The sequence below is a fragment of the Desulfovibrio sp. ZJ746 genome, from assembly GCF_011039155.1.
Classification (GTDB): Bacteria; Desulfobacterota; Desulfovibrionia; order Desulfovibrionales; family Desulfovibrionaceae; genus Desulfovibrio.
Genome location: NZ_JAAKEK010000008.1, coordinates 1 through 56219 on the forward strand (window position 1 = coordinate 1; position 56219 = coordinate 56219).

The 56219-nt window shown below is 68.5% G+C and carries 50 protein-coding genes (1 of these 50 running past the window's edge); 26 read left to right on the forward strand and 24 right to left on the reverse strand.

Annotation, left to right across the window (positions count from 1 at the left end; genetic code table 11):
- The first annotated feature begins 304 nt into the window (after positions 1 to 304).
- The gene (locus G7Y54_RS11215) at positions 305 to 1012 is read left to right on the forward strand and encodes a DVU0298 family protein (RefSeq protein ID WP_165079434.1); all 708 of its coding nucleotides are present in this window, start codon (positions 305 to 307) and stop codon (positions 1010 to 1012) included.
- 82 nt (positions 1013 to 1094) lie between these two features.
- Here G7Y54_RS11215 and G7Y54_RS11220 read toward each other — a convergent pair whose 3' ends face one another.
- The 6 genes from G7Y54_RS11220 to surE form a co-directional block, all read right to left on the reverse strand.
- Positions 1095 to 1508 (reverse strand): hypothetical protein, encoded by a 414-nt coding sequence (locus G7Y54_RS11220; RefSeq protein WP_165079435.1) that lies wholly within the window; start codon positions 1506 to 1508, stop codon positions 1095 to 1097.
- Between the two features lie 38 nt (positions 1509 to 1546).
- Positions 1547 to 2764, reverse strand: coding sequence for a glutamate 5-kinase (proB, locus tag G7Y54_RS11225; protein ID WP_165079436.1), 1218 nt, complete (start codon positions 2762 to 2764; stop codon positions 1547 to 1549).
- The gene (gene obgE, locus G7Y54_RS11230) at positions 2757 to 3908 is read right to left on the reverse strand and encodes a GTPase ObgE (RefSeq protein ID WP_165079437.1); all 1152 of its coding nucleotides are present in this window, start codon (positions 3906 to 3908) and stop codon (positions 2757 to 2759) included. Before obgE ends, proB begins: the two co-directional genes overlap by 8 nt.
- A gap of 155 nt (positions 3909 to 4063) precedes the next feature.
- Positions 4064 to 4333 carry a 50S ribosomal protein L27 gene (gene rpmA, locus G7Y54_RS11235; protein WP_165079438.1) on the reverse strand — a complete coding sequence of 90 codons (270 nt, stop codon included), beginning with the start codon at positions 4331 to 4333 and terminating at the stop codon, positions 4064 to 4066.
- A 66-nt stretch (positions 4334 to 4399) separates the two neighbouring features.
- On the reverse strand, positions 4400 to 4708 hold the full coding sequence (gene rplU / locus G7Y54_RS11240; protein ID WP_165079439.1) for a 50S ribosomal protein L21: 309 nt from the start codon (positions 4706 to 4708) through the stop codon (positions 4400 to 4402).
- Positions 4709 to 4777: 69 nt separating this feature from the next.
- Complete coding sequence (gene surE, locus G7Y54_RS11245) at positions 4778 to 5542, reverse strand: 5'/3'-nucleotidase SurE (protein ID WP_165079440.1); 765 nt, start codon at positions 5540 to 5542, stop codon at positions 4778 to 4780.
- A 71-nt stretch (positions 5543 to 5613) separates the two neighbouring features.
- Here surE and G7Y54_RS11250 point away from each other — a divergent pair, with 71 nt between their 5' ends.
- The 13 genes from G7Y54_RS11250 to G7Y54_RS11310 all read left to right on the forward strand — a co-directional run bounded on the left by G7Y54_RS11250 (position 5614) and on the right by G7Y54_RS11310 (position 19992).
- A complete protein-coding gene (locus tag G7Y54_RS11250) occupies positions 5614 to 6651 on the forward strand; it encodes an HD domain-containing protein (RefSeq protein WP_165079441.1) in 1038 nt (345 codons plus the stop codon).
- Positions 6627 to 7280, forward strand: coding sequence for a dTMP kinase (gene tmk / locus G7Y54_RS11255; RefSeq protein WP_165079442.1), 654 nt, complete (start codon positions 6627 to 6629; stop codon positions 7278 to 7280). The genes G7Y54_RS11250 and tmk overlap by 25 nt, the downstream gene beginning before the upstream one ends.
- Positions 7281 to 7292: 12 nt before the next feature.
- Positions 7293 to 7622, forward strand: coding sequence for a hypothetical protein (locus tag G7Y54_RS11260; protein WP_165079443.1), 330 nt, complete (start codon positions 7293 to 7295; stop codon positions 7620 to 7622).
- Positions 7615 to 8982: a histone deacetylase gene (locus G7Y54_RS11265; RefSeq protein WP_165079444.1), complete on the forward strand. Its 1368-nt coding sequence runs from the start codon at positions 7615 to 7617 to the stop codon at positions 8980 to 8982. The genes G7Y54_RS11260 and G7Y54_RS11265 overlap by 8 nt, the downstream gene beginning before the upstream one ends.
- Before the next feature lie 18 nt (positions 8983 to 9000).
- Positions 9001 to 10209: a saccharopine dehydrogenase family protein gene (locus tag G7Y54_RS11270; RefSeq protein ID WP_165079445.1), complete on the forward strand. Its 1209-nt coding sequence runs from the start codon at positions 9001 to 9003 to the stop codon at positions 10207 to 10209.
- Between the two features lie 3 nt (positions 10210 to 10212).
- Entirely contained in the window at positions 10213 to 11478 is a 1266-nt protein-coding gene (gene nspC, locus G7Y54_RS11275; RefSeq protein WP_165079446.1) for a carboxynorspermidine decarboxylase, read from the forward strand.
- A gap of 163 nt (positions 11479 to 11641) precedes the next feature.
- On the forward strand, positions 11642 to 13057 hold the full coding sequence (gene pyk / locus G7Y54_RS11280; RefSeq protein ID WP_165079447.1) for a pyruvate kinase: 1416 nt from the start codon (positions 11642 to 11644) through the stop codon (positions 13055 to 13057).
- 3 nt (positions 13058 to 13060) lie between these two features.
- Positions 13061 to 14101 carry an HD domain-containing phosphohydrolase gene (locus G7Y54_RS11285; protein WP_165079448.1) on the forward strand — a complete coding sequence of 347 codons (1041 nt, stop codon included), beginning with the start codon at positions 13061 to 13063 and terminating at the stop codon, positions 14099 to 14101.
- Between the two features lie 37 nt (positions 14102 to 14138).
- The gene (locus G7Y54_RS11290) at positions 14139 to 15494 is read left to right on the forward strand and encodes a histidine-type phosphatase (RefSeq protein ID WP_165079449.1); all 1356 of its coding nucleotides are present in this window, start codon (positions 14139 to 14141) and stop codon (positions 15492 to 15494) included.
- A 78-nt stretch (positions 15495 to 15572) separates the two neighbouring features.
- On the forward strand, positions 15573 to 16106 hold the full coding sequence (locus G7Y54_RS11295; protein ID WP_165079450.1) for a hypothetical protein: 534 nt from the start codon (positions 15573 to 15575) through the stop codon (positions 16104 to 16106).
- Positions 16107 to 16280: 174 nt separating this feature from the next.
- Positions 16281 to 18740, forward strand: a complete 2460-nt coding sequence (locus tag G7Y54_RS11300; RefSeq protein WP_165079451.1) for a PBP1A family penicillin-binding protein — start codon at positions 16281 to 16283, stop codon at positions 18738 to 18740.
- Positions 18741 to 18770: 30 nt separating this feature from the next.
- A complete protein-coding gene (locus G7Y54_RS11305; protein ID WP_165079452.1) occupies positions 18771 to 19649 on the forward strand; it encodes a tRNA (adenine-N1)-methyltransferase in 879 nt (292 codons plus the stop codon).
- Between the two features lie 22 nt (positions 19650 to 19671).
- Positions 19672 to 19992 (forward strand): SMR family transporter, encoded by a 321-nt coding sequence (locus G7Y54_RS11310; protein ID WP_165079453.1) that lies wholly within the window; start codon positions 19672 to 19674, stop codon positions 19990 to 19992.
- A 15-nt stretch (positions 19993 to 20007) separates the two neighbouring features.
- On the opposite strand, the gene G7Y54_RS11315 is transcribed toward G7Y54_RS11310, so the two are convergent.
- Positions 20008 to 22380, reverse strand: coding sequence for a heavy metal translocating P-type ATPase (locus tag G7Y54_RS11315; RefSeq protein WP_165079454.1), 2373 nt, complete (start codon positions 22378 to 22380; stop codon positions 20008 to 20010).
- Positions 22381 to 22486: 106 nt separating this feature from the next.
- On the opposite strand from G7Y54_RS11315, the gene G7Y54_RS11320 reads away from it, so the two are divergent.
- The 8 genes from G7Y54_RS11320 to hisA all read left to right on the forward strand — a co-directional run bounded on the left by G7Y54_RS11320 (position 22487) and on the right by hisA (position 29708).
- Positions 22487 to 22705, forward strand: a complete 219-nt coding sequence (locus tag G7Y54_RS11320; protein ID WP_165079455.1) for a heavy metal-associated domain-containing protein — start codon at positions 22487 to 22489, stop codon at positions 22703 to 22705.
- A gap of 427 nt (positions 22706 to 23132) precedes the next feature.
- Entirely contained in the window at positions 23133 to 24590 is a 1458-nt protein-coding gene (guaB, locus tag G7Y54_RS11325) for an IMP dehydrogenase (RefSeq protein WP_165079456.1), read from the forward strand.
- Positions 24591 to 24654: 64 nt separating this feature from the next.
- Positions 24655 to 26199, forward strand: a complete 1545-nt coding sequence (gene guaA, locus G7Y54_RS11330) for a glutamine-hydrolyzing GMP synthase (protein ID WP_165079457.1) — start codon at positions 24655 to 24657, stop codon at positions 26197 to 26199.
- A 9-nt stretch (positions 26200 to 26208) separates the two neighbouring features.
- Complete coding sequence (locus G7Y54_RS11335; RefSeq protein WP_165079458.1) at positions 26209 to 26670, forward strand: twin-arginine translocase TatA/TatE family subunit; 462 nt, start codon at positions 26209 to 26211, stop codon at positions 26668 to 26670.
- On the forward strand, positions 26667 to 27707 hold the full coding sequence (gene tatC / locus G7Y54_RS11340) for a twin-arginine translocase subunit TatC (RefSeq protein ID WP_241159468.1): 1041 nt from the start codon (positions 26667 to 26669) through the stop codon (positions 27705 to 27707). The genes G7Y54_RS11335 and tatC overlap by 4 nt, the downstream gene beginning before the upstream one ends.
- Entirely contained in the window at positions 27704 to 28309 is a 606-nt protein-coding gene (locus G7Y54_RS11345) for an imidazoleglycerol-phosphate dehydratase (protein ID WP_165079459.1), read from the forward strand. The genes tatC and G7Y54_RS11345 overlap by 4 nt, the downstream gene beginning before the upstream one ends.
- Positions 28306 to 28971, forward strand: a complete 666-nt coding sequence (locus G7Y54_RS11350) for a hypothetical protein (RefSeq protein ID WP_165079460.1) — start codon at positions 28306 to 28308, stop codon at positions 28969 to 28971. Before G7Y54_RS11345 ends, G7Y54_RS11350 begins: the two co-directional genes overlap by 4 nt.
- On the forward strand, positions 28968 to 29708 hold the full coding sequence (hisA, locus tag G7Y54_RS11355) for a 1-(5-phosphoribosyl)-5-[(5-phosphoribosylamino)methylideneamino]imidazole-4-carboxamide isomerase (protein ID WP_165079461.1): 741 nt from the start codon (positions 28968 to 28970) through the stop codon (positions 29706 to 29708). The genes G7Y54_RS11350 and hisA overlap by 4 nt, the downstream gene beginning before the upstream one ends.
- Here hisA and uvrA read toward each other — a convergent pair.
- Positions 29705 to 32692, reverse strand: coding sequence for an excinuclease ABC subunit UvrA (gene uvrA / locus G7Y54_RS11360; protein ID WP_241159469.1), 2988 nt, complete (start codon positions 32690 to 32692; stop codon positions 29705 to 29707). The two genes, hisA and uvrA, sit on opposite strands and share 4 nt — an antisense overlap.
- A 60-nt stretch (positions 32693 to 32752) precedes the next feature.
- Positions 32753 to 33667, reverse strand: a complete 915-nt coding sequence (gene cysK / locus G7Y54_RS11365; protein ID WP_165079462.1) for a cysteine synthase A — start codon at positions 33665 to 33667, stop codon at positions 32753 to 32755.
- 344 nt (positions 33668 to 34011) lie between these two features.
- On the opposite strand from cysK, the gene G7Y54_RS11370 reads away from it, so the two are divergent.
- On the forward strand, positions 34012 to 34473 hold the full coding sequence (locus tag G7Y54_RS11370) for a nuclear transport factor 2 family protein (protein WP_165079463.1): 462 nt from the start codon (positions 34012 to 34014) through the stop codon (positions 34471 to 34473).
- Positions 34474 to 34737: 264 nt separating this feature from the next.
- On the opposite strand, the gene G7Y54_RS11375 is transcribed toward G7Y54_RS11370, so the two are convergent.
- The gene (locus G7Y54_RS11375; protein ID WP_165079464.1) at positions 34738 to 35430 is read right to left on the reverse strand and encodes a tetratricopeptide repeat protein; all 693 of its coding nucleotides are present in this window, start codon (positions 35428 to 35430) and stop codon (positions 34738 to 34740) included.
- Between the two features lie 173 nt (positions 35431 to 35603).
- Here G7Y54_RS11375 and G7Y54_RS11380 point away from each other — a divergent pair, with 173 nt between their 5' ends.
- Positions 35604 to 36038, forward strand: a complete 435-nt coding sequence (locus G7Y54_RS11380; protein ID WP_346773642.1) for a transcriptional repressor — start codon at positions 35604 to 35606, stop codon at positions 36036 to 36038.
- Positions 36031 to 36219, forward strand: coding sequence for a rubredoxin (locus G7Y54_RS11385; protein WP_165079466.1), 189 nt, complete (start codon positions 36031 to 36033; stop codon positions 36217 to 36219). The genes G7Y54_RS11380 and G7Y54_RS11385 overlap by 8 nt, the downstream gene beginning before the upstream one ends.
- Before the next feature lie 73 nt (positions 36220 to 36292).
- Here G7Y54_RS11385 and argJ read toward each other — a convergent pair whose 3' ends face one another.
- The 14 genes from argJ to G7Y54_RS11455 form a co-directional block, all read right to left on the reverse strand.
- Complete coding sequence (argJ, locus tag G7Y54_RS11390; protein ID WP_206214958.1) at positions 36293 to 37477, reverse strand: bifunctional glutamate N-acetyltransferase/amino-acid acetyltransferase ArgJ; 1185 nt, start codon at positions 37475 to 37477, stop codon at positions 36293 to 36295.
- 40 nt (positions 37478 to 37517) lie between these two features.
- Positions 37518 to 38876 carry an asparagine--tRNA ligase gene (gene asnS, locus G7Y54_RS11395; RefSeq protein ID WP_165079468.1) on the reverse strand — a complete coding sequence of 453 codons (1359 nt, stop codon included), beginning with the start codon at positions 38874 to 38876 and terminating at the stop codon, positions 37518 to 37520.
- A gap of 236 nt (positions 38877 to 39112) precedes the next feature.
- Complete coding sequence (locus G7Y54_RS11400; RefSeq protein WP_165079469.1) at positions 39113 to 40705, reverse strand: (Fe-S)-binding protein; 1593 nt, start codon at positions 40703 to 40705, stop codon at positions 39113 to 39115.
- An 11-nt stretch (positions 40706 to 40716) separates the two neighbouring features.
- On the reverse strand, positions 40717 to 41658 hold the full coding sequence (locus tag G7Y54_RS11405; protein WP_165079470.1) for a respiratory nitrate reductase subunit gamma: 942 nt from the start codon (positions 41656 to 41658) through the stop codon (positions 40717 to 40719).
- A gap of 345 nt (positions 41659 to 42003) precedes the next feature.
- A complete protein-coding gene (locus G7Y54_RS11410) occupies positions 42004 to 43428 on the reverse strand; it encodes a phospholipase D-like domain-containing protein (protein WP_165079471.1) in 1425 nt (474 codons plus the stop codon).
- A gap of 240 nt (positions 43429 to 43668) precedes the next feature.
- Positions 43669 to 44091: a universal stress protein gene (locus G7Y54_RS11415; protein WP_165079472.1), complete on the reverse strand. Its 423-nt coding sequence runs from the start codon at positions 44089 to 44091 to the stop codon at positions 43669 to 43671.
- 126 nt (positions 44092 to 44217) lie between these two features.
- Positions 44218 to 48468, reverse strand: coding sequence for a 7TM-DISM domain-containing protein (locus tag G7Y54_RS11420; RefSeq protein ID WP_165079473.1), 4251 nt, complete (start codon positions 48466 to 48468; stop codon positions 44218 to 44220).
- A gap of 64 nt (positions 48469 to 48532) precedes the next feature.
- On the reverse strand, positions 48533 to 49372 hold the full coding sequence (locus G7Y54_RS11425; protein WP_206214956.1) for a tetratricopeptide repeat protein: 840 nt from the start codon (positions 49370 to 49372) through the stop codon (positions 48533 to 48535).
- Positions 49373 to 49509: 137 nt separating this feature from the next.
- Positions 49510 to 50223 carry a tetratricopeptide repeat protein gene (locus tag G7Y54_RS11430; protein ID WP_165079474.1) on the reverse strand — a complete coding sequence of 238 codons (714 nt, stop codon included), beginning with the start codon at positions 50221 to 50223 and terminating at the stop codon, positions 49510 to 49512.
- Complete coding sequence (locus G7Y54_RS11435) at positions 50216 to 50353, reverse strand: CcmD family protein (RefSeq protein ID WP_165079475.1); 138 nt, start codon at positions 50351 to 50353, stop codon at positions 50216 to 50218. The genes G7Y54_RS11430 and G7Y54_RS11435 overlap by 8 nt, the downstream gene beginning before the upstream one ends.
- 38 nt (positions 50354 to 50391) lie before the next feature.
- Positions 50392 to 51054: a cytochrome c biogenesis protein CcsA gene (gene ccsA / locus G7Y54_RS11440; RefSeq protein ID WP_165079476.1), complete on the reverse strand. Its 663-nt coding sequence runs from the start codon at positions 51052 to 51054 to the stop codon at positions 50392 to 50394.
- Positions 51055 to 51732 carry a heme exporter protein CcmB gene (locus G7Y54_RS11445; protein WP_165079477.1) on the reverse strand — a complete coding sequence of 226 codons (678 nt, stop codon included), beginning with the start codon at positions 51730 to 51732 and terminating at the stop codon, positions 51055 to 51057. It abuts the gene before it with no gap.
- Entirely contained in the window at positions 51720 to 52403 is a 684-nt protein-coding gene (locus tag G7Y54_RS11450) for an ABC transporter ATP-binding protein (RefSeq protein WP_165079478.1), read from the reverse strand. The genes G7Y54_RS11445 and G7Y54_RS11450 overlap by 13 nt, the downstream gene beginning before the upstream one ends.
- On the reverse strand, positions 52396 to 54342 hold the full coding sequence (locus tag G7Y54_RS11455) for a cytochrome c-type biogenesis CcmF C-terminal domain-containing protein (RefSeq protein ID WP_165079479.1): 1947 nt from the start codon (positions 54340 to 54342) through the stop codon (positions 52396 to 52398). The genes G7Y54_RS11450 and G7Y54_RS11455 overlap by 8 nt, the downstream gene beginning before the upstream one ends.
- Before the next feature lie 273 nt (positions 54343 to 54615).
- Here G7Y54_RS11455 and G7Y54_RS11460 point away from each other — a divergent pair, with 273 nt between their 5' ends.
- Positions 54616 to 56219: the 5' portion of an NAD-binding protein gene (locus G7Y54_RS11460; protein ID WP_165079480.1), read on the forward strand. 208 nt of this gene lie beyond the right edge of the window; only the first 1604 of its 1812 coding nucleotides appear in the window; the start codon lies at positions 54616 to 54618; its stop codon lies beyond the right edge, outside the window.

Sequence of the window (56219 nt, forward strand, 5' to 3'; positions counted from 1 at the left end):
CGCTATTCACTTGTCAATGAACCACCGCCGCCTTTTCGCGGCGCGACGCGTTATATGCGTCCGATTCCCGCCCTTGTCAAGGGGCCTTGCGAAAATTTTTTCACTTGCCCCGGTTCTCGGCGCGGAGTGCTAAAATAGGTTCGCACACCCTCCCTGTCAAGGGAATTTTTCAAGCTTTTTTCAACGACCCGCAAATCGGCGGCTGGCGGGAGCTTGTGGGCCTGTGAGGCACGCGGGCGGTATCCCGGCTTGCAGCCGGGGCCGAAAAAGGACTATCCTTCAGGAAACGCCACAGGAGGCCCCCATGCCCAAAATGCGCAGCTCCAAGCAGCAGCTCAAACGCATCCTTCAGGAGCCGGACTGGCAGGCGCACCTTGAGGAAATCGCCGCGGGCGGCATGACCAGCGTGGGACCGCTCTTTTCCTTCCTGTTGCTCGGGCCGCTCACCATGCACCGCGCGGCCGTGGCCCTGGGCGCCACGGTGGCTGAGCTAGCCCGCACCGAGCCCGAAACGGCGCGCAATGTCATCCGGCGCTTCATGTGGCACATGAACGAGGACTCCGGCAATATCGGCTGGGGCATCCCCGACGCCTTCGCGGAGTGCCTCGCCGCCAGCGAGCCGCTTGCCGAGACCTATCACCGCATCCTCATCTCCTATATCATGGATCTGGGGCACGCCGACAATTATTGCGACAATGACATCCTCCGCCGCTCCTGCTACTGGGCGGTGGGGCGCCTTGCCGAGGCGCGCCCTGAAATGTGCGCCGGGGCGCGGCCGTGGCTCGTCAAGGGACTTGCCGATGTGGACAGCATCTGCCGGGGCATGGCGGCATGGGCGCTCTCAAAGCTGCCGCAGGACATGATGGACGCCCCGGCCCTGCGCCGGCTCGCCGAAGCGGGCGATGAGGATGTCTGCGAAATCTACGAGGCCGACAGAATCCGCGAGGCGCGCGTGAGCGAGCTTGCCCGCGCGGCGCTGGCGCGCGACGAGGTGAATAGGATTTGTAACTAAGAAAGCAACAATAAAAAAGGGCTATCCTCACTACGATAGCCCTTTTTTATTCTATTATTTTCTCATTTTCTAAACCTCATAATTAGCCCCATTGCCATTTCTTTTTTTCATCTACCTTGCCTCCAAGGTATTTTTCGTGAAGACGGATAAATTCACGCAGCCTCTTGCTGCTATCAAGACCCGACCAAGCTTGTATAGGATTTCCCTTTAGGATTTGTTCCTCTCGAACACCCCTACCACGTGTCTTTTCTAACGCATCATAAAGAGTTGAAAAACCCATTCCAGAACGTAAAATACTTTTTACTTGTTTAAGAAACATATAGCGTATTATACTTGGTTGTTCATATACCTTATATGCTGAACCTATATCAGTATAGTTCCATGTATTTATTATATTGACAACATAAGAAACCTTATTTTGATTGGTAATGTCTATACCCAAGACTTCACCATCAGCGGGTGAAAATATAGGTGAATAAATTTCTTTTTGACTCATTGGATTGGATCTCCCTCTGATTAAATAATTGGAAATTCTCAGACTGCGGCATCCAGCAGAAGGTTGTCGCGGTGGATCACGTCGGGGTAGTGCGCGTCGCCGAGGATGGCCGCCACTTCGTGCCGCTTGAGGCCCATGATCTTGCGCAGGTCGGCCGCGCTGTAGTTGGTGAGGCCCACGCCGAGCGGGCGGCCCGCATGCTCCACGCGCACGAGCGCTCCCTTCTGGAAGCTGCCGGAAACCTCGCGCACGCCCCCGGGCAGGAGGCTGCCGCCCTCGCGCATGAGGGCCGCGGCCGCGCCGGCATCCACCGTGACGCTGCCCGCCGGGTCGGACTGGTAGGCCAGCCAGAACTTGCGCCGCGGGATGGCGTGGCGCGCCGGGTCCACCCAGGTTCCCGCCGGGGCTTCCGCTCCTTCTTCACCACCAAGGCCGAAAGCCCGCGTCAGGGCGCCCGGCTCGCGCCCGCGCAGGATGAGCGTGGGCACGCCGAGCTGCGCGGCCCGGCGCGCGGCCATGAGCTTGGAGCGCATGCCGCCGGTGCCCACGGCCGTCTTGGCCCCGCAGAGGCGCCCGAGGTCGAGGCGCGCCACATCCTCGATGCGGGCGAGCACCGGCGCCCCGGGGTCGGCATGCGGGTCGCGCGCGCAGACGCCTCGCGCGGAAGTGAGGTTGATGAACAGGTCCGCGCCCACGAGGTTCACAAGCAGGCTGGCGAGGCAGTCATTGTCGCCGAACTTGAGCTCGGCGACCGAGACGGTGTCGTTTTCATTGACGATGGGCAGCACGCCCCAGCGCAAAAGCTCGGCGAAGGTGTTGCGGGCGTTGAGGAAGCGGCTGCGGGAGCGCAAATCGTCCCGCGTGAGCAGCACCTGCGCGGTGGCGACACCGTGCGGCCGGAAGGCCCTGTCCCAGGCGCGCATGAGCAGCCCCTGCCCCACGGCGGCGGCCGCCTGGCGCACCGCGAGGTCGCGGCCCCGGGCGTCGATGCCCTGGCTTGCAAGGGCCGCGCGCCCGGCGGCCACGGCGCCCGAGGAGACGAGGACGATGCGGCGGCCGCCGGCATCACCCGCGCCGGGCGCCCGCAAGGCCGCCATCTGGCCGGCGAGGGAATCCAGCACTTCAAGGGCCAGCCCGTCCGCGTCCGTGAGGACGGCGCTCCCCACCTTGATGACGATGCAGCGCGCCCGGCCGAGCAGCCGGCGCCGCTCCCCGGCCCAGTCCGCGTCCACGCTGGCCGCGGCCTCGTCATTCATTGGTGTACTCGACCTCGATCTCGGGAAATTCCTCGTCCTCGGCCGGCGGCTCGGTGTGGAAATGCACCAGCGGCTCGTGGCGCGCCAGCTCGTCCTTGAGGCGCCAGAGCTCCTCCACCAGCGGCTCGAGGCCGATGCGCTCCTTGGCGGAGATGAAGTAGATGCGGCGCTCGTCCTTGGCGGCGCGGGCCATGAGGGCCTGCAGGCGCTCCTCGGAGACGAGGTCGATCTTGTTGATGACCTCGATCTGCCGTCGCTCGGCGAGCTCGGGGTCAAAACGGCGCAGTTCCTCATTGACGAGCTCGAAGCCGGCCCAGGGGTCGGCATCATCCACGTCCTCGATGCTCAGCATGTGCACGAGGAAGCGCGTGCGCTCCACATGCCTGAGGAAGCGGTGCCCGAGGCCCAGGCCCGCGTGCGCGCCCTCGATGAGGCCGGGGATGTCGGCGATGATCATGCGCTTTTCCGGGTCCACCTCGTCGATCATCACGCCGAGGTTGGGCGTGATGGTGGTGAAGGGATAGTCGGCGATTTTCGGGCGCGCGGCCGAGACCCGGGAAATGAAGGTGGACTTGCCGGCATTGGGGAGCCCGATGAGGCCCACGTCCGCCAGGATCTTGAGCTCGAGGCGCAGGGTCACTTCCTCGCCGGGCTCGCCGGGCTGGGCGAAGCGCGGCGCGCGCATGGTGGCCGACTTGAAGTGCTCGTTGCCCTTGCCGCCGCGGCCGCCCCGCGCCACGAGCACGAGGCTTTCGGGCTCGCTCAGGTCCGCGAGGAGGCGTTCGCCGCCGTCCTCGGCGATCGCTTCGTCCGCCTCCACGTCGGGGGCGTCGCCACGGCGCACGCTCTCGGCGAAGACGAGCGTGCCCACGGGCAGCCCGAGCACGAGATCCGCGCCCTTCTTGCCGTCGCACTGGCCGCCGCGGCCGGGCTGCCCGTTCTGCGCCTCATAGACGCGCTTGAGCCGGAAATCGTAGAGGGAGAGCAGGCGGCTGTCCGCCCGGAGATAGACCGAACCGCCGTTGCCGCCGTCGCCGCCGTCCGGGCCGCCCTTGGGCACGAATTTCTCGCGCCGGAAGGACATGCAGCCCCTGCCGCCCTTGCCCGCCTTGACGAGGATCCTCGCTTCATCCACAAAACGCATGGCATGCCTCGCAGAGGGGACGCCCGCGGCACCGTGCCGAGGGCAAGCCCCGAATGTCGCCTCACTATGCCCGCAAACACGCGAAAAGGGAAGGCCCGCCCTTGGGCGGCGCCTTCCCCGAAAACCCGGTATCTGCCTTGCGGCTTTTGGTGCAGCTAGGCCGCGGCCTCGTCCACATGCACCCGCGTGTGGACGCGGCGCTTGCGGGTGAACTTTTCAAAGCGCACCACGCCGTCCACCTTGGCGAACAGCGTATAGTCGCGCCCCATGCCCACATTGAGGCCGGGATAGACGACCGTGCCCAGCTGACGAACGATGATGTTGCCGGCAAGCACAGGCTGGCCGCCATAGCGCTTGATGCCCCGACGCTGCCCCGGACTGTCGCGGCCGTTGCGTGACGAACCGCCCGCTTTCTTGTGAGCCATGATGCCTCCCCGGCCGCTTCACCGGCACGGCGCCCGCCTCGGCGGCTGGCGCGCCGGAACGACGGCCTAGCTGTTGATGCTTTTGATGCGAAGGGCGGTGCAATCCTGCCGGTGGCCGTGCAGGGACTTGGAATCCTTGCGGCGGCGGCGCTTGAACACCAGCACCTTGGGGCCGCGGCCCTGGGCCACCACTTCGGCCTTGACGGAGGCGCCCTCAAGGTAGGGCGTGCCCACCTTGCAGCCGTCGCCGCCAATGAGCAGGACCTTGTCCAGAACGACCTCGGCGCCCGGTTCCACGGCGAGCTTTTCCACGAGGATGCGGGTGCCTTCCTCGACCTGATACTGCTTTCCGCCGGTTTCGACAATCGCGTACATCTCAAACCTCCAAAAAGAGAAAGGCATACTTGCCCCAAGCGGCGGGAAATGTCAAGCGCCCGGGCCGCGTCAGCTCCGCGGGGCGGCCACGAGGCCGGCCAGCGCCTCGAGGGCCGCGTCGTCCGTATATTCAAAGCGCAGCGGCGTCAGCGTGACATGCCCCTCGGCGAGCAGCGCCTTGTCCGTGCCCGGGCGCACGGTCTCCGGGGGCACATCGCCGGTGAGCCACCAGTAGGGCTCGCCGCGCGGGTCTTCGCGGCGGTCGTAGATATTGCGCCACACGGCGTCGGACTGCGGGCAGACGCGCACTTCCCCTTCAGGGAGCCCGCCCGCGGGATAGTTGAGGTTGAGGACGCGCCGCGCGGGAATCTTCTCCCAGTCGATGCGCTCGGCGAGCGCGACCGCGTGGCGCGCATGGGCCGTCAAATCCTGCCCCCCCGAGTGGTCGGCGTGGGAGATGGCCATGCTGGCGACGCCGTCGTGCGCGCCCTCGGCCGCGGCGCCCACCGTGCCGGAATAAAAGATGTCCGGCCCCACATTGGGGCCGAGATTGATGCCCGCCATGACGAGATCGGGCCGGCGCGGCGAGAGCGCGCCCAGGCCCAGCTTGACGCAGTCCGTGGGCGTCCCGTGGACGCCGATGCCGGAAAAGCCCGGCTCGTCAATCCGGCGCGTGCGCAAGGGCTCGAACACGGTGAGCGAGTGGCCCACGCCGGACTGCTGCCGCAGAGGCGCCACGGCCGTGACCGTGTGGCCGGCCTCCGTGAGGGCGGCGTAAAGGGCGCGCAGCCCCGGCGCCAGGATGCCGTCGTCATTGGTCAGGAGAACGTGCATTTGACAATACCTCGGAAAGAAGGGAATCTCGGGCAAGGGCGCCCACGCGCGGTCGGGCGGAGACTATCTATATGGAAAAAGGCGATTTCGTCAAAGACATTGTGCCCAACGCCGAGGCCTCCGGCATCTTCGCCGTTGCCGAGGCGAGCCTTGCGCAGTCGCGCAACGGCCCCTACTGGCGCCTGGTGCTGGCCGACGCGAGCGGCAGCATCGAGGCCAAGATCTGGAGCCCGCTCAGCGGCGAATTCAGCGAGATAGCGCCCGGCACCCTCGCCGAGGTGGAGGGGCGGGCCTCGCTCTTCCGCTCGGCCGTGCAGCTCGCCGTGGAAAAATTCCGCCCGCTCGACGCCACCGAAGCCCCCCGCGTGGACCAGACGGCCTTTCTGCCGGCGAGCCCCTATCCGCTGGACGCCATGTTCGACGAGCTCATGGCGCTCTGCCGCGAGGAGTTCACGCACAAGCCCTGGCGCAAGCTCGTTTTCGCGGTGCTTGAAGATGCGGAGCTCGCGCCGCTTTTCCGCCTCTCGCCGGCGGCCAAGAGCGTCCACCACGCCTATGCCGGCGGCCTCCTGGAACACACGCTCGGCGTGTTCAAGGCCTGCCGCCGCATGGCCGAGCAATACCCCGAGCTCGACCGCCAGGCCCTGCTGGCCGGGGCGCTGTTCCACGATTTTGGCAAGATCCGCGAATTTTCGGGCGGTTTCTCCAACGACTATACCACCGAGGGGCGCCTGCTCGGGCACCTCATGCTCGGCGTGGAGCTGCTGGCGCCCTTCCTCGCGCGCTCGGGCCTTGAGCCGGGCCTCCAGGAGCACTTGCGGCACCTCATCCTGAGCCACCATGGCGAGCTGGAATTCGGCGCCGTGCGCCAGCCGCACACCCCGGAGGCCCTGGCCCTCCATTATGCGGACAATCTCGACGCCAAGCTCGCCCAGTGCCGCGGGCTCTTCGCGGCGCTGGACGGCGAGGGCCCTGGCTGGACGCCGTGGCAGGCCACCCTGGGGCGCCCCATGTACCGCCCGCCGCGCACGCCCGCGGCCCGGCCGCCAGCTCCCAAGGGGCGCAAAAACGCCAGGAGGGAAGAATGTTTGTCACTTTTGAAGGCATAGAAGGCTCGGGCAAGTCCACGGCCCTGCGCCTCCTCGCCGCCTATTTGCAGGAGCGCGGGCACGACCCGGTGCTCACGCGCGAGCCGGGCGGCAGCACCCTTGGCCGCAGCCTGCGCCCCATCCTGCTGGACGCGCGCACGCGCGGCCTCTCCAGCCGGGCGGAGCTGCACCTCTTTCTCGCCGACCGCGCCCAGCATGTGTCCGAGATTATCCGGCCCGCGCTGGAGGCCGGCCAGACCGTGCTCTGCGACCGTTTTTCGGATTCCACCCTCGCCTACCAGGGCTATGGCCGCGGCCATGATGTGGAGCGGCTGCGCCGCATCAACGCCCAGGCCACCGGGGGCCTTGCGCCCGACCTCACCCTGCTCCTCGACCTTAGCGTGGCCGAGGGGCTGGAGCGCGCGGGCGAGCGCAACCGCGCCGAGGGCACCGTGCTCTCGGAGGGGCGCTTCGATTCCGAAAGCCTGGACTTTCACGAGCGCGTGCGCGAGGGCTATCTCGCCCTGGCCGCCGCCGAGCCCGGGCGCATCGCCGTCATCGACGCCACGCAGGCGCCCGAGGACGTGCTGCTCCAGTGCCTTTCCGCGCTGGAGGAGCGGCTGCACCACCGCGGCACCGGCATTGCCTGACAAGGAGCTTCCATGGCCAAGACCCCACCAGAACTCTACAGCCTCGAGGCCGACGGCGGGCGCCTGCGCTTCACGCCGCTTTCGCCGGGCACGGCCTTGCCCTCGCCGCTCGCCGTGGTGCACCGCATGGGCGACCCGGCCCTCATCCAGTGCGCGGTGCTCCGGCGCGAGAACGCCCCCGGCGGCGTCTTCCGGCTGGAGGACGCGAACGGCCCGCTGCTCGCGGCCATTGCGCCGGACAATCTCACCTTTGCGCTCGGCATGGGCTTTTTCGGCGAGCTCACGGCCAACGCCCGCTACGGCGTGGACGTGTTCGAGAACATGGAAGAGCCCGATGATTGAGCCGCTCACGGCCAGCCGCACGCTCGGCGTGGTCTTCTTCCCCGCGTTCGACTGGGCCATCTCGCCCACGCATCCCGAGCGGGAGGAGCGCCTGCTCTACACGCGCGACCAGCTCCAGGAGGAAGGCCTCTTCGACATCCCGGGCATCAGCGAGCACCGGCCGGTCTTCGCGAGCCACGCGCAGCTCGAGCGCGCGCACTTCTGCCTGCCCTCGGCCGGCGCCGTGAGCACGGAATCGCACCTCGCCGCGGCCGGGGGCGCCATCACGGCGGCGCGCCTCGTCATGGAGCACAGGACAGACCGGGCCTTCGCGCTGGTGCGGCCCCCCGGGCACCACGCCATGCGCGTGGTCCACGGCAACCGCGGCTTCTGCAACATCAACAATGAAGCCGTCATGGTGGAGTATATCCGCGACCATTATCCGCACCCCGAGGGCCGCCCCCTGCGCGTGGCCATCGTGGATACGGACGTGCACCACGGCGACGGCAGTCAGGACATCTTCTGGAACGACCCCCACACCCTCTTCATCTCGCTGCACCAGGACGGCCGCACGCTCTACCCGGGCACGGGCTTCCTCGGCGAGGACGGCGGCCCGGGCGCGCGCGGGCGCACCATCAACATCCCGCTCCCGCCTGAGACCTCGGACGAGGGCTATCTCTACGCCATGCGCAACGCCGTCCTCCCCATGCTGGAGGATTTCAGGCCGGACATCATCATCAATTCCGCCGGGCAGGACAACCATTTCACCGACCCGCTCGCCAACATGCGCCTTTCGGCCCAGGGCTATGCGGCGCTGACAACGGCCCTGAACCCGGACATCGCCGTGCTGGAGGGCGGCTACGCCATTCGCGGGGCGCTGCCGTATGTGAACCTCGGCATCTGCCTCGCTCTGGCGGGCATCCCGGCGGCGGGCGAGATCCGCGAGCCCGGCTGGACGCCGGGGGCCATCCGCCAGAGGCCGCGGGTGGCCGAATATATCGCGCGCCTCTGCGAGGAGGTGCTGGACCGCTATTTCCGGCCGCCGGCGCGCCCGGCCGAGGGCAAGGAAGATAAAGGCTGGTGGGCGCGGCCCCGGCGCATCTTTTATGACACAGACATGCTGAGCGAGCGCCAGAACGAAAGCTGGCGCCTGTGCGGCGACTGCTCGGGACTCGGGCGCATCGAGACGGCATCGGAGCGCGTGCCGCGCTCCCTCTGCCTGCTCGTGCCGCGCCATGCCTGCCCGGCCTGCCGGGCCGAGGGCAAGCGCCTGGCCGAAGAAGCGCGCAAGAGCGGGCGCTACGCCCATGTGCGCCTGCTGGACGGCGACGCCGCGGACACGACGGCAGAGAAGGCGCCCGAACACATCCTTAACAACTAGCGAACCAGCGAGGCATACATGACGGACATCCTCATCATCGGCGCGGGCGGCGTGGGCAGCGTGGTGGCCCACAAGTGCGCGCAGGCCAAGCGCGAGACCGGCGTTTTCGGCAAGATCACGCTGGCGAGCCGCACACTCTCCCGCTGCGAGGCCGTGGCCGCCAGCGTGCGCGAGCGCCTTGGCGTGGACATCGCCACCGCGCAGGTCGATGCGGACGATGTGCCCGCGCTCTGCGCGCTCATGCGCGAGGTAAAGCCGGCCATCGTGTGCAATATCGCGCTCCCGTACCAGGACCTGCACATCATGGACGCCTGCCTCGAGTGCGGGGCGCACTATCTCGACACCGCCAATTACGAGCCGCCGGACACCGCGCGCTTCGAGTACAAGTGGCAGTGGGCCTACCGCGACCGCTTCCGCGAGGCCGGCCTCACCGCCCTGCTCGGCTCCGGCTTCGACCCCGGCGTGACCAATGTGTTCGCCGCCTGGGCGCTCAAGCACGAGCTCGACGAAGTGCATGTGCTCGACATCATCGACTGCAATGCCGGCAGCCACGGCCAGGCCTTCGCCACCAACTTCAACCCCGAGATCAACATCCGCGAGGTCACGGCGCGCGGGCGCTACTGGGAGCACGGGGAATGGGCGGAGACCGACCCGCTCTCCTGGTCCATGGACTACGACTTCCCGGACGGCATCGGCAAAAAGAAGTGCTACCTCATGTACCATGAGGAGCTGGAATCGCTGGTGCGCCACCTGCGCGGCATCCGCCGGGCGCGCTTCTGGATGACTTTTTCCGAAAGCTACCTCAACCACCTCGAGGTGCTCGGCAATGTGGGCATGACCCGCATCGACCCGGTGCGCTTCCACGGGCAGGACATCGTGCCCATCCAGTTCCTGGCGGCGCTTTTGCCCGACCCGGCCTCTCTGGGGCCGCTCACCACGGGGCGCACCTGCATCGGCGATGTCTTGCGCGGCGTGAAGAACGGCCAGCCGCGCGCGGTCTATGTGTACAATATCTGCGACCACGGCGCCTGCTACCGCGAGGTGGGCTCGCAGGCCATTTCCTACACCACGGGCGTGCCGGCCATGATCGGCACCAAGCTCATCGCCGAAGGCCTGTGGCGCCGCCCCGGCGTGTGGAACATGGAGGAATTCGACCCCGACCCCTTCATGGCGGACCTCAACCGCTTCGGCCTGCCCTGGAACTGCGTGGAAGTTCCCGCGGACTGACCCATGCGCGGGGACTGCCTCGACCTTTTGCTGGCGCAGGATTCGCCCGCGCCCTCGCCCTGCTTCGTGCTCGACGAGTGCCGGCTTGCCGAAAACGCCGCCATCCTCGACGGCGTGCAAAAGGCCACAGGCGCGAAGATCCTGCTGGCGCTCAAGGGCTTTGCGGCCTGGGCGACCTTTCCCCTGCTCTCGCGCGCGGGCCGGGGGCCGCTGTGGGGCGTGTGCGCGAGCTCGGTGGACGAGGCGCGCCTCGGCCGGGAGGACTTCGGCGGCGAGGTGCACGCCTTCGCGGCCGCGTGGAGCGAGGAGGAATTCCGCGAGCTGCTCACCCTCTGCGACCATATCGTGTTCAATTCCCTCGCCCAGTGGCGGCGCTTCCGGCCTTTGGCCGAGGCCGCACGCGCTGCCGGGAAAAGCCGCGAGGTGAGCTTTGGCCTGCGCCTGAACCCGGAGCATTCCGAGGGCGCCGTGCCCATTTACGACCCCTGCGCGCCAGGCTCGCGCCTGGGCATCCGGCCGGCGCAGCTTGCGGCCGGGGCCGCGCCGGGCGAGCTCGAGGGCATTTCCGGGCTCCACTTCCACACCCTCTGCGAGCAGGGGGCCGACGCGCTTGCGCGTACCCTGGATGCTGTGGAGGAAAAGTTCGCGCCCTGGATAAGCGCGCTCCCCCAGGAAGGGCGCTGGCTCAATTTCGGCGGCGGCCACCACATCACGAAGCCCGGCTACGACCGCGCCCTGCTCTGCCGGCTCATCGGGCGCTGGCGCGACCGATACGGCGCGCAGGTCTATCTCGAGCCCGGCGAGGCCGTGGCCCTCGATGCGGGCTGGCTCACGGCCACGGTGCTCGACGTGGTTGAAGCCGACATGCCCGTGGCCGTGCTGGACGTTTCCGCCGCGTGCCACATGCCGGACGTGCTCGAGATGCCCTACCGCCCCGGGGTGTATTACAGCGCTCCCGACGGCGCCCCCCGCAGGGCGGCCGAAGCCGGGGCGGACGCGTGGACCTGCCGGCTCGCGGGCAAGTCCTGCCTCGCCGGGGATGTCATCGGGGAGTACGCCTTTGCCGCGCCGCTCACGGTGGGGCGGCGCCTCGTCTTCGCGGACATGGCCATCTACAGCATGGTGAAGACCACCACCTTCAACGGCCTGAGGCTCCCCTCCATCGCGATCTGCCGCTGTGCGGACGCCGACCCGCAGGCTCCCGCGGGCGAGCGCTTCCGCATCCTGCGCCGCTTCGGCTACGAGGACTTCCGCGGGCGCCTCTCCTGAAGCCGCCCCGCGAGCCCGGGGGCTCTCCCTCACGGATTCCCGCGCGTCACGCCCCGCGCCTTGACATCAGCGGGAAAAATTCGGATGATTTTGCACCTCTTTCAACCGTGTGCATATCGGAAACCACTGCCGCACCAATGCCGTGAGGCCGGAGGAGAATACCATGAGAACCAAGATCGTCGCCACTATCGGGCCCGCCTCCAACACCAAGGAAAAGCTCAAGGCCCTGGCCGGGGCGGGCGTCAGCGTCTTCCGCCTCAATTTCTCGCACGGCAGCGCCTCGGATTTCATCAAGATCATCAACTATATCCGTGAGGTGGAGGCCGAACTCCACCGGCCCATCACCATCATGCAGGATCTCTCCGGCCCCAAGATCCGCCTCGGCGTGGTGCCGGAAAAATCCATCCAGGTCACCAAGGGCATGAAGCTTTTGCTCGGCCCGAGCGACAAGCGCGTGGAGGAGCTCGCCTACCTTCCCTTCGACCATGAGGTCATCCTCGAGAGCCTCGAGCCCGGCGACCGCATGGTGCTCGCCGACGGCGGCCTCCAGTTCGTGGTGAAGGAACGCCGCGACGACGGCCTCGTGCTGCTCGTGGCCGGCAACGACGGCATCGTGACCTCGCGCAAGGGCCTCGCGCTGCCCGGCAAGGCCACCAAGGTGCGGGCCCTCACCGAAAAGGACAAGAAGGACCTCGAGGACGGCCTGGCCCTCGGCGTGGACGCGGTCGCCATCTCATATGTGCAGACCGCCGACGACGTGCGCGAGGCCAAGGAGCTCATTGCCAAGTCCGGCCGGCGCGTGCCGGTGGTGGTCAAGCTGGAGCGCCAGAGCGCGGTGGACAACCTCGACGCCATCCTCGCCGAGACGGACATCGTCATGGTGGCCCGCGGCGACCTTGGCGTGGAGTGCCCGCTGCCGCTTTTGCCGGCCCTGCAGAAGCGCATTATCAGCGCCTGCAACCAGGCCTCCAAGCCGGTCATCGTGGCCACGCAGATGCTGCTCTCCATGGTCAACAACCCCGTCCCCACCCGCGCCGAGACCACGGACGTGGCCAATGCCGTGCTCGACGGCGCCGATTGCGTCATGATGAGCGAAGAGACGGCCATGGGCAATTTCCCGGTGGAGACCGTGCAGTTCATGCGCATGATCACCACCGAGGCCGAAAAGCTCCTGCTCGACCACCGCAAGCTGGAAGAGCCGGAGAGCGACAAGGGCATCCCGGAATTTCTCGCCTATTCCGCCTGCCTGCTCGCCGACAAGGCGGACGCCAAGGCCATCGTGTCGCACAGCGTTTCCGGCGGCTCGGCGCGGCAGGTTTCCGCCCGGCGCCCCCCGCAGGCCATCTACGCGCTCACGCCCGACCCCTCGACCATCAAGGCGCTCAACTTCGCCTGGGGCGTCACCCCCGTCTTTGTGGACAAGGACCACATCGGCCAGACACACCTCGAGCGCGCGGAAGAATTCATCAATAACAGCAAGGACTTCAAGGTCAACGACTGCGCGGTCATCACCGCCGGCCAGATCAAGGACTCGGCCACGCCGCGCGGCACCAACCTGGTCAAGATCTACTGGAAGTAGCGCATGGCAGAAAAAAAAGCCTCCGGCGCCGTTCCCGCGAACATCAACGAAGAGTACTACCAGATCAGCCCGGAGATTCTGGGGAGCTTCCCCAAGTACCGGCCGCCGGTGGACCTCTTCGTGTTCCGCGAGGATATTGCCGTGCTTGCGCCCTATTCGCGCAAGGGGACGCGCCTCACCAACGAGCAGGTGGAGGAGCTCGCGCAGCTCTGCGCCGAGGGCAACGTCTTCGTCTCGCGCTCGGACCACCCCATCTATTCGCGGCACATCGTGCGCCAGCTCGACCTCGTGCTCCAGGACCACAACCTGAAGGAGGCCGAGATCGCCAATATCTGCGTGCACGCGCTCTACCTGCGCTATGCGGAGTTCTACGCGCAGCCCGTGAAGGCGCTTTTCGACCCGCTTTACCGCGACGTGCAGGTGGTCACGGAATACCTCGCGCAGGACCCCAAGCGCATCAACGCCTTCATGCGCCGCCTGTTCCGCAGGCATGACCCGGCGAAGCACGCGGTCAACAGCATGATCGTGGGGCTGTGGCTCTGGCTCCAGAACCCGGGCGACCACGATCGCAAGGAGCTCGACCGCATGGCGCTGGCCCTGCTCGTGCACGACATCGGCATGAGCAAGGTGCCCCCCTTCCTGCTCGACAAGAAGGGCGCGCTCAAGCCCGAAGAGCGTGAAAAGGTCTGGCAGCACTCGCTGCTCGGCGTGAAAATCATGCAGAAGATGGAGATGGTGTATGACGCCCTGCTCCGCATCTGCTTCGAGCATCACGAGCGCCTGGACGGCTCCGGCTATCCGCAGCGCATCAAGGCCGGCCAGGTGCCGGCCGCGGCGGCGCTGGCCGCCGTGGCGGACTCGTTCTCGGCCATGATCACCGAGCGCAGCTACGCGCCCGCCAAGGAACCCATGGACGCGGCGCGCGAGCTCGCGGAAGACCAGCGGTACGACAGCGGCGTGGCGCGCACCCTCCTCGCCGGCTATGCCCGAAATACTTTCGGCACCCCGCAGGACATGGACGCCTTTGTGGAACAGAAGGACTGAAACCCCCGCGCCGGAGAAAGCCCCCACGGAGGCCCGCATGCGCTCCCTGCTCCTCACGCTCGTATTTCTGGCCTGCCTCGGCCTGCTCCTGCCGGCCGGCTCGCAAGCCCCGGCGCATGCGGCAGCCGATGACGGCGGGCGCCTTGTAAAGGCCGTGGTGCTCTCGCGCCACGGCGTGCGCGCCCCCACCCAGAAGCACAAAATCCTCGAGTCGTGGAGCGAGCGCGTGTGGCCGGTGTGGCCGGTGAAACGCGGCGACCTCACCCCGCGCGGCGGTGAGCTCGTCACGGCCATGTGGGGCAATCTCGGGGCGGCCTTCCGCAAGGAGGGCGTCCTGCCGGCCAACCTGTGCCAGCGCCCGGCGGATGTCTATGTGCGCGCCGACACGGACGAACGCACCCGCGCCACGGCCCGCGCGCTCCTGAACGCGCTCGCGCCGGACTGCCGCCTCGGCTTCGCTGTCACGTCCGACCCCATCGACCCGCTCTTCCATCCCGTCAAGGCCGGGCTCTACACCTTTGACCCCATCGGCGCCGCCACGGACATCCTGACCATGACCAATGGCGGCCTCGGCCAGCTCCAGGACGACCTCGCCACGCCGCTCGCGCTGGTGGGGCGCATTTCCGCGCCGGTCTCGGCCGAATTGTGCTCCCATTTCGGGCTCCCGCAGGAGTGCGCCCTCTCCGACATCCCCAATGCCGTGAGCGTCGCTCCCGACGGGCGCAGCGTGAACCTCACCGGCAGCCTCGCCATCGCGTCGAGCCTCGCCGAGATCTTCCTGCTCGAATACGGCGAATGGCCCGGCGTGGCCGCCGGCTGGGGGCAGGTCACGGCGCCCACCCTGCGGCAGGTGCTTCCCGTCCACGCAAAGGTCTTCGACGTGGTCAACAGGGCGCCGCTGGTGGCCTGGGCCCGTGGCTCCTCCCTGCTGGTGGAGATGGGCGCGGCCCTGCTTGGCACCCACTATGACGAGCGCTGCAACAAGGCCGCGCTGGCGGTCTTCGTGGGGCATGACACCAATATCGCCAATTTGGGCGCGCTGCTTGGCGTCAACTGGCAGCTTGAGGGCTATCCCGTGAACGGCATCCCGCCGGCGTCCGCGCTCATGCTGGAGCTGTGGGAGAAAAACGGCGCCCGCGAAGTGCGCGTGACCTTTTTCGCCCAGCCCATGGCCGCCCTGCATGCGCCCTTCCCCTCGGAGGGCCCGCTCAGCCCCGCGGGCCTGCGCGAGCACGCGCCCGCGATGGCTCATGTGACGGCGCCGCCCATAGTGGGCGAAGCGCGCTTCTCCCTTGAGGAATTCCGCGACCGCATCGCCGAGGCCACGGCAGGCGCCCCGCTGGCGCCGCCGCAGGTGCCCCCGCTGGATTTCGCCCGCGAGGTGGCGAAATAGGCCGCTTTCCCATCTACACCCATGTTCCGGGCAGCCGCATACGCCAAGCGCCCCCGGAAGCCCGGAAAGGAGAACCATATGCCCACCGACAACAGCCCCAATTCCGCCACGCCCGAAGCCGCCCGGAAGGACGGCACCCGTAACATCCCGGCCGACGAGCTGGAAAAGATCCCCACCAGGACGAGCCCCTGGCAGTGGGCGGTCATCATCGTCGCCGCCGTCATCCTCATCGCCATCGGCCTGACCTTCCGCGGCGCCGAGGAGCGTGAAAACAAGGCCGCCATGCAGAATCTCGGCGCGCCGTTCACGGCCATCGTGCAGGAGCAGGCCGCGGCGCTCGGCCTCACCGCCCCGAAGATGGATTTGCAGATCGCCACCAAGGCGGCCGATGTCTCGCTCGACTTTCCCGGCGCCATCGGCGCGGACAAGGCCCGGGACTTCGCCGTGGCCGTGTGCGCGGGCCTCGCCCGCACCTATGTGAACAAGGGCTATATGCCGCGCGACCTTGCCGTGCATGTGATGACCACCCTTGCCGACGGCGCACGCGCCGTCTATGGCAAGGCCGTCTTCAACGGCAATCTCGACCAGCTTCTCTGGGAGCCGGCGCAGTAGCAGGCCCAGCGCTTCCTGGGTTCTGGCGCTCTCCTCCGCCGCTTCGCCCGCTTCGCGCGGGCCGTCCGCGGGCAGGCCGCCTGTTGACGGCCCGCGCGCATTCGTGGCAACCCCCACCACCTTCAGGGCCTGGGGGCCCCTTTACGCGGCCGAAAAAACACGCTATTTCACGGCATGCGAATCCGCTTCTCCTGGAAGAAATTCCTGCTCTGGTCATTCGGCCTCGTGATTTTCTGCGGCCTGCTCGGCGCAGGCGCCGTGGCCGCGCTCTTCTACTGGGCCTCGCGTGACCTGCCCAGCGTGACCCGCATCGAGGACTACGATCCCCCCCAGGCCACCACGGTGCTCGCGCGCAACGGCGAGACCCTGGGCACGCTCTGCAACGAAAAGCGCTATGTGATCAGCCTCAGGGAGATGTCGCCCTTCCTCCCCAAGGCCTTTCTCGCCGCCGAGGACGATTCCTTCTACCAGCACATGGGCGTGGACCCGGTGGCCATCCTGCGCGCGGCGATCAACAATTTCCGCAAGGGGCACACGGGCGAGGGCGGCAGCACCATCACGCAGCAGCTCATCAAGCAGCTGTTGCTCACCTCCGAGCGCAGCTACACGCGCAAGATGAAGGAGGCCATCCTCGCCTACCGCATCGAGAAAGACCTCTCCAAGGAAGAGATCCTCACCATCTACCTGAACCAGATCTATCTCGGGGAGCACGCCTACGGCGTGGAGGCCGCGGCGCGCACCTATTTCGGCAAGCACGCGGCCGACATCACCCTTGCCGAGAGCGCGGTCATCGCCGGGCTGCCCAAGGCGCCCTCACGCTACAATCCCTTCCGCTCCCCCAAGGCCGCCAAGGCCCGGCAGATGTATGTCCTCGGGCGCCTGCGCGATCTGGGGTGGATCGACCAGCAGCAGTACGCCCAGGCCGCGGCCGAGCCGCTTGTCTACTGGAGCATGCCCGACGGCATGGGCGGGCCGGCCCTCTGGTATCTGGAAGAGGCACGGCGCCTGCTCGTCGAGTTTTTCACCGAGAGCAACCTCAAGGCTCTCGGCGTGGAGACGACCAAGTCCGGCGAGGAATATGTCTACGAGGCGGGCCTCATCGTGCGCACGGCCATGGTGCCCGCGCAGCAGGACGCGGCCGGCAACGCGCTCAGGCGCGGCCTCGAGGAGCTGGACAAGCGCCAGGGCTGGCGCGGCGCCATCCAGATGGAGCCGGACAAGGTGCAGTCCTTCGGCAGGGATTCGTCCTTCACTCCGCAGGATCTCGCCGGCGGCGCCTGGGCGCGCGCGCTGGTGACGGCGGTGGAGCCGGGCAGGGCCTTGGTGGCGCTCGGCCAAGGCTACAGCGGCGTCATCCCGGTGGCGAACATGTCCTGGGCGCGCAAGCCCAACCCCAAGGTCGCCGCGGCCAACGCGCCGTCCATAAAGGATGCGCGGCAGGTGCTTGCGCCAGGCGACCTCATCTGGGTCTCGGCGGCGTCCATGCCCGCGCCGGAGGTGGCGGCCGCACCGGCCGCCAAGGGCAGACAGGCGCCAAAGGCCAACGCGAAAAATCTCGTCCCCTATGACCCGGCGCGCGTCAGCAAGGCAAGCCCCATCGTCCTGCGCCTCCAGCAGGAGCCCCTCGTGCAGGGGGCGCTCGCCTCGCTGGAGCCGGAAAGCGGCGACGTGGTGGCGCTCATCGGCGGCTACAGCTTCGGGGACAGCCATTTTAACCGCGCCACACAGGCGCGCCGCCAGCCGGGCTCGAGCTTCAAGCCCGTGGTCTATTCCACGGCGCTGGATTTCGGCTTCACGCCGTCCTCCATCGTGCTCGACGCGCCCTTCGTGTATGTGAACCCCTACACCAACGAGGTGTGGCGCCCCTCCAACTACGAGCACAATTACAAGGGCGAGCTGCCGCTCTGGCAGGCGCTGGCCCTTTCGCGCAATACCTGCACCGTGCGCGTGGCGCAGCAAGTGGGCATCGCCAATGTCATCCAGCGCGCCAAGGCCATGGGCCTCGAGCCGCATTTTCCGCGGGAGCTTTCCGTCAGCCTCGGCGCCGTGGCCGTCTCGCCGCTCAACCTGACGCAGGCCTATGCGGCCTTTGCCAACCAGGGCAAGGGCGTGCGCCCGCGCATCATCACCTCCATCACGGACGCCAAGGGCCGAGAGCTCTACCGGCAGGACCCGGAACACTGGCAGGCGCTCTCCCCGCAGAACGCCTACATGATGGCGACCCTGCTCAAGAACGTGGTCAATGCGGGCACGGGCTCGCGCGCGAAGATCGACGGCCGCTTCATCGCCGGCAAGACCGGCACCACCAACGAGGAGCACGACGCCTGGTTCGTGGGCTTCACGCCCTACCTCGTCACGGGCGTCTATGTGGGCTATGACCAGTTGCAGCCCCTGGGGCGCCTCGAGCAGGGCGGCAGGACGGCAGCGCCCATCTTCCGCTATTACCGCACCGTGGCGGAGGAGTTCTACGAGCCTAAGGACTTCACCATGCCCGAGGGCATCGTCATGTCCGGCAACATGGCCTATCGCGCGGACCAGCCCATGGAGGGCGTTTCGGCCACGGACGGCCTCGAGACCGACCCGGGCGAGGACACCTCCGAGGGCGGCGAAGACCTCATGCGCCAGATGTTCTAGGCCGCTCAGCCAGACTTTTCAGGAAGCACCATGATCCCATACGGCTCCCTCGTCATTTATGTCACGCCCAAGGGGCGCCGCTATCTCAAGAGGCTGGAGGCCGGGCAGGACTGGCACAGCAATGACGGCACCCTCGCGTCGGCGGACGTGGCCGCGCTCGACTTCGGCTCCGTGGCGTCCACCAACGCGGGCGTTCCCATCCGCATCGAGGAGGCCACGCTGCATGACCTGCTGCTCGGCGTGAAGCGCCAGACGCAGATCATCTATGCCAAGGACATCGCCTATATCTGCCTGCGCCTCGGCGCCGGCCCCGGGCGCACCATTGTGGAGGCTGGCTGCGGCTCCGGGGCGCTCACCCTGGGCCTTTCGTGGTTCGCCGGGCCCACGGGCCATATCGTGAGCCACGACACCCGCGAGGAGTTCACGCGCCTTGCGCGCCGCAACCTCGACTGGGCCGGGCTTGGCCAAAACGTGGAGCTCCATTGCCGCGACATCGCCGAGGGCTTTGCCGCGAGCAATGCGGACGCGCTCTTTCTCGATGTGCGCACTCCGTGGGACTATCTGGAACAGGCGCTTGCCGCGGTGCGGCCCGGCGCCACCCTGGGCTTCCTCCTGCCCACGGTGGACCAGGTGAGCCGGCTGCTGCTCGGGCTGGAGAACGGCCCCTTCGCCGAGATCGAGGTCTGCGAGCTCTTGATCCGCGGCTGGAAGCCCGTGGCCGACCGCCTGCGGCCCGAAGACAGGATGACCGCGCACACGGGCTTTCTGGTCTTCTGCCGCCAGCAGGAGCCGAGCGCGGAATTTGACGCCCTCGGGCCGCGGGGCACGCGCGAGCGCAAGCAGGAGGCGGCCCGGCAGGCCCGGCGCGACGCCATCCTCGAGGTGGAAGAAGCCCTCGACGAGGCTTGAGCGCCCCCGGCGGCTACCTCACATGAATCCCTGGCTCATCCTGCTCACTGCCGGCCCTTTTGAGATGGGCTGGCCGCTCGGCTTCAAGCTGGCGCAGACGGCGCCGGCATGGCGCGTCCCGGCCATCGGCTTTTCCATCGTGAGCATGGCCATGAGCGGCCTTTTGCTCTACCTCGCGCAGCGGCACATCGCCATCGGCACGGCCTATGCCGTCTGGACGGGCATCGGCGCCGCCGGCACCTTCTGCCTCGGCGTCCTCCTGTTCGGCGATGCCCCGAGCGCCGGGCGCATCGCGGGTGTCGCGCTCATCATCTGCGGCGTGGCCGCGCTCAAGCTCTTCTGAAGCCGCTTTGCGGGGTCACGCGACCTTGGTCTTCACCTTGAAGAAGCGCAGGCGCAAGGCGTTGCTCACCACCGAGAAGGACGAAAGCGCCATGGCGATGCCGCCGATCATGGGCGAGAGCATGGGGCCCCCGAACACGTGCAGGAGGCCCGCGGCCACGGGCAGGCCGAGGATATTGTAGCCAAAGGCCCAGCCGAGGTTCTCCCTGATGTTGCGCATGGTGGCGCGCGAAAGCTCCAGCGCGGCGAGCACGGCCTCCATGCCGCCGCGCATGAGCACGATGTCGCCGGCCTCGGCGCTCACGTCAACGCCCGTGCCCACGGCCATGCCCACATCGGCCAGCGCCAGAGCCGGGGCGTCGTTGAGGCCGTCGCCCACCATGCCCACCACCTGGCCCTCCTCCTGCAGGCGGCGCACATGGTCGGCCTTTTCCGCCGGCAAGAGCCCCGCCGCCACCTCGTCGATGCCCGCGAGCTTCGCCACCGCCTCGGCCGTGCGCGCATTGTCGCCGGTGAGCATGACCACCCGCAGGCCCATGCCGCGCAGGCGCTTCACCACCGCGGCGGATTCGGGCCTGAGGCCGTCGGCCAGCGCGAAGATGGCGACCATCTGGTCGGGCGCCGGCACGCCGTCCTCCGTCTCCGCGGGCGCCAGCGACATGAGCAGGGGCGTCTGCCCCTCACCGGCCAGGGTGTCGAGCCGGGCCGATACCTCGGGCGAGAGCTCGTGCCCGCGCGAGCGCATGAAGGCCGCGCTGCCCACAGCCACGTTCCAGGCCTTCCCGGCGAGGCCCACGCGGCCCTCGATGCCGAGGCCGGGCGCGATGCGCGCGTCCTCCACAACGCAGAGGGGGCAGCCCCGCTCCTTGCCGGCCCGGATGATGGCGAGGCCGAGCGGATGCTCGCTCCGGCCCTCCAGGGCGGCGGCGAGGCCGAGCAATTCAGGCTCGTCGAGGCCGCCGGCGCCCGGCGCCAGCGGGATTATCGCCGTGAGCTCGGGCCGGCCCGTGGTCAGCGTCCCGGTCTTGTCCACGGCGAGCGCCGTGATCTTGCCCGCGCGCTCGAGGGCGGCGCCGTTCTTGATGAGCACGCCGAGCTGCGCGCCGCGGCCAGTGCCCACCATGACGGACATGGGCGTGGCGAGGCCCATGGCGCAGGGGCAGGCCATGACGAGCACGGCCACGAAGACCGTGAGCGCGGTGGTGACGGGCTCGGCGCTGAAGAAAAGCCAGCAGAGCGCGGAAAGCGTCGCCAGCGCCATGACCGCGGGCACGAAATAATAACTCACCCTGTCGGCCAGGCGCGCGATGGGCGCCTTGCTGCCCTGGGCCTCCTGCACGAGGCGCACGATGCGCGCGAGCCGCGTGTTGCCGCCCACGGCCACCGCGCGCATGACGAGCGGCCCCTCGCCGTTGACGCTGCCGGCGGTAAGGCTGTCGCCCGGGGCCACGGGCACGGGGATGGATTCGCCCGTCAGCAGGGAGAGGTCCACGGCGCTGATGCCCTTTTCCACGGTGCCGTCCACCGGCACGCGGGCCCCGGGCCGCACGAGGAGCAGGTCGCCCACCTCCACGGCCGAGAGCGGCACCTCGTCGGGCGTCGCGTCCGGGCTTGCGAGGCGCAGGGCCGTTTCGGGCGCCAGGCTCATGAGCGCGCCCATGGCGTCGCCCGCGCGTTGCTTGGCCGTGGCCTCGAGGAACTGGCCGAACTCGATCATGGTGAGCAGCACGGCGCAGGACTCATAATAGAGGTTCATGGCGCGCCAGGCGGGGTCGTTGCCCATGAGCCCGAGCACCGTGTTCACGAGGCTGTAGAGAAAGGCCGCGCCCGTGCCCACGGCCACGAGGCTGTCCATGTTGGGCGAGCGGCGGAACAGCGCGGCCAGGCCGTCCACATAAAAATGCCGCCCGAGCCAGACCACGGGCAGCGTGAGACAGAGCTGCACGAGGATGAAGGCCCGGGGGGAGCCGTGCGGCTCGAGCCACGCGGGCAGCGGCAGCCCGAGCATGTGCCCCATGGAGACGAGGAGCAGCGGCACGGAAAGGATGACCATGGGCCACAGGCGCCCGAGCCGCTTTTTGCGGTCGGCGCGGGCTTTGGCCTTGGCCTCGGCAAAGCGCGCCTCCGCGTCCTCGCTCACGGCCGGGGTGGCGGTGAAGCCGAGCTTGGCCACGGCGGCCATGAATTCGCGGCGCACGGCGTCGGCGTCGCCGGGCGCGGGCCAGACCTCGGCCCGGGCCGTGGCGAGGTTGACGCTCACCTTCTCCACGTCGGGCAGGCGCCCGGTCACGCGCTCGATGCGCGAGGAGCAGGCCGCGCAGTGCATGCCGCCAATATCAAAGCGCAGGGGTGAGGCCTGGGCCGCGCCCCCGCCGTGCGCATCCGTCATGAAGCGACCTCTTGATTTTGCAGAAAAACTCCTGTATCCAATATTTCACAAAGTCGGCAAATCCGCGTATGTTGCGCGTCCCCGCCAACTTCCCGAGGAGGATACTATGGCTACCCTGAAAGTCAATGGCATGCACTGCGAGAACTGCAAGAACGCTGTGGAAAAGGCCGTTTCCGCCATCCCGGGCGTCAAGAGCGCCAAGGTCGACCTCGACAAGAAAGAGCTCCAGTACGAAGAGGAAGACAAGAACATGCCCATCGCGCTCGACATCATCATGGGCGCCATCCGCGACCTGGGCTACGAACCGGAGCACCAGCGCCCGTAGGCGGCTTGCGCCCTGACTCCCCGGCCCGGGCATCCGGGCCACTCCTTCGCTGATCGTCGGGACACCGCGCGCACTTCGTTTGCGGCCCTGCTATGGACCGCACGGGTAGGGCCGGGTGGCACTCGTGGCCGCAGTCTTGATTCTCTACCGCCGTCCGTTCCTGCCCCGGAGCGGACGGCTTTTTTTGCGCGCTGCTCCCATGTGTGCCCGCCACAGGCTCGCCCCTGCCCGCCACCCTCGCGTCGGGTGGCCGCCGTACCCTCCCCCCCGCTCACTCTCCCGGCCTTCTTGCTGCGTCCTGCCGAAAGCCCGGCCCGCTCCTGCACCGCCGTACTTCCCGCGGCCCGCGCCGCCATTGACATGAAGGAGGGCAGATGATAGGTTAAGAAGATAAATTTTATCCTGTTGTTAGCCTCTGGGGGGAGCCATGTTCACCAATCGCGGCAAGGCGCTGACCTTTGACGACATCCTGCTTATTCCGGGATATTCCGACATCACGCCCGACGCCGTGGACATCACGACCTGGCTCACCCCGTCCATCCCCCTGCGCATCCCCCTGCTCTCCGCGGCCATGGACACGGTGACGGAATCGGCCATGGCCATCTCCATGGCCCGCATGGGCGGCATCGGCGTCATCCACAAGAACATGCCCATAGCCCGGCAGCGGCTTGAGGTCGAGCGCGTCAAGAAAAGCGAAAGCGGCATGATCCTCGACCCGGTGACCATCTCCTCCGGCCAGACCGTGCAGGAGGCGCTTGACCTGATGCGCGATTACCGCGTTTCGGGCCTCCCGGTGGTGGACGGCGACACGCTCGTGGGCATCCTCACCAACCGCGATGTCCGCTTCGTGGAGGACGCCAGCGCCGTGCGCGTGGCCGAGGTCATGACCGGCGACCGCCTCATCACCGTGCCCATGGGCACCTCGCTCGAAGAGGCCAAGCACCATCTCCATGAGCACCGCATCGAGAAACTCCTCGTGGTGGACGAGAACAAGCGCCTGCGCGGCCTTATCACCATGAAAGACATCGACAAGGTGCAGAAATATCCCAACGCCTGCAAGGACGCCAACGGGCGCCTGCGCGTGGGCGCGGCCATCGGCATCGGCAAGGATTCCGAAGCGCGGGCAGCGCAGCTCCTCGAGGCCGGGGCGGATGTGCTCGTGCTGGATTCGGCGCACGGCCATTCCGTCAACGTGCTCAACGCCATCCGCAACGTCAAGGCGAGCTTCCCCAACTGCCAGCTCATCGCGGGCAATGTGGCCACCTACGAGGGCGCGCGCGCCATCCTCGAGGCCGGCGCGGACGCGGTCAAGGTGGGCATCGGGCCCGGTTCCATCTGCACCACGCGCATCGTGGCCGGCGTGGGCGTGCCGCAGGTCACGGCGGTCATGGACGGCGGCCGCGCCGCGCGCGAGATGGACCGCTGCTGCATCGCCGACGGCGGCATCAAGTTTTCCGGCGACATCGTCAAGGCCCTCGTGGTGGGCGCGCACTCGGTGATGATCGGCTCGCTCTTCGCCGGCACCGAGGAAAGCCCGGGCGAGACTATCCTCTACCAAGGGCGCACCTACAAGATCTATCGCGGCATGGGCTCCATCGACGCCATGAAGGAAGGCAGCTCGGACCGCTACTTCCAGGAAAAGACCAAGAAGCTCGTGCCCGAGGGCATCGTGGGCCGCGTGCCCTACCGCGGCCCGGTCATGGAGGCCGTGTACCAGCTCATGGGGGGCCTCAGGTCCGGCATGGGCTATGTGGGCGCGCACAACCTGGACGACCTCTTCCGCAACACCACCTTCTGCGAGATCTCGGCGGCGGGCCTGCGCGAAAGCCATGTGCACGACGTGGTCATCACCAAGGAAGCGCCCAATTACCGCATGGAAAACTAGGGCCGAGAGGGAACCAGCGCGCCGGGCGCACCCGCACCCAACGCGCCGCACAACAGGGAGCCTTATGCCGCACTCCAGGGTCATCATCATCGACTACGGCTCGCAGGTCACGCAGCTCATCGCCCGCAGGACGCGCGAGGCGGGCGTGTATTCCGAGATCCATTCCTGCGTCACGCCGGCCGCGGAGGTGGCGGCCATGCGGCCCTCGGCCATCATCCTTTCCGGGGGGCCGGCCAGCGTGGGCGAAAAGGACGCGCCGAAGCTCGACCCCGGCCTGCTTGAGCTCGGCGTGCCCGTGCTCGGCATCTGCTACGGCATGCAGCTCATCGCGCGGCAGCTTGGCGGCGAGCTCGCGCAGTCCCTGACGCGGGAATACGGCCCCGCCGAGCTCACCATGACCGCGCCCTGCGCCCTCTGGACGGGCCTTGACCGCAAGGCCCCGACGCGCGTGTGGATGAGCCACGGCGACAAGGTGGCGGCCGTGCCGCCCGGCTTCACCGTGACGGGCAGCACCGAGACCCTCGCCATCGCCGCCATGGCCGACGAGGCACGCAAGATCTACGCCGTGCAGTTCCACCCCGAGGTGCACCACAGCGCGGACGGCGAGCGCATGCTCGAAAACTTCCTTTTCGAGGTGGCGGACTGCACGCCGGACTGGACCATGGCCTCCTTTGTGGAGCGCGCCGTGGCCGAGGCCGCGGAAAAGGTGGGCGAGAAGCATGTTGTCTGCGCGCTTTCCGGCGGCATCGACTCCACCGTGGTGGCGGCGCTGCTCCAGCGGGCCATCGGCGACCGGCTGCACTGCATCTTTGTGGACAACGGCCTCTTGCGCTTCAACGAGGCCGAGGAAGTCTCCACCTTTTTACGCGAGCATTTTCATCTCAACCTCACGGTGGTGGACGCGCGCGAGCGCTTCCTCACCCTGCTCAAGGGCGTGGAAGACCCGGAGAAAAAGCGCATGATCATCGGCCACGCCTTCATCGACATCTTCCAGGAGGAGGCCGAGAAGCTGCCGCAGGTGGACTTTCTCGCCCAGGGCACGCTCTACCCCGATGTCATCGAGTCCGTCTCGCACAAGGGGCCGAGCGCGGTCATCAAGAGCCATCACAATGTGGGGGGCCTGCCCGAGACCATGAAGCTCGCGCTCATCGAGCCCCTGCGCGAGCTCTTCAAGGACGAGGTGCGCAAGGTGGCGGCCGAGCTCGGCATGCCGGATTCCATCGTCTGGCGGCATCCCTTCCCCGGGCCCGGGCTCGCCATCCGCGTGCTCGGCGAGGTGCGCGAGGACAGGCTCGACATCCTGCGCCGGGCCGACAGGATCGTGCAGGAGGAATTGCGCGCCGCCGGCTGGTATCGCAAGGTCTGGCAGGGCTTCGCCGTGCTTCTGCCGCTGCGCACCGTGGGCGTCATGGGCGACGGCCGCACCTACGAGAACGTCATCGCGCTGCGCGTGGTGGACAGCGTGGACGCCATGACCGCGGACTGGTCGCGCCTGCCGCCCGAGCTGCTGGCGCGCATCTCCGGGCGCATCATCAGCGAGGTCAAGGGCGTCAACCGCGTGGTCTACGACATTTCCTCCAAGCCGCCCAGCACCATCGAGTGGGAATAGGGGGACGCCATGTTCGGCATCGGCAGCACCGAACTCCTCGTCATCCTCCTGGTGGCGCTCATCGTGCTTGGGCCCAAGAGCCTCGCCAAGGTGTCCCGCGGCCTCGGCAAGGCCATGGGCGAATTCCGGCGCGTCTCCACGGATTTTCAGCGCACCCTCAATGCCGAATCCGCCGAGGCCGATTTGCGCGAGCAGGAGGCGGCCCGCCGCCGCAAGGAGGCCGCCGGCACAGCGGCCGCGGAAAAGCCGGCGCCGGCGCAACCCGCGCCTGAAGCCGCGGCTGCAGCAGGCGAAGCCGACAGCCTGACCCCGCCGGAGGGCAGCCCGCTCGCCGAAGCCCTCGCCAAGGCCCGGGCCGAGGCCGAGGCCGCAACGGGAGCCGCCCCCGACAGCGGGAAGGCGTCACCGGCCGCGCCCGGTGCGTCTGGGGCTGCCTCTGCCGGCCCGCCCGAGGACGGTCCGCGCGCATGAGCAACACCACTCCCCCGCAGAAACCGGCCCCCTTCGAGACTTCCCTTTCCGGCCCTGAATGGCAGCCGGACACGGAGGCCGGGGCCGGCGCGCCACCGGGCGGCCCTCCGCCCTCGTCCGACACCCTCCCCCAAGCCCCCGAACCTTCCGAGCCGCCGGCCACGCCGCCCGAAGGCCAGGCACCGGCCCCGCAGGACGCCCCCGGGGCCGAGGGCGGCGAGCCCATGGGCCTCATGGACCATCTCTCCGAGCTGCGCAGCCGCCTCGTGCGCTGCTGCATCGCCGTGGGCATCGGCTTCGGCATCTGCTGGGCCGTGGTGGACCCCATTTTCGATGTCCTCATCCATCCGCTGCTCGCCGTGCTGCCGGCCGGCACCCACGCCCAGTATACCACGCTCCCCGAGGCTTTCTTCACGCGCATGTATATCGCCTTCGTGGCGGGCGTCTTTTTGGCGAGCCCGGCCATCTTCTACCAAATTTGGGCCTTTGTGGCGCCCGGCCTCTATGATGAGGAAAAGCGCCACATCCTGCCCATCGCCTTTCTCTCGGCCGTCTTTTTCATCGCCGGCGGCGCCTTCTGCTATTTCATCGTCTTCCCCTTCGCGTTCAGCTTTTTCGTGAGCTATTCCACGCCCGACATCGTCATTACGCCCAAGGTGAGCGACTACCTGAGCTTCGTGCTCAAATTGCTCATCGCCTTCGGCCTGATCTTCGAGATGCCCATCTTCACGCTCTTTCTCGCGCGCATGGGCATCCTCACCGCGGCCATGATGCGCAGGGGGCGGCGTTACGCCATCGTGGGCATCTTCATCCTCGCGGCCATCCTCACGCCGCCGGACGTGGTCTCCCAACTGCTCATGGCCTGCCCCATGCTCCTCCTCTATGAGGGGAGCATCTGGGTGGCCGCGGCCTTCGGCAAGAAGCGCAAGGCCCCGGCGGAAGAAGCGCCGGAAAAGGGCGGAGAAGGCACCGCACAGGATGGCCCCGAACACGACACCGGCACGACGCCGGGCGCAAGCCCCGAGGAGCAGCCATGAGCGACGCCCTCCCCCTCCGGCGCGCGGAATTCGCGCGCGGCACCAGGGAAACGGCCATCCGCGCCGCCCTCACCCTCGACGGCGCGGGCGAGACCGACGTGCATACCGGCATCGGCCTCCTCGACCACCTGCTCACGCTCACCATGTTCTGGGCGGAGATGGATCTCTCCCTCAGCTGCAAGGGCGACCTCGAGGTGGACGGGCACCACAGCGCGGAAGACACGGGCCTCGCCGTGGGCACGGCCCTGCGCGAGGCCCTGGGCGACCGCGCCGGCATCGCCCGCGTGGGCCACGGCCGCGTGCCCATGGACGAGGCGCTGGCCGACGTGGTCGTCGACCTCTCCGGGCGCCCGTGGCTGGAGTGGCGGGGCGACGAGCTGTTGCCCCCGGTCATCGCCGGGGAGGAGAAAGACCTCTGGCGCGAGTTTTACAAGGCCCTCGCCAGCGCGGCGCGCTGCAACCTGCATATCTCCTTTTTGTACGGCAAGAACGGGCATCACCTCCTCGAATCGGCGGCCAAGGGCCTCGGGCTCGCGCTCGGGCAGGCCGTGCGCCGCAGGGGGACGCACATCAGAAGCACCAAGGGAGGCCTGGACTCATGACCAAACGCCATCTGCCCTGCCTGTCCATCATCTTCGCGGCCGCGCTCGCGCTGGTGCTCGCCGCCTGCGCCCGGCAGCCGGCGAGCACCGCGGACGTGCCCCGGCATGTGCCCTCAAGCTACAAGATCTCTGTGGCGCCCTTCACGCAGCCGCTGCACCCGGGGCAGCTCATCGTGGGCCAGATCCCCGAGCCGCAGGGCCGCATCCCGCACGACGCGCTCGTGGCGCTGGACCGGGAATTGCGCGAGGTGCTCATCACGGGCAGCAGGCGGCAATACATTTTTATCCCGCGCCAGAACCTGCCGCCTGACCTCACCAATGCCCACAGCACGGGCCAGCCCGGGGCGCTCCCGCGCTGGGTGGCGTATGGCCGCCAGCACGGCGCGCAGTACCTGCTCATCCCGCAGGTGCTGGACTGGCACGAGCGCGAGGGCTCCAGCGCCGGGGTGACGCAGTCGGCGCATGTGCGCGTGGAGTTCTTCCTCGTCAACGTGGCCGAGGGCGAGCTTGGCAACCGCTCCATCTTTGAGGAAAAGCAGGTGGGCCTCACCGAGAACCTGCTCACGGTGGGCGAATTTTTCAAGCGCAAGGGCGCGTGGGTCTCCGCGCAGGAGCTGGCCGTGGACGGCATGCAGAAGGCCGTGAAGGACCTCGGGCTGTGATCATCTTTCCCGCGGTCGACATCAAGGGGGGCAAGGCGGTGCGGCTGCGCCGCGGCCGCGCGGACGACGCCACCGTCTTCGCGGACGACCCGGCCGAGGCCGCGCGCCACTGGGAGCGCCTGGGCGCCCGCTGGCTGCATGTGGTGGACCTGGACGGCGCCTTTGAAGGCCACGCGGCCAGCGCGGCCATCGTGGGCCGCATCTGCGGGGGGACGGCCATCCCCGTGCAGCTCGGCGGGGGCATCCGCGATGCGGACGCGGCCCGCGCCTACCTTGACGCCGGCGTCACGCGGCTCATTATCGGGACCATGGCGCTGGAGGAACCGGAAAACTTCGCGGCGCTCTGCCGCGCCTGGCCGGGGAAGATCGGCGTTTCGCTGGACGCTGCCGACGGAAAGCTCAAGAGCCGGGGCTGGGTGGCCGACACGGGCCTCGCCGTGTCGGATGTGCTGCCGCGCCTCGAGGACGCGGGAGCGGCCTTCATCATCTATACGGATATCGAGCGCGACGGCATGCACAGCGGCGTCAATGCGGACGCGCTCGCGCGCCTCGTGCGCGCGGCGCATGTGCCGGTCATCGCGGCCGGTGGCGTGTCCACGCTGGAGGATGTCCGGCGGCTCTACCCGCTCGCCCGGGAAGGCCTTGAAGGCGTCATCAGCGGCCGCGCCCTCTACGAAGGCACGCTCGACCTCCCGGCGGCCCTAGCCTGGGTGGAGGCGCGGGAGGCCCGCGCCTAGCCTTTCTTCTTCCGCCGCTTGAGCCGCTCCGTGCGTTCCTGCATGAGGAAGCGCCCGGTGACGGAAGCCGGGTCGGCCACAATGGCCTCCGGCGTGCCGGCGGAGACGATGAGGCCGCCGTTCTCGCCGCCGCCCGGGCCCATGTCCAGCACGTGGTCCGCCGCGAGGATCATGTCCGTGTTGTGCTCGATGACCACCACGCTGGCGCCCTTGTCCACGAGGGCGTGCAGCACCTTGATAAGCTTGCCCACCTCGTGCATGTGCAGCCCGGTGGTGGGTTCGTCGAGGATGTAGAGCGTGCCCGGGAGCGAGCGCTTGCCGAGCTCGCGCGAGATCTTGATGCGCTGCGCCTCGCCGCCGGAAAGCGTGGTGGCCGGCTGCCCGAGGCGCAAGTACCCGAGGCCCACGTCCTCCAGAACGGCCAGGCGCCGCTCCAGCGAGGGATAGCTCTCGAAGAGCTTGCGCGCCTGGCTGACCGTCAGGTCCAGCACCTCGGCGATGTTCAGGCCCTTGTAGCGCACTTCCAGCGTCTCGTGGTTGTAGCGCTTGCCCTGGCAGACGTCGCAGGTGACGTACACGTCCGGCAGAAAGTGCATCTCCACCCGGATCTGCCCGTCCCCGCCGCAGGCCTCGCAGCGGCCCCCGCGCACGTTGAAGCTGAAACGCCCGGGCTGGTAGCCGCGCTTGCGGGCGTCCGGCGTCATGGCGAAAATGTTGCGGATCTCGTCGAAAATCTTGGTATAGGTGGCCGGGTTGGAGCGCGGCGTGCGGCCGATGGGCGTCTGGTCGATGGCCACGATGCGCTCGATGGGCGTGGCGCCCCCCTCGTAAGAGAGGCCGCCGATGGTGCCCGGCTGGTCCACGCGCAGGCCGAGGCCCAGGGCCAGGTGCTTGTAGAGCGTGTCCACCACGAGCGAGCTCTTGCCCGAGCCGGAGACCCCGGTGACGCAGGTGAGGACGCCCATGGGGATGCGGCAGTCGATGCCGCGCAGGTTGTTGGTGGTCACGTCGTGCAGCACGAGCTCGCCCTTGGGCTCGCGCCGGGCGTCCGGGAGGGGGATGGTCTCGTCGCCGCGCAGGTAGCGGGCCGTCAGGGTGTCGGCGTCGTCCAGCAATTCCTTCACCGGGCCCTGGAACATGATCTCGCCGCCGTTGGCGCCCGAGCCGGGGCCGAGCTCGATGACCGTGTCCGCCTCGCAGATGGTGGCCTCGTCGTGCTCCACCACGAGCACGGTATTGCCGCGCTTCTGGAGCGAGCGCAGGGTGCCCAAAAGGCGCTCGTTGTCGCGCGGGTGCAGCCCGATGGAAGGCTCGTCGAGCACATAGGTCACGCCCACGAGGCCCGAGCCGAGCTGTGAGGCGAGGCGGATGCGCTGCGCCTCCCCGCCGGAGAGCGTGCTCATGGAGCGGCCGAGCGAGAGATATTCGAGGCCCACGTTGCCCAGGAAGGACAGGCGGAACTCCAGCTCCTTGAGCAGGGGCTCGGCGATAAGGGCGTGCCGCCCGCTGAAGGTGCGCTCCTTGAGCCAGGCGAGCGCCCTGTCCACGGGGAGCGCGCAGAACTGGGCGATGGAAAGGTCGTCCACGCGCACGGAGAGCGCCTCCGGCCTGAGGCGCGCGCCCCTGCAGTCCGGGCAGTCGCACGACTGGCGGAAGCGCGCCAGCTCCTCCCGCCAGGCGTCGCCGTACTGCATGCCCTTTTCCAACAGCGGGATGACGCCGGGCCAGCGCCTGTCGCTGACCGCCACCTCGCTCTGGAGGCGCTGGGCCTCCACGAAATTCTTGCTCTGGTGGTCGCCGGCGGCGCCGAGGGCCACGACCCCGCCCATCCAGTTGCGGCGCAGGCCCAGCGAGCCCGCGGCCGGCTTGCCGTGCTCGTCCTCGCCATAGAACAGCGCGGCCAGGGCCTCGTCAGAATATTTCTCCAGCGGCGTGGCGAGCGTGAAGCCGAAGCGCTTGCCGAGCGCGGCCAGCGCCGTCTGGTAGCGCGCCAGCACTTTCGGCTTGGCCCATGGCAGCAGCGCCCCGCCCGTGAGCGAGAGCCCGCGGTTGGGCGCGATGAGCCTTGGCTCGAAATAATCCACGGTGCCGAGGCCCACGCAGCGCGGGCAGGCGCCCTGCGGGCCGTTGAAGGAAAAAAGCTGCGGGCTCGGCGCGGGCAGCGAGATATGGCAGGTGGGGCACACGGACGTGGTGGACTGGACGATGTCGCGCTCCCCTTCCGGGCGCCCCGGCAGGTGAAGCACCATCTGCCCGTTGCCGTGGCGCAGGGCCAGCTCCACGGAGTCGGCGAGGCGCCCGCGGATGCCCTCCTTGTTGACGAGCCGGTCGACCACGAGGTCGATGGAGTGCTTCTTGTTCTTCTCCAGCGCGGGCACATCGTCCAGCGTGTAAAACTCTCCGTCCACGCGCACGCGGGCGAAGCCCTCGGCCTTGAGCTTTTTCAGCAGGTCCTGGTGGGTGCCCTTTTGCAGCTCGATGAGCGGCGCGAGCACCATGAATTTCTCGCCCTGGGGCAGCGCGAGGATGTCCGAGATGATCTCGTCCGCGGCGCGGGCCTCGATGGGCCGGCCGCACTGCGGGCAATAGGTGGTGCCGAGGCGGGCGAAGAACACGCGCAAAAAGTCATAGATCTCCGTCACCGTGCCCACCGTGGAGCGCGGGTTGCGCGAAACGCTCTGCTGCTCCAGCGAGATGGCGGGCGAAAGCCCCTCGATCTTCTCCACGTCCGGCTTGTCCATCTGCGGCAGGAACTGGCGCGCATAGGTGGAGAGCGATTCCACATAGCGCCGCTGCCCCTCGGCATACACGATGTCGAAAGCCAGGGTGGACTTGCCCGAGCCGGATGGCCCGCAGACCACCACGAGCTCGTCGCGCGGGATGTCGAGGCTGATATTCTTGAGATTGTGCTGGCGCGCGTTCTCGATATGGATGCAGGGGCTCTCCGCCTGCGGGAGCATGGGGGGCTGTGCGGTCGTGTTCATCCTCCATATCTAAGCACCGGGCATGGCTTGGCAAGGGCCCGGGCCGGGCGCGCCCGATCTTCACTCGGCCTCGAAGAGCGGGGTGGAGAGGTAGCGCTCGCCGGTGTCGCAGGCAAAGGTGACGATGTTTTTGCCGGCCATCTCCGGGCGTTCGGCCACGGCGAGGGCCGCTGCCACGTTGGCGCCGGTGGAGATGCCCGCGCACACGCCGTCAACCGCCATGAGGCGCCGGGCCGTGGCCATGGCCTCGCCGGCGTCGGCGAGCAGCACCTCGTCGATGAGCGAGCGGTCGAGGATGTCGGGCACGAAGCCCGCGCCGATGCCCTGAATGGCGTGCGGGCCCGGCGCCCCCCCGGAAAGCACGGGCGAGTCCGCCGGCTCCACGGCGATGACCCTGAAATCGGCGATGGATTCCTTGAGATAGCGGCCCGTGCCCGTGAGCGAGGAGCCGGAGCCCACGCCGGCCACGAGAACGTCCATGCGGCCCGCGCTGTCATGCCAGATCTCCGGGCCCGTGGTCTCGTAATGCACGGCCACGGCGTCGCGGTTGGAAAACTGGTTCACCAGCCAGCCGCCCAGCTCGTCCGCAAGGTCGCGCGCGGCCGCCACGGCAGCGGCCATACCGCCGGCCGCGGGCGTGAGGGCGAGCTCCGCCCCATAGGCGCGCAACAGCGCGCGCCGCTCCCGGCTCATGGATTCGGGCATGGTGAGCGCGCAGCGCAGGCCGCGCATGGCGCACACGAGCGCCAAGCCGATGCCCATGTTGCCGCTGGTGGCCTCCACCACGAGCCCCCCGGGCCGCACATCGCCGCGCACGAGCGCGCGCTCCACGCAATGAAAGGCCACGCGGTCCTTGATGGAGCCGCCGGGATTGCGGTTCTCCAGCTTGAGCCACACAGTGCCCGGGAGCTCGGCTGAAAGTTTGAGCCGCAAGAGCGGCGTCCGCCCGATGGTCTGGAGGATGGATGTCTTCATGGCTGCTCCTGCAACTCGGGGCCCGGCCGACGCGTTGCCGCCCGGGCATGAAAAAGGGAACGTGGCGCGCCGCGCGGCCGCCCGGGCCGCACCCGGCGCGTGGAAGGATAGTAGAGTGATTTGCTAGGTAATGCAAATCTTCGCGGCGTGGCATCGTTCGTGGCGCGGATGGGGTACGCGGGCTTCTCCCCGGGATTTCCCCCTTTCCCACGGGATTCTCCCCTTTTCCCGGTTGACAGCGCCCGCGCTTGGTCTTAAAGAAAGCCACCGCGCGGCGCCGCATCTGCCGGCAAGGCCGCGCCCGTGGCCGCCGCCACGGGACTTTGTGCGAAAGGAGGACTCCCATGCGATTTTTCCAGTTCGTGCCCCTGCTTCTGGCGCTCGCCCTCTGCCTTGCCGGCGGCATCGCCCATGCCAAGGCCGACCCTGTGGAACAGTACACCGAGGCCGTCATCACCGGCGATGTGGCTGCGCTGGAAAAGCTGCTGGCGCCCAATTTCTGGTATATCGGCTCCAACGGGCACATTCGTGACAAGGCGCACTTCATCGAAGAGATCAAGGACAAAAAGCTCGTCGTGGACCGCATGACGCTTTCCAATATCCGCGAGACCAAGGTGGGTGAGACGCGCCTGCTCACGGCCAACGGCGTTTTCCGCGGCACCTCCGAGATGCCCCGCCCGCAGGGCCTCATGCGCTATACCATGGTGCTCGGCGACAACAAGGGCACGGAACAGGTGGTGCTGTTCCAGGCCACGCCCGTCATTTCCACGCCCGAGTGCAAGGACGGCAACTGCAAGATCAAGTAAAAGGCGCGCTCCGTCCATTTTTGGGAAAGGCCGCTTCCGCGACTGCGGGGGCGGCCTTTCTGTCGGTGCGGGACGCGAGCCCAGGACAGCGGTTGTGATGATGTCGCGGCGCCCTTTCTCCCGAGCCTGGCCGCCGCACAGTTATACCTCGGCCAGTCGCAGGCATTTTCCCGTCACTCCGCCTGTCGCCCCTTTCCCTTACCGGCCCCCACAAAAAAGCCGCCCCCGAAGGAGCTGCCCTGTCAAAATCCGGGGCGCCCGGCCCTACTGCTGCACCGCCTCCGAAGCGGGCATGGTGTAGTCCGTCACCTTGTTGAAGATGCTGCCCTCGCGCGAGAGGCCTTGGGCCTCGGCCTTGGCGTACCATTCCTGGGCCAGCGCCTGGTCGGCGGTGACGCCGAAGCCATACTGGTAGCAGGCCCCGAGGAAGCGCTCGGCCTGGGCATAGCCCTGCTGGGCTGAAAGGCTGGCCCAGCGGAAGCTCTCCTGCTCGTTCTTGGGCGCCCCGTAAAGGCCCTGGCTGTAGTTGAGCGCAAGGTTGAACTGCGCCTCGGGATTGCCCGATTCCGCCGCGCGGGTCATGAGGTTCATCACCTGCTGCGGGTTCTTGGGCACGCCCGCGCCCACCTCATAGCAATAGGCGAGCAGCACCTGGGCCTCGCTGTCATTCTGCTCCGCCGCGAGCTGGAACCACTGGGCGGCGACGCCCAAATCCTGCTTCACGCCAAGGCCGTTCTCATAGCAGCGGCCGAGCATGACCTGCGCCCTGGGGTTGCCGTTGCCGGCCAGCGGCTCGATGAGGCGCAGGGTTTTCTGGTAATTGCCGATATTGTAGGCCGTCCACGCGTCCTGGAGGATCTGGGCATCCGTGGCGGCACTCGCCGAAGACGCGCCGGCGAGGGCGCCGCCGGCCAGCAAAAACGCGGCGGCAAGCGCCGTCAGGAACATCCTTTTCATATTTTTCCTCTTCTTGTTTGCAGGGCCGCGCCCGTCTCAAGGGACGCGGACCTAGCCTATCCCGGCGCCCTTCGCTTGGCAAGGCATGCCGCGGCGCCGGCCTTGACAGAGCCCCGGGCCGTCCCGCATAGTCGGGCGACAGAGGAGGCCGGATGCCCGCAGCGCGAACCCGAATGACGCGACAGCGCGCCGAGATCCTCGCCGAACTGCGCAAGGCGAAGACCCACCCCACCGCCGAGGAGATCCACGCCAAGGTGCGCCGCGCCCTGCCCAGGATCAGCCTCGGCACGGTCTACCGCAACCTTGAGCTCTTGGCCCAGGCCGGCGAGATCCTCCGGCTCGAGGGCGGCCACGGGCGCCGCTTCGACGGCGATGTGTCGCCGCACCTGCATGTGCGCTGCGTGCGCTGCGGCCGCGTGGCCGATGTGTGCGGCCCGGCGCCCGCGCCCGCGCTGGAGGGCCTTTCGGCCGCGGGCTTCGCCATCCTCGGGGCGCGCATCGAGCTCGACGGCCTGTGCGAGCGTTGCGCGGCGCCCGCGCCCGCCGGCGCCCGCCCGAACCCCGACCTTTCCCCCGAAAACCCGGCCCACGGAGGCTCCCATGAGTGACCCAAGCGAAATGTGGCGTTGCCAGACGGTGAATTGCGGCTACATCTATGACCCGGACAAGGGCGACCGCCGCCACAAGATCCCCGCCGGCACCAAGTTTGAAGACCTGCCCGAAGACTGGCGCTGCCCTGTCTGCGGCGCGGGCAAGAAAGCCTTTCGCCGCCTCACTGACGAAGCGTAGGCGCCCCGCGTAACAGCCCGAAACCCGCTCCCGGCAAAGCCACGGGAGCGGGATCTTCTTTTTCGCCCTTCCCCTACGACCGGTAATCGGCGTTGAGGCTCACATATTCGTGCCCCAAGTCCGAGGCCTGGAGGCTGTAGCAGCCCGGGCCCGACCCGAGGATGATGTCCACGTCCACGTCCTTGGCCTTGAGCTTTTCGGCGAGCTCGGCCTCCAGTTCCTCGTTGACCGGCTGCCCCTTGCGGAAGCGCTCGATGCCGCACAGGAAGAGGCTCACCTTGTCCGGGTCGAAGTCGGCGCCGCTGTAGCCCACGGCCGTGACGATGCGGCCCCAGTTGGCGTCCCCGCCGTAAATGGCCGTCTTCACGAGCTGCGAGTGGCCCACGCTGCGCGCCACGATCTCGGCCTCGTCATCGTTGGCCGCGCCGCTCACCTTGATGTGGATGACCTTGGAGGCACCCTCGCCGTCCGCCACCAGCATATGCGCCACCGTGTCGAGGATGGCCGTGAGCGCGTCCGCGAGCGCCTTCTCGTCCCCGGCGTTCATGGCCGCCACGCCCGAGGCGCAGTTGGCGAGCCCGAGAATGGTGTCATTGGTGGAGGTGTCGCCGTCCACGCTCACGCGGTTGAAGGTGGCGTTCACGGCGCGCCGGAACATCTCCTGCCAGGTGGCGCGCTCCACGCAGGCGTCGGTGAGCGCCACGCAGAGCATGGTCGCCATGTTGGGGCAAATCATGCCCGCGCCCTTGGCCATGACCGTGAGGCGCACGAGGCCCCCGGTGAGGCTCACCTCGCGCATGGCGAACTTGGGGAAGGCGTCGGTGGTCATGAAGGCGCGCGTGAAGCCCTCGGCGTCGCGGCTGCCCAGGCTTTGCGCCAGGGCCGGGATGGCCGCGCGCCACTTGTCCATTTTCAGGTGCGCGCCCACCACGCCCGTGGAAACGGGCAAGACCTCGTCCGGCTCGAGGCCCAGGGCCTCGGCCGTGAGGCGCTGCGTCTCGCGGCAATTGGCAAGGCCCTCGTCGCCGGTGCAGGCATTGGCCTGCCCGGAATTGGCCACAACGGCGCGCACCTCGCGGCCGCTGGCCAGGATTTCCTGGCAGACGCGCACGGGCGCGGCCCGGAAGAGGTTTTTCGTGAACATGGCCGCCAAAACACAGGGCCTGTCGGACACGATGAGGCCGAGGTCGTCCCGGCCGGCCTTGCGGAAACAGGCTTCGGCAGCACCGGCCCGGAAGCCCTTGGGAAGATCGTCAATCATGGTCGCTCCTTGTCGCGGGCGAGCTTCAACTCTTTTGCTAAAATTCCAGGCTCCCCGGAGTGCGCGGGAAGGGGATGACATCGCGGATATTGCTGATGCCGGTGAGGAACATGAGCAGGCGCTCGAAACCCATGCCGAAGCCGGCGTGCGGCACGCTGCCATAGCGGCGCAGGTCGAGATACCACCAGTAGTCTTCCGGCTTCTGGCCGAGCTCGGCCATGCGCGCGGTAAGCACGTCGAGCCTTTCCTCGCGCTGCGAGCCGCCGATGAGCTCGCCGATGCGCGGCACCAGCATGTCCATGGCGGCCACGGTCTCGCCGTCGTCATTGGCGCGCATGTAGAAGGCCTTGATCTCGCGCGGGTAGTCATAAACGATGACCGGGCGCTGGAAATGCGTTTCCGCGAGGTAGCGCTCGTGCTCGGTCTGGAGGTCGATGCCGAAGCTCACCGGGAAGGCGAAATTCGCGTCGGCCTCTTCCAGGATGCGCACGGCCTCGGCATAGGGGACGCGCGCGAAGGGCTGGCGCAGGATGCCGCGCAGGCGCTCCAGAAGGCCCGGCTCCACGAACTTGTCAAAGAGCGCCACATCCGCCTCGCAGCGGTCGAGCACATGCTCCACCACATGGCGGGTCAGGCCCTCGCCCAGTTCCATGAGGTCGTCGAGGTCGGCAAAGGCCATTTCCGGCTCGATCATCCAGAATTCCGCGGCATGGCGCGGGGTGTTGGAATTTTCGGCGCGGAAGGTGGGGCCGAAGCTGTAGACGCGGCCGAGCCCCAAGGCCAGGGCCTCGGCCTCGAGCTGGCCCGAGACCGTGAGGCTCGCCTGCCGCGTGAAGAAATCCTCGCCCTGCTGGCCCGGGGCGAGCGTGGTCACGCGGAACATCTCGCCCGCGCCCTCGCAGTCCGAGCCCGTGAGCACCGGCGTGTGCACCCAGGCGAAGCGGCGGGAGCGGAAAAACTCGTGCACCGCATATCCGGCCTCGGAGCGGATGCGGAAGGCCGCGCCATACTTGTTGGTGCGTGGCCTGAGGTGGGCGATGCCGCGCAAAAATTCGTCCGAGTGGCGCTTTTTCTGGAGCGGGAAGGTCTCGGGATCTGCCAGTCCGAAGACTTCCACGGACTCGGCCCTGAGCTCCCACTTCTGGCCCTTGCCCGGCGAGGCCACGAGCGCCCCGCGCACGCGGAGCGCCGCCCCGGTGGACGCATCGCCGAGCGCGGCGTGCGCCGGCGTGCCGTCATCCACGATGCACTGGAGGTTGGCGAGGCAAGAGCCGTCGTTGAGCTCCACAAACGAAAAGCCCTTGGCGTCGCGCCGGGTGCGCACCCAGCCGCAGACGGTGACGGCGTCGGCCGGCTTCCCGGCCTTGAGGACATCGACGATAAGAGTGCGCTGCATGGAGGCTCCTCCGGCGCGAACGCGCCTTTCCGCTCACGAAAAAAGGCAGCATAGCCTTTTCGGGGCCGCTGCTCAAGCCATGCGGGGCTCTCGGGGGGCGCCAGCCCCAGAAGAGGCTTGGCGGCGGGCACCCCTCGTCCCCGGATACGCCGGCGCCCACCTCCGCGCCAAGCCGAAGAAAAAGGGGGGCCGGAGCCCCCCTCATCATGTTCTTCAGCCTTTTTGCGGCAAAACGGCTATTCGTCGCCTTCCCACTTGATGAAGCCGGGCTGCACGTTGCTCATGGCGTTGACGATGAGCTCCACGAGGCCGCCGTAGGCAAAGCTGTTCTTGGAGTACAGGTCATTGTGCTCCAGGAGCTCGCGGATCTGGCCCTTGCAGTTGGAGCACGGGGCGCAGATATACTTCTTGGTCTCGGGGCCGAGGCATTCCTTGAAGGCCTCGCCGATCTGCCAAAGCTTTTTGCGGCCCGAGATGTTGCCGCGCCATTCGTCGATGTTGTTGCGGGTCATGATGGCGAAGCCGGAGCCGCCACCGCAGCAGTAGTTGTGCACGCCGTGACAGGGCATTTCGCGGAATTTGGGCGCGATCTTGTGCAGGATGTCGCGCTGCGGCTTGACGATGCCCATGAGGCGCACCACGTTGCAGGGGTCGTGCAGGGTCACGGGGAAGTCATTGCGCGACGGGTCGAGCTTGAGGCGCCCGGCGAGGATGATGTCGCGCAGGGTGACGTAGCAGCTTTCGCGCGGCACCTGGTATTCATAGGGGATGACGCGGTCGGCCAGCACGGTCAGGGCCTTGTTGGCGTGGCCGCATTCGCCCACCACCACCTTCTTGACGCCCAGCTCCCTGGCGGCCAGCATGTGGTCGAGCGCGATGCGCGCGAGCTGCGCGTCGTCATAGAAGACGCCGTAGTTCACGCCGTCATAGGCCACGGCCTTGCTGGAGAGCGTCCAGGAAAGGCCGGCCTCCTGGAAGATGAGCGAAAAGGCGGCGATGTTTTCGGGCCAGGCCATGATCTCGCCGGCATTGTGCAGCAGCATGATGTCCGCGCCCTTCACGTCGAAGGGGGTGGTGATGCCGACGCCCGTGATCTCGGAATAATCCTCGTCGATGAACTCCACATTCTCGCGCACGACCTCGGGGGTCATGCCCGTGGAGGAGCCCACCTTGAGCTGGTTCATGGTGCCCTTTTCGTGCAGCTCGCGCGGATGGATGCCCAGTTCCTGACTGAAGAGCTTGCGGATCTCGCGGGCGATGAGGCCGTTATCCACGCCGATGGGGCAGGTCTGCGCGCAGCGGCGGCAGACATTGCAGCGGTAGGCGAGCTCGCCGAGGCGCGCCACGGTCTTCCAGTTGAGGCCGATGTCGCCGTAGCGCCATTTGGCGAAGGGCTCCTTCTTGATATACTGATGGTAGATGCGGCGGAAGATCTCCGAGCGGTAGTTGGGCCGGTACATCTCGTTCTTGCCCGACATCTCCCACAGGTGGCACGCCTCGGAGCAGGAGTTGCACTGCACGCAGTTTTCCATGCTGCTCTCGAGCATGGGCAGGCACGTCCAGTTGTTCTCCTTGGAGAAGAGCTTGCGCATGCCCTCGAGGAACTTGTTGACGAGCTCCTCCTCTTCCTGCGGGTTCTTGGGCTTGGGGATATTAAGCACGCACACGTCATCGAGGATACAGGCGGTGTTTTCCTTCTGCTCCTCGGTGAAGGGCTTCCAGGGCATGGGCTTCACGTCGAGCGCGAGCTCGGGCAGATCCTTGAGGTCAATGCTGACCATCTGCCCTTCAACGGTGGAAACATCTTTCAGGGACAGCTTGTCTTTCATGTGAGGACTCCCTACTCGTCGTTCTTGGGGGCTGCGGGGTTGGTGGTGGCCACGTCCACCCAGTTCCTGGGCGTGCCGTCCCCGGCGATGTGCGGGGCGGACCAGGTGACCTGGTACTGGAGCATCTCGTCGATGATCTTCTTGTTTTTGTCGCTGTAGATCGTGGCTTCGTCACCCCAGCGGATGTCATGGTACATGAAGTACTTCATGATCAGGTGCCCCATGTTGGTCACGGGGATGGCGATCATCAGGAAGAAGCCCACAAGCATGTTAAGCACGAACCAGGAGCTGCCAAGCGGCTGGAAGTTGAAGGTGAAGAGATTGTAGATGAAATCGCGCGCCAGCTGGTAGTAGGAGGGGTTGAAGGCCCAGGCGGCGAGGGTGAGCACGCCGAAGACCACGAAGGAGCCCAGGTTGATGTACTGTTCCGCCGTGGTGTACTTCTTCAGGCCCTCGTCCTCGCGGCGGCGGATGATGAGCGCGATGCCGCCCCCCGCGATGCAGAAGGCGCCGAGCAGGACCACCGCATTGATGACATTGGCCACGAAGGTCATGAGGCCGCCCGCGGGGTCGACGCCGAAGAGCTGGAGCACCACGGCACAGACAAGGATGATGGTGCCGCCCATGAGCATGTACATGCCCACGTGGAAGGGATAGGTGCGGATCCAGAGCTTGGGGTTGTGCTCATAGGTGGCGTGCAGGCAAAGCACTTCCACGAGGATGGCCTTGATGTCTTCCCAGTGGTCCACATGGCGTTTGTGGGTCCACCAGTTCTTTTCTTCCATATAGCTGCCGCCGTAGGCCTCCTTCTTGGGGCCCTCGTGCGGGACGGGGTAGAGCTCCCAGCGGATGTGCAGCGGGCTCGCCTTGAGATAGGTCCTGATTTTCAGCGCGGCAAGGCAGATGAAGCCCAGCACGGCCAGGTAGCCCAAGAGGTAGAAGAGTGTCATCATGCGTTTTCTCCCATGCTTCAGGATGCCGCCGCGCAGCCGCATGGCGGGGTTTTGCCGGAATCGTGCCGCCCGGCGCCAACCGGCCGGAACCGCCGGACCGGGAAAACAGGCCGCCAGAAGGCCCGCAGGGACAGCCCGGGGCCGGCAGGCGGCGTCCGAGGGCTCCGTGGCGGGATTCGTGACGGGTTTCTATCCATACCCGAATACAGCGGAAATGGAAAGCGCCCATTCCATTCGCAGGGGGTGGATTTTTTGCGGGCGCGAAAATTTCCGCAAATAAATCCGGCATATTGCGCTGGGGCCACGCCGGCAAAAAAATCTTGCGGCGCCCCGGGCGGAGCCGCCTCAGAGATAGGGCGAAAAGAGCCAGCACGCCGCGTTGCGCAATTTCACGGGCAGCGGCTCGGCGTTGAGCTCGGCGAGGGTGATCTCCGTGCCCTTCTCCACGGCGGCGTCGATGAAAGCCGCGATGCCGGCGGCGAAGGACGGGTCGAAAATCTCCATGTTGAGCTCGAAATTGAGCCTGAGGGAGCGCGCGTCAAGGTTGGCCGAGCCCACCTGGGTATAATACTCGTCCACCACGAGCAGCTTGGTGTGCGCGAAGGGCGGCGGCTGGAGAAGGACGCGAACCCCGGCCGTGAGCAGGCCGGGCAACAGCCGGCAGGTGGCCCAGTTCATGTAGGGCAGGTTGTTCTTCGCGGGCAGCACCACGCGCACGTCCACCCCGCGCTGGCCGGCCGAGCGCAGGGAGCCCATGAGGTCGTGCGAGGGCAGGAAATACGGGGTCATGATGCGCACGCGCTTGCGGGCCATGTTGATGGCGCTGCAGATGAGGTCGTTGATCACGTCCGCATCGTTGCCGGGGCCGTCCACGACCACGCGGCAGTGGTGGTCGCCCGCGGCCTCGATGGGCATGGGCGGGGGCGGGGCATAGTCGCCCGTGCAGAAGCCCCAGTGCAGCACGAAGGCGTGGCGCAGGCTGCTCACCACGGGGCCCACGCAGCGGAAGTGCATGTCCTGGATGCGGTGCTTGCCCGCCGTGGCCAGGTTGCCGTCCGAAATATTCATGCCGCCGGTGAAGCCCACGGTGTCGCAGACGAGCACCTTGCGGTGGTTGCGCAGGTTGATGGAGAAGCGCGGCGGCACGAGCGAGGGCGGCAAAAAGCGCGCCGTGCGCACGCCGCGTCGCTTGAGCACCTCCCAGGGCTTGTGCCAGGAATAGAGCGCGCCCACGCCGTCCACCAGCACGCGCACGTCCACGCCACGGTCGGCGGCGCGGGTCAGGGCGTCCACAAAGGCGTGGCCGGCCTTGCCGGCATTGAAGATATAGGTGGCGAGAAACACATGCGACTTGGCGGCGTCGATGGCCTCGAGCATGGCGGGATAGGCCTCGTCCCCGTTGTGCAGGGGTGTCACCGCATTGCCGCCGCACAAGGGCACGCCGGTGAGGCGGCGCCCGGTGCCCGCAAGGATGACGGCTTCTTCTTTCTCCGGCTGGGATTCCGTGCCCGGCGGAACGGGGGAGCAGGCGCGCAGCGCCCGGGCCGGGTCATGGGCGGCCTCGCGGCGCAGGATCTTTTCCGCGTGGCTCTGGGCGCGGCTGATGCCAAAGAGCGCATAGAGCACGGGCCCCACGAGCGGCACGAGGAAGACACACGCCGTCCAGCCCAGGGCGGAGCGGGGGTCGCGCTTGGTCAGGAGCGCATGGATGGCCGCCACCCAGGAGAGGCTGTGGATGACGAGGCCCAGAAGGATATGGAAAACGAGCATGGCTACCGTGCAAGAAAGCGGTTACTGTCCGCGCGGGGGCTGGGACAAGGGCGGCCCCAACAGCGCGGAGCGTACAAGTTGTCCCGCACCACCGGCCGGAGCGCGCACAGCAAGCGCGGAGCCGTTGCCGCCAAGGGCGCCAAGCGGCCTTGCGGCTGCCCCCCGCTGGCGGAAACGCGCCTTCCGCGCAGCCCGCGCGGGCGCGGGGCCAGCAGGGAGGCCGCGTTTCAGGCAAAAGCCCTAGTTGCGCACCGCCAGAAGGTCCACGCCGGTATTGCGCAGCACCCGCTCGGTGATGGAGCCGAGCAGCATGTCGCTGATGCCGTCGCGGCCGTCGGTATACATGACGATGAGGTCGACCTTTTCCTCATCGGCGATGCGCACGATGGTCTCGGCGATGGTTCCCGGCTCCACGCGGGTGTGGAAGGCCGCGCCCGCATTTTCGAGAATCTCGATGATGGGGCAGAGCAGGGTCATGCCCTCGGCCGATTCTTCGCGCTGCAGCTCCACGCGCGCCTCGCCCCCCACCACCTGCGAGATGGGCTCGGTCACATGGAGCAGGACGATCTCGCCCGAGCAGACGGCCATGGCCTTGTCCAGGGCCTTCCGGGAGCGTTCGCCGCGGGATTCGCCGCTGACCGGCAAAAGAACCTTGCTGTACATGACGCCTCCTTTCGATTCGCGCCCCGGAGCGACCGCATGCCGCGCCATTGCCCGGGCCTTGCGTTTCCATGTTGGCATGTCGCGGCGCTTTGTGCAAGCCCGAAGCCCGCAACGGCCCATGCCGCCTCACCGGCGCTGGGTCAGGGCGATGCGGTTGCGCTCCACCGAGACCTCGAGCTCGGGGAGCAGGTCGCGCAGCGCGTTCATGTCGCCGGCGCGCCCGGCCCGCTCAACGCAGCGCGCCATGCGCGCGAGCACCCTGAAGCCGAAGCTCTCCGACTCTTCGGCAATGGCGGCCGCCGCCTGGGCGACCATCTGGCCGCGCCCCGCGGCATGGGCGGAAACGGCCTGGGCCATGGCAGCGTCCAGGCGCTCCACCAGGGCGAGGATGGCAGGGTCAGGGGCCTGGGCATCCGGGCCCTGCGTCCCGGGCGCGCCCGCTTGCGGCACGGGATCTGCCGTTGCCGGGGCCGCGGGCTCTGCCGGCGCAGGGGCGTCGGCCTCGTTGCGGGCCGGGGCAAATGCCGAAGAGACGGCGCTTGTCACAAGCGAGACACTTCTTTCCACAAAGTCCGTCACGCCGCCCGGAGCCTTGGGCGCGGGCTTTTCGGGGGCATCCACTGGTGTGGCGCCCACGATGAAATCCATGAACGAACCGCCCTCGTCGCCCTCGAAGGACGCCGCGGCACTTGCGGCCGCAGGCGCGGCTTCCCCGGGCGTTGCGGGCGCAGCCTCTGGCGCCGGCGGCTCCGGCTGAGGCGCCTTGCGCGGGATGGGCATGGGTTCGCCCACCCATTCCCCGGGCACGGGCACACTGGGGCTCGTGTAGCCGCTGCGCGGGGGCTGCACGGCGTGCGCCGGCCGCGATGGAGCCGGGCGCGCCTCTTCCTTCCGGGTTTCGCCGGGCCGGGGAGTTTCAGGCGCTTCCGGCGCCTCACGGCGCGCCACCGGCGTCCCGATGGGCATGGGCTCGCCCACCCATTCCCCGGGGCTCGCCAGGGCCGGGCTCACATAGACGGACGCCCGGGCGGCCGTCACCGGCGCGGCCGGCCGGCGCGCTGGGTCTGAACGTGATGGTTCGTGGCGCGGGGGCTCGGCCGCAAGGACTTGGGCAGCGTCCTGCGCGGCCCGCTCGCCTGCCTCATGGCCTTGTGCCGGGGCTGCCTCCCGGTCGACGGCTTCCGCCGGTTCCGCATCGGGCGCGGCCGGGGCGGAAGGAGCGTGCGGCATTGCCGCGCCCTGCCCTTCCGGCGTGCTCTCGGCCGCAAGCGCGGCCTCCACCGCATAGTCCATGAGGGAGGACGCGGGTTCGTCGGTGGCCGGCGCAGCGGCCGCCTCTTCGGGCTCTTCGAGAATATCGGGGGCCGGTGCTTCCGCTGCCGGCTCCGGCGCAGCCCCGGTTTCGGCCGGGCTTTCCGTCGCCCCAGGCGTGGCGGGCTCCTCGGGCTCTGCGGCCGGTTCGCCTCCCGGGGCCTGTCCTTCGGGCGCGCCGGCGCTTTCCGCCTGTTCCGCCAGCAGGAAGTGCCACTCCTCGCCGCTCAATTCGCCGGCGGCCTGTCCCTCCCCGACTTCAGGAGCCGGAGCGGCCGCTTCGGCAGTGGCTGAAACTTCCGCTTCTTCCGGCGCGGCCGGCGACTCCGGGGGAGGTGGCGCCGCTACAGCAGCGCCGGCATCCCCGGGAGCCGCCTCAGTTCGTTCGGTATCCTGTGCCGCCTCAGCTTCGGGGACAGGTGCCGCTTCCCGGGCCGCCTCAACATCCGCAGTCTCAGCCGTGGGGGCGGCCACCTCGGGCTGCGGGGCTTCCCCCTCACTTTCCGGGGCTCCGGTCTGCGACGGCGCCGCAGCTTCATCAGCATCCGCCGCCGTTTTCTGCGGCGCGGGCCGGCTGCGGCGCACCCCGCGCATCACGTCGCGCACGGTCTGGCGCAGCACCTCGGCGTCCACGGGCTCCAGCATGGCATGGGTGAAGCCGCTGTCCGCGAGCAGGTTCCACTGGCTGTCGTCCACGGTGACGGCCAGCACCTTGCAGCCGGAAAGGCCTGCCTCGGCGGCTGACTCCATGAACCTTGTCACCATGTCCGCCGCTGCGGGCAACGCATAACGCCCCTGCGCCACCAGAAGCACGGCGGGGTCGGCCTCATGGCGCCTGAGGGCCTCGTGCTCGCTCGCCGCCTCGCTCACGCGGCAGGAGAGGTCGGCCACCATGCGCGAAAGCTCGCGCCGCTGCTTAGGGTCGTCCGCCACGATGATGACATGCGCAAGGCTCGCGCCCTGCATGTCGTCCGCGCTGTCCTCCAGCGGCTCCAGATGCAGCGAAAAGGCGATGGTCGTGCCGTTGGGGCCGTATTCCATGCCCACATAGCCGCCATGGCGCGCGGCCAGCTCCCAGGCGCGGGCGAGCGCGAGGCTCGAGCGCTCCCGCGGGGGGGCGCCGCTGCCCGTATCCGTCACGGTGAAGAGGATATTGCCGGGGTCGCTGCTCTCGGGCACGCGCCGCGCCGAAAGATGCACCGCACCCTGCCGGGTTGCCCGCACCGCGCTTTCGAGCAGGAGGCCCAAGGTCTCGCCGAGCGTCTGCGCGTCGCCGCGATAGAGCTGGCCGAGATGCGGGGGCATGTACCAGGCAAGGCCGATGCCGGCATATTCCGCGGCCGGCGCGACAGCGCCGTGGGCTTCGCGCAGCAGGCGCTGGAGATCGAAGGCCGTGCCGGCCTCCCCGCCTTCAGCCTCCGGCGCGCCGTCGGCCGAAGTGCCGCCCTCCCCCGCGTCCGCATGGCTGAGCACGTCCGCCATGCGCCGCGCCGCATCCAGCATGGCCGCGGCATATTGCCGCACGGCCGGGGGCAGCGCGCATTGCTCGAGCGCCGCGCCCTCGCGCAACAGGTCGTCCAGCGGCGCGCGCAGGGCGCCCTCGCGCGCCTCGGCCCGGGCCCGCTCCGCCGAGCCCGCGTCCCGCGGGGCGGGGTCGCCCGCGCCGTCCCCGGATGCCTGGGCCTGGGGCCCGGCCGGGGCCTTGCCGCCCGAAACGAGGCGCAGGTTGGGGTCGTCCAGCGGATGGTCGAGATTGATGATGCCCCCCTCGTCCGCGTCCTTACCGTCAGCCGGGCGCGGCTTGGGAGCGGCGGCTTCCGCCGCCATGTCCGCCGGGGCGCCCGTGGCCGCGATGAGCAGCGCGCTCAGGGCGGTGCCCCACAGGGGCGCCGAGGCCAGCAGGTTTGGCGGGATGCCGAAATCCAGCCCGAGCAGCCCGGCGGCCACAAAGAGCGGCGGCAACAGGCAGCCGAGCAAAAAGCGGCGCGCCCCCCCGAGGCCCATGAGCCACGCGCCGAGAGCCGTGGGCACAAAGATCAGGGTGCCGGCGGGCCAGAGGTCGAGCCAGCGGTCGAGCCAGGCCCAGCCGGGCACGAGCGGCAGCAGGGCCAGCGCCGCGCCGGGCAGGGAAAGCAGGAGGAGCTGGATATCCAGCCCGCGGGCGCGCTGGCGCGTGCGCATGAGGTGGCGCCCCACATGCGGCAGGAGCATGAGCGCGATGCCCGGGGCCATGGTGGCCGCGGCATGGCCGAGCATGGAGCGGTGGGGGCCCGCGTCCGGCATGCCGAGCAGGGCCTGCCCGAGCGCCACGGCCACATATAGGGCCGTCCAGACGCGCCATTGCCCGTTTTCGGAGAGCCCGCGCAGAAGGCACAGGAGCATGACCACGCCGAGGGCGAGGATGGCGCCGGTGCGCGCGAGGCTGCCCCAGTTGGTGGCCGCGTCCGCCGGGGTGCGCACCATGGGCGAGAACCACGGGCCGGGCAGCCCGTCAAGGCGGATATAGCACGTGAGCGGTTCGGCGCCCGCCTCGGGCAGGAGCAGCACGTTGCGCTGCGCCGGGCTCGATTCGCGCCACTCCAGCGCGCCGCTCAGGTCATTGCGCTCCGGCTCGTAGAGCATGGGCGTACCGGGGATGCTCTCGCCCATGTCGAGCAGGAGGGTCGCCGGGCGCTCGCCCGCGGCCAGGGGCGCCAGCGTGAAGCGCAGCCACATGACGCCCTCGGTGCGCGGCAGCTTTTCGAGCGCAAGCGGGGCAAAGGCGTCGGCCCGGTCTGGCGCCGCGGCCTCCTCGATGTCGAGGCTGCCGCTTTCGTCCAGCAGATAGTCCAGATAGGGCAAGAGGGACAGGTTGGGGCCCGCGCCCGTAACGGGCAGCATGGCTTGCTGCGGCCGGGCGCCCGGTGTGCGCGACGCCTGCAACGCGGCGAGCGCCGGCGCCGCGGCGGCTTCGGCCTGCGTCTCGGCGCGGGCGGAGACTTCGGGCCGCGCTTCCGGCAACAGGGCGTCAGCGGCAAGGCTCGGCAGGGCCAGCGAAAGGAGCGCCAGCAGCACAACAAGGGCCATGCCCGGCAGGAAGGCCCCACGCGGGCGTCGTGCCGGGACTTTTCTCCCCAGGGTCGTCATAGCGTCATTGTCTCCGAATCGGCTCTTCCAGCCGCCGCACCATTTCCGAAACCGTGCGGCCGTCCGGCGCGCGCGCCTGCGGATTGAGCGTGAGCAGCCTGCGCCAGGCAGCGACCGCCTCATCCTTGCGCCCGAGGTCATTATAGAGCACCACGCCGGCATTAAACAGGGCGTTCTCGTGGCGCGGGTCAGCCGCGAAGGCCTTGCGGAAGCACTCCACCGCCTTTTCCGGCGCCTTGTTTTCCCGATACATGATGCCGAGATCGGTCAGTACGTCCGCATTACCCGGGGCGAGCGCCAGCGAGCGCTCATAGGCATGGATGGCTTCACTGACGCGGCCGGCGTCAAAAAAGAGGTTGCCGAGCTCCGTCCAGTTGCCGGCCGAAGAGGGATCCTTGCGGACGGCCGCTTCCAGCGAGGCGAGGCGCGCCGCCAGTTCGGGCGGCAGCCCGTGCGCGCCCCCGGCGCCGGGCGACGGTTGGGGAGCGGCCTGCGGAGCAGCCGCGGGCGCCGGCATCGGCTGCGGCGCGGCGGCGGTGTCGCGGCCACGCATGTCCTGAAGCACCCCGGGCAGGAGCGTCCCGAGATAGAGGCCGAGGACGAGGGTCAGGGCCATGCCCGCGATGCAGGTGGAGAGCCGCACCGCGCGGCCCGTGGCAGGACGCGCGGACGAGGCGTGCCCCGCAGGTTCCGGCCGCTTCGGCGCCTTCTTTGCGGCAGGCGCAACGGGAGGCGCCGCTGCCGGGGCCTCGGGCGCCTCGCCGGAAACGGATGTCTCTTCCTGGTTCACCACGGCCGGACGCCGCGGGGCGTCGGCATTCTTCCTGGATCTGCGACGGGCCATCTCCACCTCGCTCGGGCGCGCAGGGCGCCGGGCCGCATGCTCCAAAAAGGCACCGCCGCCGGGGGAAATGCCCGGCAACGGGCCGCGATTGTTTCTCTTTCTCTACAACCGGCGCACAAAAGAGGCAAGGGCGCGCATCAGCGCGTGCCGGCGCCGCCGGGCCGCGCGGGCCCTCCCTTTTGGGCGGTTTTGGCCGCCGGGGCCTTCCTGGCGGGTGCGCCCGCGGGCGTCTCCCGCGCCTCTCCTGTCACTCCTTTTTCTCCAGCGCCCTCCCCTGCGGATAGCGGGGCCTTTTCCAGCTCCTCGCGGATGCCCTGGCGCAGACTTTCGTCCGCGTCCGGGGCGTGCAGGGCCTCGGTCAGGTGTGCCACGCCCCGGGCCGGTTCGTTCAGGTAGTGGAGGTAGAGCACGCCCAGGCTGTAGCGCATGGCCGCGCTTTCCTTGTCCTTGAGCGCCTCTTCGAGGAGCTTCGCCGCCTCGGCGTGCTTGCCCTGGTTGTGGCGGATAACGCCGAGCAGGTAGCGCGTGCGGCCCTCGCGCGGGTCCAGCGCCAGGGCGCGCGTGGCGAAGCTCTCGGCGCCGTCCCAGCTGCCCATGGCCATCAGCCGCTCGGCGATCTCCACGAGGGCGGCCTTGTTGCCCGGGTCTTTCGACACTTCCTGCATGAGGCGCCCCACCTCGTCCGTGCCCGGGGCCGGGGCCTGCGCGGCGGGCTCGTGCGTGTGCCGGACGGTGAGGCCGGTGGACGTGAAGCGCTCCGCCAAGGAGGCGGCCAGCATGGCCACGAGCGCGATCCCGAGACTGATGACCAGCACCCGCGCGCGCGCCGGAATGGTGAATTCGCTAGCCACGGGCGCCGCGCTCCCGCCGGGCAAGGCGCAGGGCCAGCGCCCGCTGCCGGCCGCCCAGGAAGGCGAGATAGGCGCCGAGGCCGATCCAGACCGCGGCGTTGGCGCCCATGAGCCAGTACAGGGTGTCCATGGTTTCCTCCGTCAAAAAGAATGGCGCGGCAGCGCCGTTCAGTCGTCGTCTTCTTCCGCGGCGGCGTCCAGCCGGGCCGCGAGGTCGAGCTGGCGCTTGCGCACCCACACAAGGCCGGCCCAGAACAGGCCGAGCGCCAGCACGCAGGCCACGGCCGTGAGCTTCATTTCCGGCTCCAAGCCCCCCTCGCGGGAGGCGAAGACCGCCGGATGGATGGAGCGCCAGATGCGCGCCGACACAAAGACCAGCGGCACGTCCAAAAAGGCCGCCACACCCACCACCGCGCAGACGAGGCGCCGGCGCTCCGGGGCCATGTCCAGCCCGCGCAGGATCAGGTAGGCCGCATAGACGAACCACATGACGAGCGCGGTGGAGAGGCGCGGGTCCCACGTCCACCAGACGCCCCAGGAGCGGCGCGCCCAGATCATGCCCGTCACGAGGGTCAGGCCGCTGAAGAGCACGCCCACCTCGGCGGCTGCCGCGCACAGCCTGTCGGCCGCGTCGCTGCGGCGCAGGAGCACGGCGATGGAGCCCAAAAAGACGATGAAGAAACTGGCGAGCGCCCACCACGCGAGCGGCAGGTGCAGGTAAAAAATCTTCTGCATCAGGCCGAGGGTGGCTTCCTCCGGCGCATAGCACCAGATGAGCCACTGTACGCCGGCCATGGCGAGGGCACCGGCGAGGGCGAGCAGCTGGGGCATTTAGTCCTCCCCCGGATAGATGAAGCCGAACAGCACGAGGCCCGCGGCCAGAAAGACCGCATCAAAGGCCGCCGCCAGCCTGAGCCACGCCGAAGGGCCGTCCGGCGAGGGCGCTCCCAGGCACTGGGCGCCCACCCCGATGCCCGCCAGGAGGAGCGGCGTCAGCAGCGGGAACAACACGACCCCGAGCAGGGACTCGCGCCCGGACTGCCCCTGGCCCAGCGCCCCGAGCAGCGAACCCAGGGCGCACATGCCCGCATCCACGAGCGCGAGGGTCGCGAGGCCGGTGAGCGGCTGCGCCGTCACGCCCTGCCCGAGAAAGACCATGGCCGCCGGCAGGAAGACGGCCTGCGCCAGCAAAAGCAGCACCAGCCCGGCCGCGAGCTTGCCGAGCCACACCGCCTGCACGGGCGCGGGGCACAGCGCGAGGCCGAGGCGCGCGGCATTGACCTCCTCCAAATCATAGAGGCGGTTGAAGATGAGCACCTGCGAAAAGGCGGAGGCCAGCCAGAACATGGCGGCGGCCGCCTGCGGGCCCACCTTTTCGCCGGGCCCCTGCGCGAGGCTGAACACAAAGAGCAGGAGCAGCCCAAGCAGGAGCGCCTGAAAAAGCCCGTTGCCGCGCGCCAGCGTGAGCAGAAGGTCCTTGCGGGCGATGGCGAGGCTCAGGCGGAGCATGCGCCCCCCTCCCGGGCGAAAAAGTCCGCCGCAGGGCCGGCGTAGACGGCCTTGCCCCCGGCGAGCGCCAGCACGCGGTCGGCCAGGGGGGCGTCGCCGGCCAAATCATGGCTCACGAGCACCACGCAGGCGCCACGGCCGCGGGCGTCGCTGATCTCCCGGCGCAGGACGGCGCGCGAGGGCGCGTCGAGGCCGGTGGCCGGCTCGTCCAGCAGCAGGAGTTGCGGCGCCAGCATGAGCACCCGCGCGAGGTTGAGGCGCTGCGCCATGCCGCGCGAGAAGACGCGCGCCCGCTCATGGGCATGGCCGCCGAGGCCCACGCGCTCGAGCAGGGCAAAAAGCGCGTCCTCGTCGAGCGCGAGGCCGCACGCCGCGCGCCAGAAAGCGAGATTTTCCAGCGCCGTGAGGCCGGGATAGAGAAAGGTGGCGTGGCCCACATAGCCTACGCGCGCTTCCGCGCCGTCCGCCCCCCCGGAGACCACCACGCGGCCCGCGCTCGGCCGGGTAAGGCCGGCCATGATCTTGAGCAGGGTGCTCTTGCCCGCGCCGTTGCCCCCGGTGAGCAGCGTTACCGTGCCGTGAGGAAAGGCGGCGTCCACCTGACGCAGCACGCGCGCCGCGCCGTAGCGCTTGCCCACGCCCTCGAGCACGAGCGCCGCGTCTTCAGGCACGGGGCCCCCCGCCCTCGCGGCCCCGGCCGCGCCCGAGGCCCAGCAGCGGCAAAAGGCACATGAGCGCGCCGCCCACCCATATCCAGTTGACCAAAGGCTCGATGCTCACCTTCACATAGACGCGCAGATCCTCGTCCATGCCGAGAAGCGAGGCATAAATGTCCCGCGCGGGGCTTGAAATGACATCCACCTCGGAGAACTGCATGCTGCCGAACTTGGCATAGATGCGCCGCTCCGGCGCCACCACGCCCAGGGGCTTGCCGTCACGGCTCACGGCAAGGCGCGCCATGAGGTAGTCATAGCCCGGGCGCTCGCCATCGGCCACGGATTCCAGCGTCACCGTATAGCCGCCCACCTCGCCGCTCTCGCCCTTGGCGAGCAGCAGTTCCTTCTCTTGTGTGTAGGGGCCGGAAAAGGCGATGCCGAGGGCGAGGAGCGCGAGCCCCGCGTGCGCCCCCAGGGCCGATCGCGCCCGCGGGGAGCGGCGCACCGCCCCGCGCAGGAGCAGCGGCCCCATATCCACGAGGATGGCGATGGACGCGGCCGCGCTCACAAGCGCCGTGGGGCGCCGGTAGCCGAGCGCCCAGAGAGCCCCCGCCGCCGCCACAAACGCCCCTGCCGCCATGAGGAGGCGCGGCCAGTCGGCACCAGTCTTGGGCCCGCTCTTGGCCCCGCCTTCGGCCGCATCCGAGCCACCGCTCCACGAAAGCCAGGGGCAGGCCGCCAGAAGCACCAGCAAAAGCGCGCCCAGGGGCAGGCAGACGCGGTTGTAGAAGCCGGCCTCCAGCCCGCGCGGGGCGCTGGTCCACAGCTTGCTCAGCACCGGCCACATGGTCGCCACGAGGATGATGGCCGCGAGCGCGAGGAAGATCCACGCCACCAGCACAAGGGCCCCCTCGCGGCTCTCCGGCGAGGCCAGCGGGCGCCCCTGCGGCCCCACGCACCAGAGCGCCCACAGAGTGACGGCGAGCGCCGCCAGCACGAAGACGGAGAGCGGCGTGCCCACGCCGCCGTCGCCAAAGGCGTGGACGGACTGGATGACGCCGCTTCTCGTGAGATAGGTGGCGAAAAAAGCCATGATGACCGTGAGCGCCATGAGCCCGGCGGAGGCGCGGCCGAGCTTGCCGCTGCGGTTTTGCACGGCGAGGATGTGCAGCCCGGCGGTGGCCGCGAGCCACGGCAGAAGCGAGGCGTTCTCCACCGGGTCCCACGCCCAGTAGCCGCCCCAGCCCAGCTCCATGTAAGCCCACCAGGCGCCAAGCACGATGCCCGCGGTGAGCAGTACCCACGAGAGGAGGATGAAGGGGCGCGTAAGGCGGAACCAGCGCCCTTCGGCCGCGCCGTCGCCCGAGAGGAGCTGCGCGATGCCGAGGCAGGCAGGCACACCGAAGCCCGCATAGCCCAGAAAGAGCAGGGGCGGATGGAAGATCATGCCCGGGTTCTGCAAAAGCGGGTTCAGGCCGTTGCCGTCCGCCGGGGCCGGCTCCTGCATGATGAAGGGATTGCTCCAGCTCGTGAGCAAGAGGCAGAAAAAGGCGAGGATGGCGCAGTTGAAGGCCTCGTACCAGAGGCGCGTGCGCGGCGTGAGGCCGGCGTGGGCGCGCGTGACCGCGAAGATGCAGCCGCACAGCGCGGCCGCCAGCGCCCAGAAGAGCAGCGAGCCGGGCTGGCCGGCCCAGAAGGCCGTGAGCCGGTAAAAGAGCGGCAGGATGGCGTCCGTGTAGGAGGCCACATATTCCACGCGATAGTCCTGCCAGAACAGGGCGTGCAAAAGGCACGCGGACGCGAGGAACAGGGCGCCGGCAACGCCCCACTGGGCTTTTTCGAGCAGGCGCAGGTGGTCGCTCCGGCCCTGCCAGAGCTGGAGCAGCGCCATGCCCCCGCCGCCCAGCGCGCAGAGCAGGGCTACGAGAAGCATGGCATAGGCGAAGACATACATGGGCATTCCTTGCGGGGCCTTGAAGGGGGATGCCGCGCGCCGGGGCTGGCCCCGGGCCGGGCCTGTGATGGACAGCCTGACAGATACTTCGCCATGCGCCGCCTGTCAACGGGACGCGGCATTGCGGCGGACGCATTTTCCGGCCCGCGCGCGACCGTCCCGGCCCCCGCCGCCGGGATTTCCGCTCGACCTTTTGGGCGGCGTTTGGCACACTGGTGCCCCCCGAGACCAGGCGCGCCGGCCACGCCCCGCGCCGCAACGGCGAGCGCAGCCATGAAATTCGTCCCCGCACAGGTCAGCTTCTTTCTCAAGCAGCACAGCGTGCGCCGCAATCTCGTCGCCCTCACGCGCTTCATGGCCATGCTCGTGGGGCTCATTATCCTCTATTCCGCGCTCTTCCACGTCATCATGCGCTACGAGGGGCACGACTATTCGTGGATCACCGGCCTCTACTGGACGCTGACGGTGATGACCACCCTTGGCTTCGGGGACATCACCTTCCATTCCGACCTCGGCATGGTCTTTTCCATCGTCGTCCTGCTTTCGGGCGTGATGCTGCTGCTCATCATGCTGCCCTTCGCCTTCATCCAGTTCTTCTACGCGCCCTGGCTCAAGGCGCAGGAGAAGGGCCACACGCCGCGCGCCGTGGCCGCGGACATGAAGGGCCATGTCATCGTGGTGAGCTCAAGCCCCATCGCGCTCAACCTCGTGGACGACCTTAAGAATTACGGCGCGCGCTGTGTCCTGCTCTGCAATGACACCCAGAAGACCCTCGACCTGCTCGACCGCGGCTACGACGCCATCGTGGGCGAGCACGACTCCGCCACGGTGTACCGCAATCTGCGCCTCGCCGAGTCGGCCATGCTCGTGGTGCTGGACAGCGACGTGCGCAACACCAACATCGTCTTCACCGCGCGCGACGTGTCCCCGGACGTGCCCATCGTGGCCTCGGCCCAGAGCGAGGACGCCATCGACATCCTGCGCCTTGCGGGCAGCACCCGCGTTTTCCAGTTTCATCGCCTGCTCGGCGAGGCGCTCGCCCGGCGCGTGCTCAACGCCAACGCCCGCTTCAGCATCGCGAGCCGCTACAAGGAGCTCGTGGCCGCGGAGGGGCCTGTCATGCGCACGCCGCTCGTGGGCAAGTCGCTCAGGAAGAGCGGCCTGCGCAACGCCTCCGGCGCCAATGTCGTCGGCCTGTGGGAGCGCGGGCGCTTTGTCCTGCCCGGGCCGGACACGGTGCTCACGGCCACCATGGTCATGGTCATCGTTGGCGACATGCAGCAGATCCAGGCCGCCAACGCCTTCTTGAGCGAAAAAGACGCCACGGAAGCCGCGGCCGCCAAAGGCGCCCCCAAGGCCGAGACGCCCCCGGCCGACGGCACGCAGATGAAAGCGGACGCCGGGGAGAAGAAAAAGGACAAGCCGGAGGAAACCGGGGTGGTCATCCTCGGCTGCGGGCGCGTGGGCCGGGACGCCGCGCGCCAGCTCGAGCGCAGCGGACGCCCCTACAAGGTGGTGGACAAGACGCCCAAGAGCGGCTTCCTCAAGGACCACCTCGTCATCGGCGACGCCGCGGACCTCGAGGTGCTGGAGCGCGCGGGCATCCGCACCGCGCCCTCGGTCATCATCACCACGCACGACGACGACACCAACATCTACCTCACCCTCTATTGCCGCCGCCTGCGCGAGGACATCCAGATCATCAGCCGCGCCACGCTGGACCGCAACGTGGGCATCCTCCACGCCGCCGGGGCCGACCTCGTGCTCTCGCTGGCCTCCATGGTCACGAGCAGCATCATCAACCTGCTCGCGCCGGGCAAGGTGCTCATGATCAGCGAGGGGCTGAACATCTTTCGCGCCAGCGTGGGCAAGAGCCT

What these genes read in the sequence shown, in the direction of transcription:
- G7Y54_RS11215 (WP_165079434.1), top strand. Translation starts at nt 305, where the DNA reads ATGCCCAAAATGCGCAGCTCCAAGCAGCAGCTCAAACGCATCCTTCAG.
- G7Y54_RS11220 (WP_165079435.1), bottom strand. Translation starts at nt 1,508, where the DNA reads ATGAGTCAAAAAGAAATTTATTCACCTATATTTTCACCCGCTGATGGT.
- proB (WP_165079436.1), bottom strand. Translation starts at nt 2,764, where the DNA reads ATGAATGACGAGGCCGCGGCCAGCGTGGACGCGGACTGGGCCGGGGAG.
- obgE (WP_165079437.1), bottom strand. Translation starts at nt 3,908, where the DNA reads ATGCGTTTTGTGGATGAAGCGAGGATCCTCGTCAAGGCGGGCAAGGGC.
- rpmA (WP_165079438.1), bottom strand. Translation starts at nt 4,333, where the DNA reads ATGGCTCACAAGAAAGCGGGCGGTTCGTCACGCAACGGCCGCGACAGT.
- rplU (WP_165079439.1), bottom strand. Translation starts at nt 4,708, where the DNA reads ATGTACGCGATTGTCGAAACCGGCGGAAAGCAGTATCAGGTCGAGGAA.
- surE (WP_165079440.1), bottom strand. Translation starts at nt 5,542, where the DNA reads ATGCACGTTCTCCTGACCAATGACGACGGCATCCTGGCGCCGGGGCTG.
- G7Y54_RS11250 (WP_165079441.1), top strand. Translation starts at nt 5,614, where the DNA reads ATGGAAAAAGGCGATTTCGTCAAAGACATTGTGCCCAACGCCGAGGCC.
- tmk (WP_165079442.1), top strand. Translation starts at nt 6,627, where the DNA reads ATGTTTGTCACTTTTGAAGGCATAGAAGGCTCGGGCAAGTCCACGGCC.
- G7Y54_RS11260 (WP_165079443.1), top strand. Translation starts at nt 7,293, where the DNA reads ATGGCCAAGACCCCACCAGAACTCTACAGCCTCGAGGCCGACGGCGGG.
- G7Y54_RS11265 (WP_165079444.1), top strand. Translation starts at nt 7,615, where the DNA reads ATGATTGAGCCGCTCACGGCCAGCCGCACGCTCGGCGTGGTCTTCTTC.
- G7Y54_RS11270 (WP_165079445.1), top strand. Translation starts at nt 9,001, where the DNA reads ATGACGGACATCCTCATCATCGGCGCGGGCGGCGTGGGCAGCGTGGTG.
- nspC (WP_165079446.1), top strand. Translation starts at nt 10,213, where the DNA reads ATGCGCGGGGACTGCCTCGACCTTTTGCTGGCGCAGGATTCGCCCGCG.
- pyk (WP_165079447.1), top strand. Translation starts at nt 11,642, where the DNA reads ATGAGAACCAAGATCGTCGCCACTATCGGGCCCGCCTCCAACACCAAG.
- G7Y54_RS11285 (WP_165079448.1), top strand. Translation starts at nt 13,061, where the DNA reads ATGGCAGAAAAAAAAGCCTCCGGCGCCGTTCCCGCGAACATCAACGAA.
- G7Y54_RS11290 (WP_165079449.1), top strand. Translation starts at nt 14,139, where the DNA reads ATGCGCTCCCTGCTCCTCACGCTCGTATTTCTGGCCTGCCTCGGCCTG.
- G7Y54_RS11295 (WP_165079450.1), top strand. Translation starts at nt 15,573, where the DNA reads ATGCCCACCGACAACAGCCCCAATTCCGCCACGCCCGAAGCCGCCCGG.
- G7Y54_RS11300 (WP_165079451.1), top strand. Translation starts at nt 16,281, where the DNA reads ATGCGAATCCGCTTCTCCTGGAAGAAATTCCTGCTCTGGTCATTCGGC.
- G7Y54_RS11305 (WP_165079452.1), top strand. Translation starts at nt 18,771, where the DNA reads ATGATCCCATACGGCTCCCTCGTCATTTATGTCACGCCCAAGGGGCGC.
- G7Y54_RS11310 (WP_165079453.1), top strand. Translation starts at nt 19,672, where the DNA reads ATGAATCCCTGGCTCATCCTGCTCACTGCCGGCCCTTTTGAGATGGGC.
- G7Y54_RS11315 (WP_165079454.1), bottom strand. Translation starts at nt 22,380, where the DNA reads ATGACGGATGCGCACGGCGGGGGCGCGGCCCAGGCCTCACCCCTGCGC.
- G7Y54_RS11320 (WP_165079455.1), top strand. Translation starts at nt 22,487, where the DNA reads ATGGCTACCCTGAAAGTCAATGGCATGCACTGCGAGAACTGCAAGAAC.
- guaB (WP_165079456.1), top strand. Translation starts at nt 23,133, where the DNA reads ATGTTCACCAATCGCGGCAAGGCGCTGACCTTTGACGACATCCTGCTT.
- guaA (WP_165079457.1), top strand. Translation starts at nt 24,655, where the DNA reads ATGCCGCACTCCAGGGTCATCATCATCGACTACGGCTCGCAGGTCACG.
- G7Y54_RS11335 (WP_165079458.1), top strand. Translation starts at nt 26,209, where the DNA reads ATGTTCGGCATCGGCAGCACCGAACTCCTCGTCATCCTCCTGGTGGCG.
- tatC (WP_241159468.1), top strand. Translation starts at nt 26,667, where the DNA reads ATGAGCAACACCACTCCCCCGCAGAAACCGGCCCCCTTCGAGACTTCC.
- G7Y54_RS11345 (WP_165079459.1), top strand. Translation starts at nt 27,704, where the DNA reads ATGAGCGACGCCCTCCCCCTCCGGCGCGCGGAATTCGCGCGCGGCACC.
- G7Y54_RS11350 (WP_165079460.1), top strand. Translation starts at nt 28,306, where the DNA reads ATGACCAAACGCCATCTGCCCTGCCTGTCCATCATCTTCGCGGCCGCG.
- uvrA (WP_241159469.1), bottom strand. Translation starts at nt 32,692, where the DNA reads ATGAACACGACCGCACAGCCCCCCATGCTCCCGCAGGCGGAGAGCCCC.
- cysK (WP_165079462.1), bottom strand. Translation starts at nt 33,667, where the DNA reads ATGAAGACATCCATCCTCCAGACCATCGGGCGGACGCCGCTCTTGCGG.
- G7Y54_RS11370 (WP_165079463.1), top strand. Translation starts at nt 34,012, where the DNA reads ATGCGATTTTTCCAGTTCGTGCCCCTGCTTCTGGCGCTCGCCCTCTGC.
- G7Y54_RS11375 (WP_165079464.1), bottom strand. Translation starts at nt 35,430, where the DNA reads ATGAAAAGGATGTTCCTGACGGCGCTTGCCGCCGCGTTTTTGCTGGCC.
- G7Y54_RS11380 (WP_346773642.1), top strand. Translation starts at nt 35,604, where the DNA reads ATGACGCGACAGCGCGCCGAGATCCTCGCCGAACTGCGCAAGGCGAAG.
- G7Y54_RS11385 (WP_165079466.1), top strand. Translation starts at nt 36,031, where the DNA reads ATGAGTGACCCAAGCGAAATGTGGCGTTGCCAGACGGTGAATTGCGGC.
- asnS (WP_165079468.1), bottom strand. Translation starts at nt 38,876, where the DNA reads ATGCAGCGCACTCTTATCGTCGATGTCCTCAAGGCCGGGAAGCCGGCC.
- G7Y54_RS11400 (WP_165079469.1), bottom strand. Translation starts at nt 40,705, where the DNA reads ATGAAAGACAAGCTGTCCCTGAAAGATGTTTCCACCGTTGAAGGGCAG.
- G7Y54_RS11405 (WP_165079470.1), bottom strand. Translation starts at nt 41,658, where the DNA reads ATGATGACACTCTTCTACCTCTTGGGCTACCTGGCCGTGCTGGGCTTC.
- G7Y54_RS11410 (WP_165079471.1), bottom strand. Translation starts at nt 43,428, where the DNA reads ATGCTCGTTTTCCATATCCTTCTGGGCCTCGTCATCCACAGCCTCTCC.
- G7Y54_RS11415 (WP_165079472.1), bottom strand. Translation starts at nt 44,091, where the DNA reads ATGTACAGCAAGGTTCTTTTGCCGGTCAGCGGCGAATCCCGCGGCGAA.
- G7Y54_RS11420 (WP_165079473.1), bottom strand. Translation starts at nt 48,468, where the DNA reads ATGGCCCTTGTTGTGCTGCTGGCGCTCCTTTCGCTGGCCCTGCCGAGC.
- G7Y54_RS11425 (WP_206214956.1), bottom strand. Translation starts at nt 49,372, where the DNA reads ATGGCCCGTCGCAGATCCAGGAAGAATGCCGACGCCCCGCGGCGTCCG.
- G7Y54_RS11435 (WP_165079475.1), bottom strand. Translation starts at nt 50,353, where the DNA reads ATGGACACCCTGTACTGGCTCATGGGCGCCAACGCCGCGGTCTGGATC.
- ccsA (WP_165079476.1), bottom strand. Translation starts at nt 51,054, where the DNA reads ATGCCCCAGCTGCTCGCCCTCGCCGGTGCCCTCGCCATGGCCGGCGTA.
- G7Y54_RS11445 (WP_165079477.1), bottom strand. Translation starts at nt 51,732, where the DNA reads ATGCTCCGCCTGAGCCTCGCCATCGCCCGCAAGGACCTTCTGCTCACG.
- G7Y54_RS11455 (WP_165079479.1), bottom strand. Translation starts at nt 54,342, where the DNA reads ATGTATGTCTTCGCCTATGCCATGCTTCTCGTAGCCCTGCTCTGCGCG.